This window comes from Stenotrophomonas sp. STEN009 (genome assembly GCF_056760395.1).
The window spans coordinates 56,488-112,755 of sequence record NZ_JBRRES010000007.1; the positions used below are offsets into that span (position 1 = coordinate 56,488).

Here is a 56,268-nt window from a genome sequence, read left to right on the forward strand (position 1 = left end):
AGCCGCGGCAACGTCACCCATGTCGGCATCTATGTCGGCGAGGGGCGCTTCGTGCACGCCCCCAGCACCGGCGGCACGGTGCGCCTGGACTCGCTCAGCGGGCCCTACTGGAAGGACCACTACACAGGGGCCAAACGCGTCCTTCGCTAAAATGAACAGGCGACATGTTCAAAATTGAGAATTACGTCACAGTGGAAATAACGGTTTTATAACGGAATTTTTAACTTATCAGTGCTTTTACAGGGCATGATGCCCCATCGTTTTTTTTCTGTGACCGACGCGTGACGACTGACGACCTGACGTGCAAAGGCCAGACCGCCGCTTCTCCGCGTAGTGTCCGCCCTGTTCTTCTGGGCTTGGCACTGTGCCTGACCAGCCTCCCCGCCTGGTCGCAGACCGTTCCCTCACGCGCCGACGCTGCTCCGGTCCCGGCGACCGACAATGGCGTACGTGTGACGGGCAAGACCGACGCTGCGGCCCCCCAGCGCAGCCGCACCGATGCAGCCGCCAGTGCCACGCTGGCCGCCCTGCTGCCGCACTTGGCCGCCAACGACACCATTCCGCTGATGGACCGCTCGGCCATGGTCGCCGGCGATCTGAGCCGCCTGCTCGCCAACTACGACACCAGCAACGCTGCCAATGGCAGCGTTGTCGGCAGCGCCGCCGACAATGGCAAGGTGCAGTCGCTGCTGCGGCGGGCGATGACCCTGCTCGGCACCCCCTATCGCTGGGGTGGCAGCAATCCGGACAGCGGCTTCGACTGCAGCGGCCTGGTCGGCTACGTCTTCCGTTCGGCGCTGGGCATCGAACTTCCGCGCGTCTCCCGCGAGATGGCACACGACAACAACGCCGAGCTGATCAACGACCGTGCCGCCCTGGCCGCGGGTGACCTGGTGTTCTTCGGTCGCAAGGGCCGGGTCGACCACGTCGGCATCTATGTGGGTGACGGCCGCTTCCTGCATGCCCCGAGCGCAGGCAAGGATGTCCGGGTGGACACCCTGCTCAGCGGCTACTGGGGCAACAAGTTCATGCAGGCGCGCCGCGTCGAGCTCTGACGCCGCCTTTCCAGGCACCGCCTGATAGCTGAAAGCCGCTGCCCTGCAGCGGCTTTTTCGTTGCCCGCGGAATGCCTGGGATGCGTCTTCCCTTCCCTGGCCCGGCGGGCACGCCCACAACGAAAAGGCCCGCCAGTCCGGCGGGCCTTCATCTCTCGCATGACAGGCCGCTGCGCGGCGTCTCAGCTGCGTGGCGGCGTAGGGTCCGGGTCATCCACGCCCACGTTGCTGGAGGGATTGTCGTACACCGACTGGTCGAGCAGGCCGGTCTCCTTGGCCACCAGCACCGGCACCAGCATCTGACCGGTCACGTTGGTCATGGTGCGCATCATGTCCAGGATACGGTCGATGGCATACAGGTAACCGATGGTCTCCAGCGGCAGATTGGCGGCACTGAGCACCACGGTGGCCATGATCACGGCCGTACCCGGCACACCGGCAGTACCGAAGCTGCCCAGCACCGAGGCGATCAGCACCACCACGTACTGCTCCGGTGTCAAAGGCACGCCGCTGTACTGGGCGATGAAGACCGCGCACAACGCGGGGTAGATCGCGCCGCAGCCGTCCATCTTGATGCTCGCACCCAGTGGCACCGCGAATGCACCGTAGTCCTTGTTGACGCCCAGGTTGTGGGTGATCGAACGCAGCGCCACCGGCATCGCGGCGAAGCTGGAGGAGCTGACGAAGGCGACCTGCATGCCTGGCGCCGCGCCGCGGAAGAACTTCAGCGGATTCAGCCCGTGCGCCAGCAGCAGCGCGCTGTAGACGACCACGATGTGCAACGCACAGGCCACGTACAGGGCCAGCACGAAATGCCCCAGCGGCAGCAGCTTTTCGAAACCGTAACTGCCCACCAGGCCGGCAATCAGGCCGAAGGTACCGATCGGGGTGACTTCCAGCACGAAGCGGGTCACCTGGATCATGATGTCGCTCATCTGGCCGACCAGCTTCCGCGCCTCGGTCACCTTCTCGCCCAGCTTGACGATGGCAAAGCCCACCAGGCCGGCGAAGAAGATCACCGGCAGGATCGAGCCCCTGCCAGCGGCCAGCACGGTCTCGCCGGCGGCATTGACGCGGGTGCCGATGCCGGACAGTGCATAGAAGACGTTGGCCGGCACCACATCCAGCAGCACCTGTACCACGCTGGGAACCTCGCGCGGTACATAGTTGCTGGCCATGGACAGCTGCAGGCCACCAGCACCGGGCTGCAGCACGGTGCCCACGCCCAGGCCCACGCACACCGCCAACGCCGCGGTAATCACGAACCACAGGAAGGTGCGGCCACTGAGCGCTGCAACCGACTTCTGGCCATGCAGTGACGAGATCGCGTTGATGACCGCGAAGAACACCAGCGGCACCGCGATCATCTTGATCAGGGTGACATACAGCTCACCGAGCGGACCGAACCACGTTTCCGCAGCGGGGCCGAGCGCCCAGCCGGCCAGCGCACCAAGCACGAAGCCGCCGACCACGCGCTGCCAGAATGGAATCCGCAGCCAGGCAGAGACCAGCGTCATAGGCAATCCAGAGGGGGAAGGAAGGGATGCTGGCACGATAGCCCAAGGCGGCCCGCAGAACGACCGTCCGCCCGGCAAATCAGTGTGTCATCGGCGTGCCTTGCGAGGGCGGGCATAATGAACGTCCCGTTACAGTTTGTGAGATCCCAGCGTCCATGCGCCGTTCCGTCTCCCTGTTGGCCACGTGTGCCACCACCCTGCTGCTCGGCGCCTGCGCCAGCACCACCCCCGCTTCCGCGCCGGCAGGCCTGAAGGTCGCCGTCGAGCCGGTTGCACACCCGGCCGGCGAGACGCCGCAATGGTGGTACCGCAGCGGCGCCGCCCAGGCCGCCGCCAATGGCGCGATGGCCGGCAAGGCCCGGAATGTCATCCTGTTCCTCGGCGACGGCATGAGCCTGACCACCGTGGCCGCTGCGCGCATCTACGAAGGCCAGAAGAAGGGCGGATCGGGTGAAGAGAACCTGCTGTCCTGGGAACGCTTCCCCGCCACCGCGTTCAGCAAGACCTACAACACCGACTCGCAGACCCCTGATTCGGCAGGCACCATGACCGCCATCACCACCGGCGTGAAGACCCACATGGGCGCGATCGGTGTCAGCGCAGGCGCCCGCACCGATTGTGCCGACAGCCTGTCCAAGGGCCTGCTCACCTGGCTGCAGCTGGCCGACAGCGCCGGCCTGGCGACCGGCATCGTGTCCACCGCGCGCCTGACCCACGCCACCCCGGCGGCCACCTACGCGCACTCGCCGGAGCGCAACTGGGAGAATGACACCGATCTGACCGAAGCGGCCAAGGCCGCCGGCTGCAAGGACATCGCCCAGCAGCTGCTGTCCACGTCGCGCTATGGTCGCGGCCCGCTGGTCGCGCTCGGCGGTGGTCGCGGTGAATTCACCACCGTGGAAGAGCGCGATCCGGAATACGACGACAAGGTCGGCCAGCGCCTGGATGGCCGCAGCCTGGTACAGGAATGGCAGCAGGCGCATCCGCAGGGTGCCTACGTGTGGAACAGCAGGCAGCTGGCCGCCGCCGCGAATGCGCCGGCCATCCTCGGCCTGTTCGAGCCGGACCACATGCGCTACGAATACGAGCGCCCACAGGATCCGGCCGGTGAGCCAAGCCTGGCCGAGCTGACCGCTGCTGCGATCACCAATCTGTCGCGCCATCAGGAAGGTTACGTGCTGATGATCGAAGGCGCTCGCATCGACCATGCCAACCACAGCGGCAATGCCTATCGCGCACTGACCGAAACCGTGGCGATGTCCGATGCGGTGCGGGTGGCGTCGGAAATGACGTCGGCCGACGACACGCTGATCATCGTCACCGCCGACCACTCACACACCCTGAACTTCGTCGGCTACCCCGCACGCGGCAACCCGATCCTGGGCAAGGTGAAGGACAAGGGCGGTGAGGACGGCGCCGGCAAGCTGGACTACGCGCTGGACGGCAACGGCCAGCCTTACACCACCTTGAGCTACGCCAATGGACCGGGCCACACCGGCAGCACCAACCAGCAGCCGGCGGGCAGCAAGCGCTACCCGCACAACCCGAGCAGCTTCGAGCCGGCCAAGGGGCGTCCGGACCTGCATGATGTCGACACCGAGCATCCGGACTACATGCAGGAAGCGCTGGTGCCGATGAAGTCTGAATCGCATGGTGGCGAGGACGTCGGCATCTGGGCGCGCGGTCCCGGCAGCAAGGCGATCCGCGGCACGCTGGAGCAGAACACGATCTATCACATGATCGTGCAGGCAACGCCGGCGCTGCGCGATCGCCTGTGCCAGGCGGGCACCTGCGATGACAAGGGCGTACCGGTGCAGCTGCCGGCGCCCAAGGCCTTCGAACGCAGCGTCGACGGAAAGTAACGGCACGGCGGACGCAGTGTGCAGCCGGGCCATGCCCGGCTGCATCCCGCCCGTGAGTCGAAGGCGCGGCGCGACCCCGCCGATCACCCTACACTTCACCCGTGACTGCCTTCCCCGCCCTGGTTTCCCTCGATGCACCGCTGCTGGTCGGCTACAGCGGCGGCCTGGATTCGACCGTCCTGCTGCACTGGCTACGGCGCTGCACGCAGGCGGCCGGCGTGGGACTGCGCGCTGTACACGTGCATCACGGGCTGCAGCCCGACGCCGATGCCTGGGTCCAGCATTGCCAGCAGCAGTGCGCGGCCCTGGGAATCGAACTGGTCGTACACCGCGTGCAGGTCGAGACCGGCACCGGTCTGGGCCTGGAGGGTGCAGCCCGGCAGGCGCGTCGCGCTGCTTTCGTCGCCTCTCTGCGCGACGGAGAGACGCTGGCCCTGGCCCAGCATCAGGACGATCAGGCTGAAACTTTCCTGCTGCGCGCGTTGCGCGGTTCCGGTGTTGATGGCCTGGCGGCAATGAGCAGGGACAGCATGCTCGCCGGCCACCGGCTGTGGCGGCCGCTGCTGCAGGTCCCGCGCGACGCTCTGCATGACTATGCGCGGGCCCACGATCTGCACTGGATCGAAGACCCCAGCAACGACGACGCGTACGCCGACCGCAACTTCCTGCGCCTGCAGGTGCTGCCGCTGCTGCGCCAGCGCTGGCCGCACGCCGCAGCGGCCCTGGCCGGCAGTGCCGATCATTGCGCGCGCACCCGTGGCCTTCTGCAGGAAGAGGACACCGAGCTGCTCGCGCACCTGGAAGCAGCCCCGCGCGTGCTGTCCTTGCAGCTGCTGCGGCAGGTATCGCCGGAACGCGCCGCACGCGTCCTGCGCACCTGGGTGGCCAGCCATGGCGCGGCACCGCTCCCGGGGCGGGTGCTGCAGCAGATGCTCGAGGAAATGCTGCCCTCCGCTTGCGACCGGCAGGCGCAGGTGCGCTGGCAGGATCACGTCATCCAGCAATGGCGCGAGCATGCCTATCTGCTGCCGGCCGAGCTGCCTGCCCTGCCCCTGGACTGGCAGGAGGAGTGGGACGGCCGGGTGCCTCTGGCCTTGCCAGATGGCGGCCAGCTGCGCCTGCTGGGCGCCGCGATGTTCCAGCAGCCGATGCAGGTGCGTGCACGGCGTGGCGGCGAGCGCATCGTGCTGCCGGGACGCAGCCACGCACATGCCTTGAAGGACTGCCTGCAGCGTGAACATCTGGCCCCCTGGCGGCGCGCGCAGCTGCCGCTGCTGTTTGCTGACGGCAACCTGCTGGCCGCCGCCGATGTGGTGATCGCCGCACCGCTGCAGGCCTGGCTGCACGCTCACGACGCCCAGCTGCGGTGGCAGCCGGGTGGCTGGTGAATTGACCCCTGCGCGCGTGCCGTCCACACTTGCCGCATGGCCAAGAAGTCCCCCGAAAACGCCTCCCCTGTTGCCCAGTTCGAGCAGTCGCTCGAATCGCTGGAGCAGCTGGTGGAGCAGATGGAAACCGGCGAGCTGAGCCTGGAAGCCTCGCTCAGTGCTTACGAACGTGGCGTGGGCCTGTACCGCCAGTGCCAGCAGGCGCTGGAGCAGGCCGAACTGCGCGTCCGGCTGCTCAGCGATCCGGCACAGCCCGATACGGCAGAATCCTTCGATCCGCCCAGCCATGACGGCTGAGGCGGCGTTCGCGCGCTGGCGCGACCGGATCGAAAGCCTGCTCGATGCCGCCCTGCCCTCGCCGGCCGATGCACCGCAGCGGCTGCACCAGGCCATGCGCCATTCCGTCCTCGGCGGTGGCAAGCGCATGCGTCCGCTGTTGGTCTATGCCACTGGCCAGTTGTTCGGCGCTCAACCGGAAAGGCTCGACGCGGCCGCGATGGCGGTGGAACTGATCCATGCCTATTCGCTAGTGCACGACGACCTGCCGGCAATGGACGACGATGCCCTGCGCCGTGGCAAACCCACCACCCACATCGCCTTCGACGAAGCCACCGCGATCCTGGCCGGCGACGCCCTGCAGACCCGCGCCTTCAGCCTGCTGGCCGAGGCACCACTGCCGGCAACACTGCGCGTGGACTGCCTGCAGGCGCTGGCACACGCCTCCGGTGCCGCCGGCATGTGCGGCGGCCAGGCGCTGGATATCGATGCCACCGGACAGCAGCAGTCGCTGGCCGCGCTGACCCGGATGCATGCGCTCAAGACCGGCGCGCTGATCCGTGCCGCGGTGCGGATGGGCGCATTGTGCGGCGATGCGCCGGAGCCGCAGCGGGTGCAGCTGGACGCATTCGCCGATGCACTCGGCCTGGCGTTCCAGGTCCGCGATGACATCCTCGATGTCGAAGCCAGCTCCGAGCAGCTGGGCAAGACGGCAGGCAAGGACCAGGCGCAGGACAAGAGTACCTTCCCCGCCCTGCTCGGCATGGAGGGAGCGAAGGCGCAGCTGCGCGAACTGGCGGCCCGCATGCAGGCTGCTCTGGCGGGCTACCACGAAGAGGCCGATGCGCTGCGCGCGCTGGCCAGGCTTGCAGTGGAGCGCGATCACTGACGTGGTGCGCAACGAAAACGCCCGGCAATGCCGGGCGTTTTCATGTCCGCATGCAGCCGGTCTTACTTGATCAGGCGCAATGCGAACGGGTAGCGATAGGCTTCGCCGTTGTTGGCCTTGACCGCGGCAATGATGCAGAACACCAGGCTGACCAGTCCGACGATCGGCATCAGGATCGCGCCGATGACCACGATGGTCAGGATGATGCAGACCACCATCGCGATGGCCACGGTGATCTGGAAGTTCAGCGCTTCCTTGGCCTGGTCGGTGACGAAGGACTTGCCGGCGTCGTCCTTGTTGATCAGCCAGATGATCAGCGCGCCGATGAAGCCGGTGAAGATGCCCAGCAGGTGCGCGGCCAGGGCCATGGTGCGCTGGTCTGCCGGGACATCGGCGGTGACCGGCGGCGGCGGCGGGACGTTATCGAATTCACTCACGACAAAACTCCTTTTCATTGGGTGGTCTTGACCCACCGGCATCAGGCCGGTTGCGTCAGGCGGCCATAGCTTACGCCATCGACGCCATCAATCATTACCGGCGATGGTCATCCGCCCCACCAGGATCGAACCGGTCCGGATGTGCGAGCGCGGATCGACATCGCTGCCCACCGCTTCGATCGCCATGAACATCTCGCGCAGGTTGCCGGCAATGGTGATGCCGTCCACCGGGTACTGGATCTCCCCGTTCTCGACACGGAAGCCACCGGCCCCCCGCGAGTAGTCACCGGTCACACCATTGACACCCTGCCCCATCAGCTCGGTCACCAGCAGGCCGCTGCCCATCTGCCGGGCGATGTCTTCCAGCGGCCCGGCGTTGGCCGCCAGCTGCAGGTTGTGCACGCCGCCGGCATTGGCCGTGGTCTGCAGGCCCAGCTTGCGGGCCGAGTAACTGCCCAGTACGTAGCGCTGCAGCACGCCATCGCGGACCAGTGCCGACGCGCGGGTCGCCACGCCATCGCCGTCGAAGGCGGCCGAGCGCAGGCCGCGGCGCAGGTGCGGCAGCTCGTCGATCTGCATCCAGTCCGGGAACAGTCGCTGCCCGGCGCTGTCCAGCAGGAAGCTGGCCTGGCGGTAAAGCGCGCCACCGGACACGGCCGACAGCAGATGGCCCACCAGACTGCGCGCCACTTCCGGGGCGAACAGCACCGGCATGCTGCCCGTAGCCAGCGAGCGCGGTTGCAGGCGGGCGACGGTACGCGCGGCGGCCTGGCGGCCGACCTGGGCCGGATCTTCCAGGTCCTGCCTGGCCAGCGCACTGGTGTACCAGCCGTCGCGCTGCATGCCATCGCCCTGGCCGGCAATCAGCGCACAACCGATCGAATGGTGGGTGCCGCGCTCACGGCCAATGAAACCGTGTGAATTGGCGTACACCGACAGGCTCTGCGAGGTGGACACCGCCGCGCCATCGGAGTTGCGGATCTGCGCGTCGGCCTCGCGCCCGGCGGCCTCGCAGGCCAGCGCCAGGTCCACCGCCTCGTCAGCCTGCAGGGCCCAGGGATGCCAGCCGTCCAGGTCGGGAAAGTCCTTGGCCATCAGGCCGGCATCGGCCAGTCCGGCGGCCGGATCATCCTCGGTGTGGCGGGCGATCGCGCAGGCCTGCTCCACGGTGGCCGACAGGCTGGCCTCGTTCAGGTCGCCGGTGCTGGCGCTGCCCTTGCGCTGGCCGAAGTACACGGTCACGGCAATGCCGCGGTCGCGGGTGGACTGTACGGTTTCCACTTCGCCCAGGCGCACATTGACCTCCAGGCCGCGGTCCTCGCTGCAGCTGACCTCGGCCTGGCTGGCCCCCAGCGCACGGGCACGCTCGAGCAGCTGCTGTGAAAGGTCGGCCAGCCGTTCCAGGCGGGCCGGGCTGTCGTCGCCGACAACCACTTCAGGGGCGATCACGTTCAATGCTTTATCCTGTACAGGTTGGGCCCGGCATCACGCCGGGCGACTTTTTTGAAAGCAGGTGTGGACGATGCGCGGACGCGACGAAGAAACCGGTGAATTCCTTGACAAGAGCCGCAAGCAGAAGCGCGGCGAAGCCCTGGAAGTCCTGGCCCTGGGTGAGAAGCTGGTGTCGCTGACCCCGGCCCAGCTGGCGCGCCTGCCGATTCCGGAGGATCTGCTGCCGCATATCGCCGAGTGCAAGCGCATCACGGCCCACATCGCCCACAAGCGGCAGCTGGCGTTCCTGGCCAAGCACATGCGCCGCGAGGAAGACGAAACCCTGGAGGCGATCCGCGATGCGCTGGACGCCAACAGCGAAACCTCGCGCCGCGAAGTGGCGATGATGCACCGCGTGGAAGACTGGCGCGAGCGCCTGCTGGACGACGGCGACAAGGCGCTGGCCGCGCTGCTGGACGAGTATCCGCAGGCGGATCGCCAGCAGCTGCGCACGCTGGTGCGCAACGCCCAGGCCGAGAAGGCGAAGAACAAGCCGCCGCGCGCCTACCGCGAGATCTACCAGGTGCTGCGCGGGCTGATGCTGCCGGCCGCGCTTGGCCTGAAGGTCGCCACCGACGACGACACCGGCGCCGATCTGGACGACGCGACCGACGAGGACTGAGTCCCCGCCGGCCGGGGCGCTGGCCGGGGCCGTTGCCATGTTCAGGCCTGGGTGCCGCCGACGGTCAGGCCCTCGATCAGCAGCGAGGGCTGGCCGACACCCACCGGCACGCTCTGCCCGTCCTTGCCGCAGATGCCCACGCCCTCGTCCAGGGCCAGGTCGTTGCCGACCATGCGCACCTTCTGCATGGTTTCCGGGCCGTTGCCGATCAGGGTCGCGCCCTTCACCGGCGTGGTGATGCGGCCATCCTCGATCAGATAGGCCTCGGTGGCCGAGAACACATACTTGCCACTGGTGATGTCGACCTGGCCACCGCCGAAGTTGACCGCGTACAGCCCCTTCTTCACCGAGCGGATCATCTCCTGCGGATCGTGCTGGCCGGCGCGCATGTAGGTATTGGTCATCCGCGGCATGGTCAGGTGCGCGAACGACTCGCGGCGCGCGTTGCCGGTCGGTGCCATGCCCATCAACCGTGCATTGAGGCTGTCCTGCATGTAGCCGACCAGGATGCCGTCCTCGATCAAGGTCGTGCACTGGGTCGGATGGCCTTCATCATCGACGTTCAGCGAGCCGCGACGGCCGTCCAGGGTGCCGTCATCGACGATCGTCACCCCCGAGGCCGCCACGCGCTCGCCGATGCGACCGGCGTAGACGCTGGTGCCCTTGCGGTTGAAGTCGCCCTCCAGCCCATGGCCGACCGCTTCATGCAGCAGCACGCCAGGCCAGCCCGGGCCGAGCACCACCGGCATCACACCGGCCGGCGCCGGCACCGCGTCCAGGTTCACCAGCGCCTGGCGCAGCGCCTCGCGGGCGAACGCTTCCGGCCGGCCATCGGCGAACAGTTCTTCGTAGCCATAACGGCCACCACCGCCGGCATAGCCGGACTCGCGGCGACCGTTCTGCTCGACGATCACCTGCACGTTCAAGCGCACCAGGGGGCGGACGTCGGCACCCAGAACGCCGTCGCTGCGCGCGATGAGCACGGTGTCAACGCCACCGGACAGGCTGACCATCACCTGCTTCACCCGCGGATCGGCGGCACGCAGATAGCCATCCAGGCGCTTGAGCACTTCAACCTTGGCCTCGTTGCCGAGCCCATCGATCGGATCCAGCGCCGGATACAGCGCGCGTGCATTGCCGCGCAGCAGCGAGCGGCCCGCCTGGGCACCGCCCTCGCGCGAAATCGCGCGTGCCGACTGCGCCGCCGCCAGCAGCGCATCGGCATGGATGTCATCGGAATAGGCGAAGCCGGTTTTCTCGCCGGCAATGGCACGCACGCCGACCCCCTGCTCGATGGAATGGGCACCGTCCTTGACGATGCCGTCTTCCACGCTCCAGCTCTCACGCCGGGCGTGCTGGAAATAGAGGTCGCCGAAATCGACACCGGGGCCGAGCAGCTGGCCGAAGGTGCGCTCCAGTCCAGCGGTATCCAGGCCGCCGGGGCGTAGCAGGCGGTCTTGGGCAAGGGTCAGGGCGATATCAGTCATGGGTCTCGATCTGGGGATGCAGGGGCACTCAGGCAAGCCCCGGGGAATGGGAGGCCGCGCTCAGCGCGACCGCGGCAGGTCGGTCACGGCCGGTGGAAGGGTCGGCGCAGGTGCGGGAGCCGGCGGGGTCCGTTCGCGGCTGCGTTCGATCACCTCCACCTTCGGCTCCTTCCAGGGACCGGTCACCTTGTAGGTACGGGCGCCGATCTCACCCAGCGGCTTGGACAGCACCGCATTGGTCGCCGCCCCCAGCGCAGCCCCGACCGGGCCACCGGCCACTGCGCCGACCACGGTCAGCAGATTGCCGGCACGCGGATTGACGTCGATGGTCTGGTCGAACTGCTGCTGGCGCAGGTCGGCCTGGCCGCGGATGGTGATGTTCGCCGCAGGCCCTTCGATCAGCACCTTGTCGGTGCGGGCCACGCCCTGGCCGAACTGCAGGCTGCCCTCGATCTGATTGAACGCGAAGCCCTTGGAGAAGAAATCACGGAAGTCGAACATCAGCCGCCGCGGCAGCTGGGCCACGCTGAGCAGACCCAGCACGCGACCGGCACCGGGGTCCAGTTCCAGCAGCTGACCGTTGCGCGCATGGATATCCAGCTGGCCCTGCAGATTGCCCAGCTGGAAGTCCGACGGCCCGCCATTCCACGACGCCTGCAGCTGCGCCTGGCCGGCGCCGCCACGCAGTTGGCCACCGTAGTCGAGATTCTGCATCAGCGCGCCGAGATCCTCGCTGCGCACCTGCGCGTTCAGCTCGGTGCGGGCGCCGCTGCTGCTGCCCAGCCAGCGGCCGGTGATATCGATCTCCTGGTCGGGCGCGCGGAAGCGCAGGGTCTGCACCTCCAGGCCGTTGCCCCGCGGGCGGGTGCGCAGCACGGCCTGGCCGAGCGCCACCTTGCCGAACTTCAGGTCGGCGATGTCCAGCGCGAATGGCGGCAGTCTGGCCGGATCCATGTCGTTGGCGCCGGCCTGCACCCGGGCCGGTGCCGCTGGCGCACCGGACGCGGCCGGCGGTGACTGCCAGTACACCCGGTCGAGCTGGCCGCTGATGGTGCCGCCCTCGGCATTGGGCACGCTCAGGCGGCCAGCCAGCGAAGGGCCGTCCAGGCGCACATCCAGCGCCTGCGCGCCCGGGCGCAGTTGCAGGCGGGTCTGCTCGAACACCCCTCCGATCAGCATCAAGCGGCCGACCTGCACGTCGATCGCCCGCAACGGCATCGGATCGCCGTCGCCGTCTCCGCCGCGGGCCAGGCCGATCCACTCCAACGCGTCCAGGGTCGGGCTGTGACCGTTGACCGCCAGCCCGCTGGAAGGCGGCTCGCGGTCGACCTGGCCGCTGCCGAGGGTCACCTGCACGCCGGTCTGATTGTTATGGCTGCGCGCGGCCAGGGCCAGGCGCTGGCCAAACGCCACGTCGATACGGCCATCCCCCATCGGCAGCTGCGCAGTCACGGTGGTGGCCAGTGGCTCGTCGGCGGGCTTGTCCAGCGGGGCGGGAAGATCCAGGCGCGTGCCTGCCAGATCCGAGCGCAGGCGCAGTTCGCTGGGAGGAGCGGGCGCGCCTGGCGCGACCTTCGGCAGGTTGACGGCGATGGTCCAGGGCGAGGTACCGGTGATGTAGGGCTTGAGCCAGGCCATTTCCGGCGCGCGGTCAATCAGCACGCCTGCATCAAGGCGCGCCGAAAGCTCCGACTCGAAGGCCAGCTTCGGGTCACGCACGAACCCACCCGCGCGCAGGCTCAGTTGGCCGTCCTGGCCCAGATGGCGCACCGCCAGTTGCTCGGCGGCAAAACCACCGTTGCCGTAGCGGGCCAACCCACGCATGTTGTCGAATTCCAGCGCGAAGCGCTTCTCCACCAGCTTCACGCCGGCCAGATCGACCGTGCCCTGCAGGTGCCCCCCCCCTTCGTCGGCATGCAGCGGCTTCAGCAGGTCGAAGGTCACCTGCGCCGGCCCGGTGGCGGTCAGGTTGTCCAGCGTCTCGCCGTATTCCTGGTGCAACGGGCTCTGCCGCAGCAGCGCCAGCAGCTTTCCGGCTTCGCTGCGGGTATCGGCACGCACGTACAGCGGCTGCTGGCCGAAATCCTTGATGCCGGCCTCGAAGTGCTGCACCGGCACGCCTGCCAGGTCACCGCGCCCCTGCATGTGGAAGCCAGGACCGATGAAGGCGATGTCGGCGTCAACCTGGCTCATCAGCGGCCAGTCGCGCTGGAAGCGGATGTCGCCGCGGGTGATATGGCCGGTGGCCTCGAACCGCCCGTCGTTGTTGTCGAAGGGCCAGTCGTCGAGGTCACCGGTGACCAGGCCGATACCATCACGCACCTGGCCGCCGGCCAGCGCCATGTCCAGCCAGTCGGTGGCACCCTTGCTCATCCTGGAATGGATCCAGAAGCGCTTGGCGGCCGTCATCGGTACATCGTCCAGCTTGGCCGCCAGCTGCAGCCACGGACGCGTGCCATTGCCCTGGAACCAGACACCACCGCGCAGATCGGCTGCGTAATCCGTGCCTTCCACACGCAGGGCCGCCGTGCCGATGCGCCAGCCGCCGCCTTCGTCGCGCCACCCCACCACCTGGCCTGCCAGGTGCAGGTCATGGCGCACGCCGAAGCCGGTCGGCCAATCGAACTGAAGCTCGCGCTGCGGCTGCAGCTGCAGGCGGAAGCCATCGGCGTCGCCTTCGAAATGGCCGCCCAGCCCACGCAAGCCAGGTGCGTCACCGACGCTGGCAAAACCCAGCGACTGCAGCTCGCCCTGGGCCCACAGCGGACCGTTGCGCTTGCCGGCCAGCTGCAGTTCCCGCAGATCCAGCTGCGGCTTTGACAGGAACAGCCAGCGCCGCAGGCCAGGGTCCAGGCGGTCACTCAGCGCCAGCGCACGCAGCGCGGTGCCGGCCTGCACCGCCCCGCTGCGGATGCCCAGTTGCGTGCCTACCTGCAGTTGCAGTCCATCAAGCTGCTGCGCGCCGGTGTCGTCCACCAGCCGCAGGCGCGGTACCTGCATCGCCCATCCGTCCGCCTGCCGCTGCCAGCGCAGCAGCGCCTGCATGCGCTGCAACTGCAGCCGCGGCACTGCCAGCCCCGGCATCGGTGCGCCGTCGATGCGCAGATCCCGCAGATCCGAATCGGTGGTCAGCGCCACGGGGACGAAATCGCGCAGGGTCAGCCACACATTGAGTTCGCCGCGTCCTTCACGCAGGCGCACGCCCCCGGCCGCCAGCAACGGCGACCAGGCGCGGAAATCGATGGGATCGGCGCCCAGCCATGCCTCGCCGTCGCCACGCACACGGTCCACATCCAGCACGGCGGTCAGCGGAAGTGCGTCGGTCTGGGCCCAGGCCCGCACGCCTACCCGCAGGCGGTCGCCGTTGACGCGCAGGCGCAGATCGACGCGCGGCAATACGGTGTCGATGCCGAGTGCCGGAGCCTGCACGCCCAGCCGGCCGCCGATCACCTGCAGCTCGCCCAGCCGGCGCAGCGCCTCCAGCGGGTCACCACCGCTGCTGGGCTGCGGCAGGCCACGCACCGACCAGCGACCGTCCTCGCTCTGCTGCAGATCCAGGGCCAGGCCGCGCAGACGCAGCTCGGTCAACGAACGGCCCGGCAGCAGGCCGCTGTACATCGACACCAGGATTTCAGCCTCGCCGACCGCCAGGCCCTGCCCGGCGCCGATGCGCAGGCCCTTCAGCTGCAGCAGCGGGCCACGACGGGTCCACGCCGTGTCCAGCTGGTCGAAACGGACCGGCTGGCCTGCGCGCTCGCTCAACCAGGCGGCGATCCTGTCGGGGTGTCGCTCGGCCAGCGGCAGCAGCTGGCTGAAGGTGCCCACCAGCAGCGCCAGCCCGACCAGGGCCACCGCACAGGCAGCAATGAGATGACGGCGGATCCTTCGCAGTCGCAGGCGCGGCGGCGCGCTCATCGGCCGCCGCCGACCTTCGGCCGGCGTGGATCAGAGCAGCACAACATCGAACTGCTCCTGCAGGTACTGCTCATCCGCCTGGAAGCGGATGCTCTTGCCGAGGAACTCTTCCAGCTCGGCCACCGCCGCGGATTCCTCATCGGTGATGCGCGCCACCACCTTGGTCGACGCGATCACCAGCAGGCGCGCGGCATCGAACTGGCGCACCGCGCGGGTGATCTCGCGGAAGATCTCGTAGGTGACCGTTTCGGTGGTCTTGATGGTGCCGCGACCGCTGCACTGCGGGCAGGTCTCCGACAGCTGGCGCTCCAGGCTTTCGACCGTGCGCTTGCGGGTCATCTCCACCAGGCCCAGCGGCGAGAAGTCGTAGACCGTGGTCTTGGCATGGTCCCGCGCCAGCGCCTTTTCCAGGGTTCGCAGCACCTGGCGGCGGTGCTCGGCATCGTCCATGTCGATGAAGTCGATGATGATGATGCCGCCGAGATTGCGCAGCCGCAGCTGCCTGGCCACGGCCTGCGCCGCCTCCAGGTTGGTGCGGAACACCGTCTCCTCCAGGTTGCGCTGGCCGAGGAACGACCCGGTGTTGACGTCGATGGTGGTCATCGCTTCGGTCTGGTCGATCACCAGGTAGCCACCGGACTTCAGCGGCACCTGCTTGTCCAGCGCGCGGCCGATCTCGTCCTCCACGCCGAACATGTCGAAGATCGGGCGATCGCCGGAGTACAGCTCCAGCTTCTCGGCCAGCACCGGCATGTACTTGGCCACGAAAGCCTGCAGCTGCGCGAACGTTTCCTTGGAATCGACCTTCACCTTGTCCACGTCCTTGCGGATCAGGTCGCGCACCGAACGCAGCGGCAGGCTCAGGTCTTCATAGATCACGCTGCAGGGGGTGGCGTCGCGGCCGCGGCGCTCCACCACGTTCCAGACCCGCGACAGATAGGCGATGTCCTCGGCGATGGCTTCGGCCGGCTGCCCTTCGGCGTTGGTGCGCACGATGTAGCCGTAGCCGCCGTGCTGTGCCGACAACTCGGTCACCAGCGCCTTCAGGCGCGCGCGCTCGGCCTCGTCCTCGATGCGCGCGGACACGCCCACCACTTTCGATTGCGGCAGCAGCACCATGTAGCGCGACGGGATGCTGATCTGCGTGGTCAGCCGCGCGCCCTTGGTCCCGATGGGATCCTTCACCACCTGCACCACGATGTCCTGGCCGTCGCGCAGCAGCTCGACGATCGGCACGCTGGCCGGTGGCGGCAGGGTGGTGTTCTCGGTGTCGGCACTGGCCACCGGCGCTGGCCGCACCACGTCGTTGGCATGCAGGAACGCAGCGCGCTCAAGGCCGACCTCGACGAAGGCGGCCTGCATGCCCGGCATCACCCGCTGCACCTTGCCCTTGTAGATGTTGCCGACCACACCCCGGCGCCAGCCGCGCTCGATGTGCAGTTCCTGCAGCATGCCATTCTCGATCACCGCGACCCGGGTCTCGCGTGGGGTCACATTGACCAGGATTTCCTCAGACATCTGCAGCCTCCCTGGCGGCGTTGGCAATGGGAGCCGGCACGCCGCAGCGCGCCAGCAGACGATCGGTGTGCAGCAGCGGCAGCCCCATCACACCGGAGTAGCTGCCGGACAGGTGTTCGATCCAGCGCTCGGCCCCACCCTGGATGGCGTAGGCCCCGGCCTTGTCCAGCGGCTCACCGGTGGCCACATAGGCGGCGATGTCGGCGGCGCCGATCGCAGCGAACGTGACCTCGGACACCACCAGTTCGCTGTCCAGCCCGGCCGCGCCGACCACCACCACGGCCGTCATCACCTGGTGCGTGCGTCCGGCCAGGCGCGTCAGCATTGCCCGGGCATCGGCGGCATCGACCGGCTTGCCGAACACCTCGCCATCAAGCACGACCTCGGTATCCGAGCCCAGCACCCGTGCGTCCGGGTCATCGGCCAGCACCCGGGCCAACCCGGCGCGCGCCTTGTCGGCCGCAACCCGGCAGACGTACTGTTCGGCGCTTTCACTGGGCGCGCGCTGCTCGACAACCTCCAGGTCAAGCGCCTGGAAGGGGCGTCCGAGTCGGGCCAGCAGCTGGTTGCGTCGGGGGGAGCGGGAAGCAAGATAGAGCATCGGCACAGCATAACCTGAGGCCGCCGCCTGAATCGTCGGCAACCTGCTCCCGCGTGCCTTCAACCCCGAACGGACTCACAGCGCGTTCATCGCTACGACACCACCCTCACGCCACAACAAGGAGATCCCATGCGCCTGACCGCCTCCCCGCTGCTGCTTGCCCTGTCCCTCGCCCTTGGAGCCTCGATGTCCGCCCATGCCGCCCCGCCGCCGCCGATCGCCGCCCCGGCCGAGGGCACCCTGCTGAACATTTCGGCCAACGCCGAAGCGACCCGTGTGCCGGATGTGGCCACCCTGTCGGCCGGCGTGGTCACCCAGGCCGCCGACGGCAACAGCGCCATGCGCCAGAATGCGCAGCAGATGGACAAGGTGCTGGCCGCGATCAAGGCGGCCGGCATCGCCGAGCGCGATGTGCAGACCAGCGGCGTCAGCCTCAACCCGCAGTACCGCTATGCCGACAACGAAGCACCGAAGATCACCGGCTACCAGGCCAGCAACACCGTCAGCCTGAAGGTCCGCGACATCGCCAAGCTGGGCCGGGTGCTCGATGCGCTGGCCGCCCAGGGCGCCAACCAGATCAACGGCCCCAGCTTCGAGATCGACCAGCCGGAGCCGGTCTATGACGAAGCCCGCTTGGCCGCGCTGAAGAAGGCACAGGCGCGCGCCCAGACCTATGCCAAGTCGCTGGGCCTGCAGGTGCGCCGCATCGTCAGCATCTCTGAAAACAGCAACGGCGGCTTCCGCCCGGTGCCGATGATGCGGGCACAGATGGCCTCGGCCGCCATGGACAAGGCCACGCCGGTCGCGCCGGGCGAATCCACCGTTTCGGTCAACCTGGACGTGGTGTTCGAGCTGGGTCGCTGCCGACCCGGCACGGCGGGGGCACTGTCCGCCGGACAGCGCCCTGCCCTGATCTGCTGCCCACGGGGCCGGATGCCTTTCCAGCGGAAAGGTCTCCGGCCCCGTTGCGTAGATGAAGGCCAGTTCAACATCGCCTGACATGCCTCTAGGCAGTGGCGGCCACGACGCGCTAATGCTTGGCTGCCAGCCGCGTGCGGCAAACCCCGATGGCGGCCCTGGTGCGTTGACGTCTTTCGACACTGGCACGGAGGTGGACCATGGTTCGTACGTATCCCGTTGCATCCGCGCACTTCGACCCCGCCCGCATCGCCGCCTGGAGCGCGGCCATCGCACTGCATCTGCTGGCGTTGCTGCTGCTGCTCATCCCCGCCACCTACCAGGCGGTACAGGCCCCGCGTGACACGACCACGGTCCGCTGGATCGAAAAGGTCGAGACACCGGAACCTCCGCCGATCCTGCCCACCGAACCCGAACAGGTGAAGGTCGCCCCCCGCTCCCAGGCGGTGCCGACCGCACCGGTACTGCCAGCTCCCACCGCAACGGTCGAAGACGCGCCGGGCATCGTCCTGCCGGCCGCCGAACCGACCGCCGTGATGGCGCCGCCGACGCTGGCGGCAGCTACGCCGCTGGCGGGAGCCCAGCTGCAGTACCGCAGTGCGCCGCCCCCGGCCTATCCCATCCCCGCGCTGCGCAACCGCGAACAGGGCACGGTCCTGCTGCGCGTGGAAGTGGACAGCAACGGCCAGCCTGTTGCGGTCAGCATCGAACGCAGCAGCGGTTCGCGCAGCCTGGACCAGGCCGCACGCCAGCAGGTGCTGCGCCACTGGCGGTTTGAGCCCGCCCAGCATGACGGCGTGGCGGTGCCTGCGATCGGCATGGTGCCGGTGCAGTTCACGCTGCCCGACTGACCGTCGCACCGGCCCGGCCTCACGCCGGGCCGGAATCCGCGACCGGGTTTGCGAATCCGCACACCGCCCGTCCGCGCGCTGCCGATTAAGCAAAATTTCACGACTCCGTCACCTGCCGGAAACCTAGATTGGCCCGTCCCGGACCTGATCCGGCGACAGCCCTCAACGCAAGGTTTTCCAGTTAGGAGAGAAGCTGTGAAACACCCGATCCATCGGCCCGCCAGCCGCCGTGACACCCTGGCATCGTCCATCACTCACATCCTTACCGGCAGCGCCCTGCTGCTGGCCGGCGCCGTGGTTTCCTCCTCCGCCTTCGCCCAGGAGCAGGCCACCAATCTCGACCGCATCACGGTCACCGGCTCGAACATCCCGCGCACCAATACCGAGACACCGTCCCCGGTGCAGGTGGTGACCCGCCAGGAGATCGACCGCACCGGCAAGACCACGGTCGCCGAATACCTGCAGACCCTGACCGCCGACGGTTCCGGCTCGATTCCCAAGACCTTCGGCAACGGCTTTGCCGGCGGCGGCGCCGGCATCTCCCTGCGTGGCCTCGGCGCCGGCTCGACGCTGGTGCTGTTGAATGGCCGCCGCATGGCCACCTACGGCCTGGCTGACGATGGCCAGAAGGTCTTCACCGATCTGAGCACCATTCCGCTGGATGCGGTGGAGCGCGTGGAAGTTCTGAAGGACGGCGCATCGGCGATCTATGGCTCCGACGCCATCGCCGGCGTGGTCAACATCATCCTGCGCAGCGATTTCCAGGGCGCGATCCTGCGCGGTTCCTACGGCGTCTCCGGCGACGGCGACGGCGATGCCAAGAAGGCGACGCTGACCGCAGGCACCGGCGACCTGGCCACCGATGGCTGGAACGCATTCTTCAGCCTGGACGTCGGCAAGACCGACGCGATCAAGATCGGCGATCGCAAGAACCGCAAGTGGATCGGCACCGGTGACATCCGTCGCTGGGGCTATTCCGCCGCCGACGCGCAGTTCCTGGGCGGTGCCTACCTGTCCGGTGGTACTGCCGGTGGCGTGGGCCCGAACGGCTCGGTGTTCGACGACCGCAATGTCGACGACGACAATCCCGCGTTCCTGGTGGCGCTGCCGGGCTGTGCCAATCTGACCAGCATTCCCGGCCAGACCGATGCGACCGCACAGCAGCAGGGCTGCCTGTGGGATCCGGCGCAGAAGTTCCGTGACCTGAGCCCGGAAGAGAAGTACATCAACGTGTTCGGACGTGCCAGCTTCGCCTTCGGCGAAGGCGGCGAGATCTACACCGAGATCGGCTACTCGAAGAAGGAAACCACCTTCAGCAACACGCCCTCGGGCGTGTCCGGCGGCTGGGGCTACCCGGAAGGACCGGTCAACGCCAACAGCGGTTCCGGTGCCACCGTGCTCGGCCCGGATCATCCGGACAACCCGATTCCCGGCCAGGCCTCGCGCCTGCGCTATTCGGCCTGGGACGTTGGTCCGCGCGTGACCAACAACACCAACGAGTTCAACCGCTTCCTGGTGGGCGTCAAGGGCAACTGGGGCGACTGGAACTATGACACCGCCTACCTGCACTCCGGCACCGACCTGATCAACCGTCGTACCGGCTTCCTGCACTACGACAACGTCCGCTGTGCACTGGCCAACCCGAACTGTGCCGGTGGCGTATGGCGGATCGGCGACAACGCCAACCTCAACTCGCAGGCGCTGTACGATTTCATCTCGCCGGAGATCAGTGCACGCGCCAAGTCCAGCCTGGACATGTTCGACTTCACCGTGTCGCGCAGCCTGATGGACCTCAAGGGTGGCCCGCTCGGCCTGGCGATGGGCACCGAGTGGCGCAAGACCAGCAACAGCCTGACCCCGCAGACGTTCACCGACACCGGCGACATCATCGGCCTGGGCTACTCGGCCTATGACGGTACCCAGAACGTGTACGCCGGATACGTCGAACTGTCCGCGCCGGTGCTGGAACAGCTGGAGCTGTCCGGTGCACTGCGCTACGACAAGTACGAGAGCGGTGAAGGCAAGGCGACGCCGAAGCTGGGCGTGAAGTGGACCCCGGCCGACTGGATCGCGCTGCGCGCCAGCTACGCCGAAGGTTTCCGTGCGCCGAACCCGGCCGAGAACGGCGACGGTGGCCTGGCCGCCTTCTCCAACGCCCGCGACCCGGTGCGCTGCGCCATCAGTGAAGCCGAATGCACCGCACGCTCGGTGGCGATCATCACCCGCCCCAACAGCGACCTGAAGCCGGAGGAATCCAAGAGCTATTCGGTGGGTATCGTGCTGCAGCCGACCTCCTCCACCTCGATGACGGTGGATGCGTGGCAGATCAAGCGCACCAACGAAATCGCCCAGGGCAGCACCGCCGACGCCATTGCCGCCGGCAACGTCCTGCGCGACACCAACCTGCTCAACGGCATTGCCGGCACCGGCAGCATCCTGGCGGTCAACACGCAGTACATCAACGCCGCTTCCACCCGCGTGCGCGGTATCGACACCGATATCCGCCAGACCTTCGATATCGGTCCGGGCCAGCTGGAAATGGATCTGCAGTGGAGCCATGTGCTGAAGTTCGAGCGCACCGATGCCGATGTGACGGTCGACTACGCCGGCACCCACGGCAACTGCGACGTCACCAACTGCATCGGCACGCCGAAGGACCGCATCAACTTCGGCACCACCTGGAGGCAGGGCCCGTGGAGTGTCAGCGGCGTCGCCAACTACATCAGCAAGCTGGAGAACAAGGACCGCCGTGGCGGCGACTACCTGGCGTTCTACGAGGATGGCTCGCCGGTCGAGAAGATCTCCTCGTTCACCACCTTCGACCTGTCCGGTCGTTGGAACATCACCGAAGCCTTTGAACTGAACGCATCGGTGCAGAACGTGTTTGATCGCATCGCACCGCTCGATCCGACCACCTATGGCGGCGTGAACTACAACCCGCTGCACTTCAGCGGAGCCATCGGCCGCTACTTCACGGTCGGTGCCAAGTACACCTTCAACTGATCGTCGCTGCAGCATCACCTTCGGAGGCCCGGGCACATGCCCGGGCCTCCGTCGTTGCAGATGTTGCATGCGGCTTCACGGCACTGCCGCTACTGTGCCCCTGCGGCCGCGCTGCCGCAGGGGAGATTCATGGCTGCGACCTCACAACGGCTGGGCCTGGCTGCACTGACCGCTCTGGTGGTCGGCTCGATGGTCGGCGCCGGCATCTTTTCCCTGCCACAGAACGTGGCGCGCAGCGCCGGTCCGGCCGCCGCGATCATCGGCTGGGCGGTGAGTGGCGCCGGCATGCTGATGCTCGCCTTCGTGTTCCAGGCCCTGGCCAACCGCCGGCCGGACCTCGATACCGGCATCTACGCGTATGCGCGGGAAGGCTTCGGCAACTACATCGGCTTCTCCGCGGCATGGGGCTACTGGGTTGCCTCGGTACTCGGCAACGCCAGCTTCTTCGTGCTGATCTTCAGTGGCCTCGGCCACTTCATGCCGGTGTTCGGTGAAGGCAATACGCCGGCAGCGGTGGCCGCCTCGTCGCTGTTGCTATGGACCGTGCACCTGCTGGTGCTGCGCGGCCTGCGCACTGCCGCCATCGTCAACGGCCTGGTCACGGTGGCCAAGCTGCTGCCCATTGCGTTGTTCCTCATCCTGGCCGCCGGCGCGTTCCGCATGGACGTGTTCGGCGCCGATTTCCTGGGTACCCCCGCACTTGGCGATCTCGGCCAGCAGCTGCGCGGCATGATGCTGGTGACCGTATGGGTGTTCATCGGCATCGAAGGCGCCAGCATCTATTCCCGGCGCGCTGCGCGTCGTGCCGATGTAGGGCGCGCGACCGTGATCGGCTTTCTCGGCGTATGGCTGCTGCTGGTCCTGGTGAGCCTGTTGTCGATGGGCGTGCTGTCGCAGGCCGAGCTGGCTGCCCTGCCCAATCCATCGATGGCCTACGTGCTGCGCGCCATCGTCGGCGAATGGGGCGCGACCGTGATCATCATCGGTTCGATCATCTCGGTGCTTGGCGCCCTGCTGGCCTGGGTACTGCTGTGCGCCGAGGTGCTGTATGCGGCTGCCGGCGACGGCACCATGCCCGCGTTCCTTGGCCGCGAGAATGCGCGCGGCGTGCCGGCCAATGCGCTCTGGCTGAGCAACGGCCTGATCCAGTTGTTCCTGCTGCTGGTGCTGGTGAATTCCGGCAGCTATACCGGCCTGGTACTGCTGGCTGCATCGATGAGCCTGGTGCCCTATTTCCTGTCCACGGCATTCGGCGTGCAGCTGGCCTGGCGTGGTCAGGCCTATGCGGGCGGCGAAGCAGGAATCCGCTGGCGCGACTTCAGCGTCGCGCTGCTGGCGAGCGCATACGCGCTGTGGCTTGTTTATGCCGGTGGCCTGCACAACCTGCTGCTGTCGGTGCTGTTGTATGTACCGGGCGTAGCGCTGTTCGCGCTGACCCGTCGCCAGCGTGGCGAACAGGTGTTCACGCCTTGGGAGTGGGTGCTGTTCGGCGCCATCCTGGCCGTTGCGATCGCCACACTGATGGCGTTCTGGCGAGGAGCGCTGACTCTGTAGAGCAAAAAAAAAACCTGCATCTCGCGATGCAGGTTTCTGAAAGTGGCGCCCGAAGTTGGACTCGAACCAACGACCCCCTGATTAACAGTCAAGTGCTCTAACCGGCTGAGCTATTCGGGCAGACGAACAGTATAACGGCTCTTCACGCGCGATGGTAGGGGTGATTTGCAATCATTGCGGCGGCCCGGTACAGCTGTTCCGCCACGACCAACCGCACCAGCATGTGCGGCAGCGTGAGCGGACCAATCGACCACTTCTCGTCGGCCAATGCCGAAACTTCGGGCGAATGCCCCTCGGGACCGCCGATCAGGAACGCCAGGTCCCTGCCCTGTCCCCGCCAATGCTCCAGGCGCTGCGCCAGCTGTTCGGAACTGAGCTGGCGGCCGGGCACATCCAGCGCCACGACGTAGGCATTCTTCGGCAGCGCGGCGATCACCCGCCGGCCCTCGTCCTCGGTGGCACGGCGTGGATCGCGGCCTTTGCCGCGCAGGCCGGGCTCGATCTCGACCAGCTCGAACGGCAGCCAGTGCGAGAGCCGCTTCTGGTACTCGGCGAACCCCTGCGCGACCCAACTGGGTGCGCGTTCACCGGTGGCGATCAGGCGGGCTTTCATCAGCGCTCCTCGAAAACGTCGACGGCGCCATCGGCGGCGTCGAAGGGATGCATCAACGTGCGGCTCAGGCCACTTCGTCGTCGCTGGACGGCGGCTGGTCACCGACCGTCCACAGGCGCTCGAGGGCGTAGAACTCACGCACGCGCGGCAGCATCACGTGGACGATCACGTCGCCCAGATCGACCAGTACCCACTCGGCTTCGCGCTCGCCCTCAACCCCGAGCGGCATCACGTCGATCTTCTTGGCGAAGCGCACGACCTCGTCGGCGATCGACTTGACGTGGCGGGTCGAAGTACCCGAGACGATCACCAGGTAATCGGCAACGCTGGACCGGCCGCGCACGTCGATCTCGACCAGGTCCTTGGCCTTCAGGTCTTCGGTGGCTTGACGGACACTGGCCAGCAGTTCCGGCACGGACGGCGGCGGGCTGGGCAGATCGACCTTGATGGTCTGGGGCTGGGTCTGGTTGCTCAAAGTGGATCGACTCGATAAACGTGGGGGCGATTATACGGGGATGGCGCGGTCGCGGCATTCACGGTGTTGCCGGATGGTACAGCCGCTGCGCGGCCACGTAGTCGGCCACCGCCGGCGGCAGCAGGGCACGCCAGGGCCCTGCCGCGGCGATCTGCGCGCGCACGGCGCTGGCCGATTCCCCGCGCAACGGATGGTGCAGGCGCAGGATGCGGCCGGCCGGACTGGCAAACAGGTCCTGTTCGCTGTCGGCCCACCGCCCTTCCAGGACACGGCCGAGCTCGCCGTCGACCGAGGCCTGCAGTGGACTGCCCGGCCGCTCCGCCACCACGAAGTGGGCCAGGCCGAACAGCGCCTCCCACTCATGCCAGCCGGGCAGGCCCAGCAGGCTGTCGGCGCCGACCAGCCAGGCCAGGGGCCGGCTGGGACCGAGCTCGCCGCGCAGTTCGCGCAGGGTATCGACGGTGTAGGACGGGCGACCGGGAAAGCGCGCGGCCCGATCCAGTTCGTGCCGGTCCAGCAGCAGCCCCGGCTCGTCGCCGATGGCCAGCGACAGCATCGTGCAGCGCTGTTCGGCGGTCGCGCCGGGAACCGGGCGGTGCGGTGGATCGGCCGCCGGCAGCATCCGCACCGCGACCTGCAGCTCATCGCGCGCGGCGCGCGCGATCGCCAGGTGCCCCAGGTGCACCGGATCGAAGGTGCCCCCGTAATAGACCCGCAGGCTCATCGATCAGGCCCGGGCCAGCAGCCGCACGGCGCGCGGCTCGGCCACGGCCACCAGCAGGCGCTCCAGCGCCAGCCAGGCGTCGCCGTCGGCGCGCCCCTTGGCGATGCGGTCGACCAGCCCGGCCTCGGCCACGAAACGTTCCCAGCGCTTGCCTTCCGGATGCCGCTGCAGCGCACGCTTGTACGGTGCCTGCCGCGACTCCCAGATGCCGCGCGATTTCATCTCGGCGGCAAGGTTGCCACCGCGCGCCTGCACCCGCGCCAGCCCGGCACCTGCCAGCAGTTCCCGGATCACGATCGGCATCAGCGCGGCCACCGCCTCGCCTTCGCCGCGCAGGCCGGCAAGCATGCGCAGCACCGCCGCCGGTTGCCCGGAGAACGTGGCTTCCACCAGCCGGAATACGTCATAGCGGGCGGCATCGGCCACCAGCGATTCCATGCGCTCCACGTCCAGCGCGTGCCCATCGGCCAGCAGCGCCAGCTTGTCGATCTCCTGCGCCGCGGCAAGCAGATTGCCTTCCACGCGCTCGGCCAGGCGCTGCACTGCGGCCGGATCCGCGCGCAGGCCTTTGCTGCGCAGGCGACGCTCGATCCAGTCGGGCAGTTCATGCGGCTTGATCGCCCAGGCCACCGACAGCACGCCGACCCGGCCCACCGCTTCAGCCCATTTGCCCTGGTGCGCCTTGCTCCATTCGTTGGCGGTGATCATCAGCACGACGTCCGGTGCCGGATCGGCGCAGAACCGGCTGATCACCTCGGCGCCGTCCTTGCCCGGCTTGCCACTGGGCAACCGCACTTCCACCAGGCGACGGGCACTGAACAGGCTCGGCGCGTTGAAGCTGGCGTCGAGCTGGCCCCAGTCGAAGTCGCGACCATCGGCGTCGAACACCTCGCGCTCACCGATGCCGGCGGCGCGCGCCCGCGCACGGACCGCGTCGGCGGCTTCCAGCACGCGCAGCGTCTCAGGACCGGCGATCAGGTACACCGGCGACAGCGGGGTATCAGCGCCCTGGCTGGCCAGCTGCTCCGGACGCAGTTCCATGCCGGTCCCTGTCAGGGCTTGATGGCCGGTGCCGGTGTCGGCTCGGCCGGAACCGCAGGATCGACCGGCTTCGGCGCGGACAGGCTGCCCCCCTTCGCGACTTCGGCACGGACCACGCTGTCGATGCGGCGGATGATCGAGGCCGACATTTCCCGGCGCAGTTCATCGGCCAGGATCTCGCGCTCGGTGGTGGTACCGGTCGCGTCGGTGGGCGGCGACACGTAGTCGCGCGACAGTTCGATCACCTGCTGCGGCACCAGTTCGCTGCCATCCTCGCGACGGAAGATGAAGATCACCGCGTAGCGCAGGCTGTATTCCTGCGCACGACCCTGCGAGTCGATCGCGATCGGCAGGTCGCCCCAGCGTTCGGACAACACCTGCAGCTGGGTGCTGGGTTCGTTGCCATCCTCGCTTGCCAGCTTGGCGCCGGACGCCTGCAGACTGCGGTTGAGCAGCTTGACCAGTTCACTGTACGGGGCCGTGGAGACCACCTTCACCGGCGCGGTGTCGGTCGGCAACATCAGCTTGTTGCGCAGATGGAAGCCACAGCCGGCAAGGCCGAGGACAAGAACGAGGGCAAGCAGGAGTCGGGTCATGGAGAACAGTCTGGCGGAGCCGGGCGATCACGGCAACAGACAGCGTGCCCGAGACCGCGTGAACGCAGGGCCATCAACCGCATGCCCCCCGCGTTGCTGGAACACCGGCCGCCGGGAGGGCGGCCGGGGCGGGGTACATCAGGCGGCGACGATGTTCACGATCTTGCCCGGGACGATGATGATCTTGCGCACCGTCAGGCCTTCCATGAACTTCGCTGCATTCGGCTCGGCCAGGGCCAGCGCCTCGACCTGCTCGCGAGCGGCATCGGCGGCCACTTCGATGGTGCCGCGCAGCTTGCCGTTGACCTGCACGGCCAGGGTCAGTGCGTCGCGCACCAGCGCGCTGGCGTCGGCCTGCGGGAACGGCTGGTCCTCCAGCAGCGTCTCGCCATGGCCAAGCACCTGCCACAGGGCGTGGCTGGCATGCGGGGTGATCGGATTCAGCAGAAGCACGATGGCCTGCAGTGCTTCCTGACGCACCGCGCGGCCCTGTTCGCTGCCGTCCTCGAACTTGGCCAGCGCGTTCATCAGTTCCATCACCGCAGCGATCGCGGTGTTGAAGCTGTGGCGGCGGCCATAGTCGTCGCCGACCTTGCCGATGGTCTCGTGGGTCTTGCGGCGCAGCGCCTTCTGGCCACCGTCCAGCGCGGCCACGTCCAGCGCGGGGGCGGCACCCTCGGCGGCATGCTTCTGCACCTGGGCCCACAGGCGGCGCAGGAAGCGGGCCATGCCGTCCACGCCGGCCTCGTTCCACTCCAGCGACTGTTCCGGCGGTGCGGCGAACATCGAGAACAGCCGCACGGTGTCGGCGCCATACTTGCCGACCATCGCCTGCGGGTCCACGCCGTTGTTCTTCGACTTGGACATCTTCTCGGTGCCACCGACCACCACCGGCTGACCGTCGGCGATCAGGGTCGCGCCGGTGATGCGGCCGCGCTCGTCACGCTGCACTTCCACGTCGGCGGGATTGATCCAGTCCTTGGAACCGTCCGGGTTCGGACGGTAATAGGTCTCGGCGATCACCATGCCCTGGCACAGCAGATTGCGGGCCGGTTCGTTGCTGTCCACCATCCGCGCGTCACGCAGCAGCTTGTGGTAGAAGCGGAAGTACATCAGATGCAGGATCGCGTGCTCGATGCCACCGATGTACTGGTCCACCGGCAGCCAGTAGTTGCCGCGCTTGTCCACGGCATCACGCGCGCCCGGCGAGGTGTAGCGCGCGTAGTACCAGCTCGACTCCATGAAGGTGTCGAAGGTATCGGTCTCGCGCTCGGCTGCACCGCCGCACTCCGGGCAGGTGGTCTTGCGCCACTCCGGGTCGGTCTTGATCGGCGAACCGGTGCCGGAGAACGCGACGTCCTCCGGCAGCACCACCGGCAGTTGCTCTTCCGGCACCGGTACCGCGCCGCACTTGGCGCAGTAGATCACCGGAATCGGGCAGCCCCAGTAGCGCTGGCGGCTCACGCCCCAGTCGCGCAGGCGGTAGTTGACGCGGCGCTGCCCCTGCGCCTTGCGCTCGAAACGCTCGGCCAGGGCTTCAAAGGCGCCCTGGAAATCCAGCCCGTCGAACTCGGCCGAATTGATCAGTTCGAAGGCACGGTTCTTGTCGCTGTACCAGTCCTGCCAGCGCGCGCCATCCCAATTGCGCTCGTCGTCATTGCGCGGATCCTTCAGCGCGATGACCTGCACGATCGGCAGGCCGTACTTGTTGGCCACTTCGTTGTCGCGCTGGTCATGGCCGGGCACGGCCATCACCGCACCGGTGCCATAGCCCATCAGCACGAAGTTGGCGACCCACACCGGCACCTTCTCGCCGGTGACCGGATGGATGGCGCGCAGGCCGGTATCCATGCCGCGCTTTTCCTGGGTTTCCAGCTCGGCCTCGGACACGCCGCCCTGCTTCATTTCCGACAGCAGCGCGGCCAGTTCCGGATTGTTCTTCGCTGCGTGCAGCGCCAGCGGGTGCTCGGCGGCGATCGAGACGAAGGTCACGCCCATCACGGTGTCCGGGCGGGTGGTGAACACCCGCAGCGGATCCAGCGCGCTGCCATCGACGTCGCGCACGTCGAACTGGATCTCCAGGCCCTCGGAACGACCGATCCAGTTGCGCTGCATGGTCTTGACCGATTCCGGCCAGCCGTCCAGCTCGTCCAGGCCGTCCAGCAGCTCCTGGGCGTAATCGGTGATGCGCAGGAACCACTGCGGAATCTCACGCTTCTCGACCAGCGCACCGGAACGCCAGCCACGGCCGTCGATGACCTGCTCGTTGGCCAGCACGGTCTGGTCGACCGGGTCCCAGTTCACCACCGCGTTGCGACGGTAGGCCAGGCCCTTGCGCATCAGACGGGTGAACATGCGCTGCTCGTGGACGTAATAGTCCGGGCGGCAGGTGGCGAACTCGCGCGACCAGTCGATGGCATAGCCCAGCGACTTCAGCTGGCTGCGCATGTGGTCGATGTTCTTGTAGGTCCACGCCGCCGGCGCGGTCTTGTTCTTGATCGCCGCGTTTTCCGCCGGCAGGCCGAACGCGTCCCAGCCCATCGGCTGCAGCACGTTGTGGCCGGTCATGCGCTTGTAGCGGCTGATCACGTCACCGATCGTGTAATTGCGCACGTGCCCCATGTGCAGCGCACCGGACGGGTACGGAAGCATCGACAGGCAGTAGTACTTCGGCTTGTCGGAAGTCTCGTCGACCTCGAACGCGCGGGTGGCGTCCCAGTACTGCTGGGCGGCGGATTCAACCTGCTGCGGGTCGTAGGCGTTGGGTTCAGCGCTGGTCATGGAACACGCGGATGCGGCGGCAAAGCGGTACAGCGTACCGCAGTGCGGCAAACGTCTCCAATCCTGTCCGACGGCTGTGGGCCCGGTGGCGGCCCCGCGACCGTCTCAACGGGCCCGCGACAGCGGCAGCGCCAACGCCAGCCAGACCGCCCAGCAGGCGAAGGCCAGCCGCTGCGACAGAGGCGCCGGCAGCACGCCCTGCAGGGCGAAGGCTGCCAACGCGGCAACCACACCACAGGCCAGCGCCACCCCGCCCAATGCCCGGCCCTGTGTGTCGCGCAGGCGCGCCGTGCCCAGCAGCAGGGCGCCGGCAACGAAGCCCAGCACCCATACCATCCAGGCGCTGGCATGCAGCTGGCTGGCCAGCCCGTGCAGGTCATCCACATCCAGCGGCAGCACGCCCATGGCGGCGAACGCCAGGCCGGCCAGCAGCAGCATCTGGCTGCCCACACGCGGGGCCCAGCCCGCGGTGGCCGGCAGCTGCCGGCGCAGGCATTCGGCCACCACCACCGCCAGCAGGCCCGGCAGCATGAAGCCCAGCAGATTGAAGCCCAGGGCATGCGGCATCCCCTGCGCGCCCAGCAACGCCACCGGATGGCGGGCCTGCGCATAGCCGTCGAGGCCGGCACCGAAGCCGATGACCGCAGCCACGAAGACGAGTGCGGCGATCACGCCCGACAGGCGCAGCAAGGGGGACGGCGACGACATGCAGGCTCCACGACAGCGGCAACAGGAAGGCCGCATTGTCGGCCATTTGCAGCGGCCCGGGTTGAGACGGACAGGTTCCGCCACCATAGAGTCCCTCTCCAGATGCCAAGCGATACCTCCTCCATGACCGAGACGACCTACGTATTCGACGCCACCACTGCGACCTTCGAGGCCGAAGTCCTGCAGAAGTCGCTGCAGACGCCGGTGCTGGTCGATTTCTGGGCCACCTGGTGCGGTCCGTGCAAGACCCTGGGACCGATGCTGGAAAAGCTGGCCGGCGAGTACAACGGCGCCTTTGAGCTGGCCAAGGTCGATGTCGACAAGGAACAGCAGATCGCTGCCGCCTTCCAGATCCGCTCGGTGCCGACCGTGTTCCTGGTCAAGGACGGGCAGCTGGTGGACGGCTTCCCCGGCGCCATCCCGGAGGGCCAGCTGCGCGAGTTCCTGGCCCAGCACGGCATCGTCCCCGCTGATGTCGGCGATACGGTCAGCGAGGAGGAAGCACCGCTGGACCCACAGGCACAGGTGGACGTGCTGCGCGCGCAGATCGCCGCCGAACCGGACAAGGACGAGCTGAAGCTCGACCTCGCCCTGGCCCTGCTGCAGATCGGCGGCGTGGATGAAGCCGGTACGCTGATCGACCGCCTGCCGGCCAACCTGGCCACCGACGACCGCGCCGTGCGCGCCCGTGCACGCCTGGCCTTCGCGTCCGCACTCAAGGACGCCCCGGCCGCCGAGGTGCTCGAATCACGCATCGCCGCCGATGGCAGCGACCTCAAGGCGCGCCATCTGCGGGGCGTGCAGCTGCTGCTGGAGGGCCAGGACGAGGCGGCCCTGGCCCAGTTCCTGGAAATGCTGCGGATCGACCGCGGTTTCGAGGACGGATTGCCGCGCAGGACCCTGATCGACGCCTTCAATGTGATCTCCGACGAGGACCTGGTCGGGCAGTACCGCAGGAAGATGGCCTCGCTGCTGTTCTGAACGGAAGCCTGTCCCGTTCAGAATCCCTGCACTGAACGCGGGCGATAATGTGATCGATGGCGGCCGTTCGGCCGCCGCGATCCATTCGGGGGGATGAGGGTCGGGGCCATTGGGTCTTGCTGCTGCGCCTCCGCATTGCCGGGACTGCAAACTGTGACCTTCGTCCGCACTTCGCCTTTCATTACGCGCCTCCAACGTGTCCTGCTGTGCGCCCTCCTGCTGCTGCCGGCCATCGCCGCCGCACAGGACTGGAACTACCGGGTCCGTCCCGGTGACACCCTCTGGGACCTGGGTGGCCTGTACCTGAAGCCTTCCGTGCCCTGGCAACAGCTGCAGCAGCACAACCGCATCGCCAATCCCTACCAGCTGCCGCCGGGCCAGCTGCTGCGCTTCCCGATCAGCTGGCTGCGCACCGAGCCTGCGCCGGCACGGGTCCTGTCCGTGCGCGGGAAGGTCGGGCTGGTGGGCGGCGATGGCAGCGCCACCCGCGCGGTGCGGGCCGGAGAGCGGCTGCGCATCGGCGACACCGTGGAAACCGAAGGCGACTCCAGCATCACCCTCGAATTCGCCGATGCCTCGCGGTTGCAGCTGCGCGAGTATTCGCGCCTGCGCCTGGACCAGCTCAGCCGCTACGGCCGCACCGGCATGGTCGATACCCGCCTGCGCCTGCAGCAGGGCCGCGCCAGCAACCGGGTCACCCCGGCACGTGGCCCGGCATCGCGCTACATCATCGATGCACCGACGGCGACCAGCAGCGTGCGCGGCACGGTCTTCCGCGTCAGCGCCGGCGATGGCGAGGCCGGCCGGATCGGTGCCACCGAAGTGCTGGAAGGACGGGTGCAGGTCGCCAACACCCACGGCCAGCGCCTTGTCCGTCCGGGTCAGGCCAGCCGCAACGCCAGCGCCGACAAGGCGCCAGCCGCCGTGGCCGCGCTGCTGCCGGCGCCGACGCTGCGTCAGGATGAGCTGAAACTGGCACCGCTGCCGAGCCTGCTGGCCTGGGACCCGGTCGCCGGAGCCGACCACTACCGGGTGGAGGTGGTGCAGGCGGCCACCCCGGAAATCCTGCTGTTCGCCGCCACCACCGCCGACACGCGACTGGCGATCGGCGATCTGCCGCCCGGCGAGCTGCGTGTGCTGCTGCGTGCGGTCGACGCACAGGGCGTGGAGGGCCTGGACGCCAGTGCCGACTTCGAACTCAGCGACCAACCGCCGCCGCCGTTGACCGTCTCTCCGCTGCACGGCCAGACCGTCAACAGCGATCGCCCCCGGTTCCGCTGGACCCAGGCCCCGGGCGCGAGCAGCAGCGTGCTGCAGGTCGCTGCAGAACCGACGTTCACGCAGCCGCTGCAGGAGCAGGCCAGCACCGGTACCGACCTGCGCCTGGCGCAGCCCCTGCCGCCGGGCCAGTACTACTGGCGCGTTGCCTCGCGCGATGACAACGGCCACCAGGGGCGCTATGGACAAGCGCTGCCACTGCAGCTGACCAACGAACCGGTGGACCCTGCCCTGCAGCCGCCCGAGGCGGCGCATGGCCAACTGACCCTGCGCTGGCAGGCCGGCAGCGAAGGCCAGCGCTACCGCGTGCAGGTGGATCGTCGTGGCGACTTCGCCAGCCCGATGCTCGATGAAACCGTCGAGCAGCCCCAGGTCAGCTTCAAGCGGCCATGGAGCGGCACCCTGCACGTGCGCGTGCAGTACATCGACGACGACGGGCACGCAGGCGATTTCTCGCCCGCGCAGCAGGTCAAGCTGCCCTGCCGCCTGTGCTACGGCGCCGGCGGCGGCGGTGCGCTGCTGCTCTGGCTGTTGTTATGAGGCGTTCGCCGCTTCCATGGTCCCGACGGATCGCACTGGCCGTGCTGGCCGGTGTGCTGACCGCCGTGGCCAGCCATGGCCAGTGGCTGTGGCGCCAGGATGAAGCGGCCTACGACGCGATGGTCGGCGGCTGGGACTATCGACCCGACCCCAGCGTGCTGATCATCGCCATCGACGAAGGCAGCCTGCAGCGCATCGGCCAATGGCCATGGCCGCGCTCGGTACATGCGCGCCTGCTTGATCGCCTTACCGACGCCGGCGCCGAACGCATCGCACTGGACCTGATGCTGTCAGAACCCGACCGCCGCGACAGCCGCCAGGACGAAATCCTGGCCGCCGCGATCCGGCGCAATGGCCACGTCGTACTGCCCGTGCTGGCGGCGCCGGCAGCCGGCGACCGCATGGCCGAGGAACTGCTGCCCATTCCACTGATCGCGGCCAGCGCTGCGGCGATCGGCCACAGCGATGTCGAAGTGGATGGCGATGGCGTCGCCCGTGGGGTGTACCTGCGCGCCGGCATCGGCCAGCCGCATTGGCCTGCGCTGGGCCTGGCCCTGGCCGGACTGCCCGCCAGCGCGATCGACGGCCTGCCGGATCCCGAGCCGGAGGTCGATTCCCCCTATCAGTGGCGCCGCGACGATTACGTGCGGGTGCGCTACGCGGGCCCGCCGGAACGATTGCCGCAGGTGTCCTATGCCGACGTGCTCGAGGGCCACGTGGACATGGCGATGCTGCATGGGCGACGCATCGTGGTCGGAATGACCGCCAGCGGCATCGCCCCGCGCCTGCTCACGCCGACTACGCGCGAGTACTGGATGAGCGGCAGCGAGTACCAGGCCAACATCGCCTCGATGCTGCTGCAGGGCAGGCAGATCCACGTCCTGCCACGGCTCTGCCAGGACGCCATCGGTGGCCTGCTGGTGGCGCTGTGCGTGATCCTCCTCGGCCTGCGCCTGCCCTGGCTGACGGCGCTCTGTTCGCTGCCGCTGGCCCCGCTGCTGAGCTGGGCGCTGCTGCGCGCCGGCAACCTGTGGTGGGCACCGGCCAGCGCGATGCTGGGCATCGTGCTGGTGCTGCTGGCCTGGGCGATATGGCGGATCGCGGCCTGGCACCGGCTGGCCAACCGTGACGCGCTGACCGGCCTGGGCAACCGGCTGCGTTTCGAACAGTCGCTGCAGCAGGAATGCGATGCCGCACGGCGCAGCGGCAAGCCGCTCACGCTCGCGCTGATCGACGTCGATCACTTCAAGCACCACAACGACCGTCACGGTCACCAGGTCGGCGATCGCGTACTGCGCGAAGTGGCGCAGCAGATCGCCGCCCACGCGCGTCGCCCGCGCGACAAGGCGGCACGCTACGGCGGCGATGAGTTCGCGCTGGTGCTGCCGGATACGCCGGCCGAGGGCGCGCGGCAGGTGATCGAAGACCTCATCCAGAGCATCCGCGCCCTGCCCGCACCGGGCGAAGGCCATGGCGGCGGCATCACCCTGACCATCGGCGTCTATACCCGCATCCCCAACGGCGAGCTGCAACCCCACCATTTCGTGGAAGGTGCCGACGCGGCGCTGTACCAGGCCAAGGCCAATGGTCGCGACGGCTACGTGATCGACGCCGCAGGGTGACACGCGCCGCGCCGCGCCGCGCACAGCTACAACATACGCATGCGAATGGTTAGACTTGGGGCCCGTCCTCCGCCCTCGCGATGCACATGAACGCCCGCCTGTTCCGTTTCGGCATCAACCTGTGGCCGCCCTTCCTGTTCACCGGCATCCACGTCACCCGGGTCAGCCCGGACTACCGGCAGATCGACGTCGAGCTGCGCCAGCGCCCCTGGAACCGCAACTACGTGGGCACCCACTTCGGTGGCAGCCTGTTTGCGATGACCGACCCGTTCTGGATGCTGGGCCTGCTGCATATTCTCGGCCGCGACTACTACGTGTGGGACCGCGCCGGCGCGATCGACTTCCTCAAGCCGGGGCGCGGTACCGTGCGCACGTCGTTCCGCATCGACGATGCGCTGCTGGACGAACTGCGCGCCGACGCTGCCGGCGGCGGCAAAGTGCTGCGCTGGTTCAGCAACGATGTGGTCGACGAAAGCGGCGAGGTGGTCGCCCAGGTGCGCAAGCAGGTCTACCTGCGGCTGAAGCCGCACGCTCGCTGATCCCGGCGGCATTCCCCCGCATCATCGGCAAGCGCTGGCCGCTACAATGCGCCCATGTCGCTCGAAGCCCCCTCCCTGGTCCCCCGCCCCTCCCTGCAGCGCCTGTTCCTGACCGGCCTGCTGACCCTGCTGCCGATCTGGCTCACCTGGGTCGTGGTCAAATTCGTGTTCGTGCTGCTGTCGGGCATCTCCAGCCCGCTGGTGGTGCCCCTGTCGGAGCAGATCGCGACCAGCTTCCCGCATTACCTGGGCTGGGTGCGCGCGGAGTGGATCCAGAACACCATCGCGCTGCTGGCGACGCTGCTGGTGATCCTGGCCGTGGGCGTGGCCAGCCGCCGCGTGCTCGGCCAGCGCCTGCTGCGCTGGATCGGCGCGGTGATCAAGCGGATCCCGCTGGCCAGCATCATCTACGACAGCGCCAAGAAGCTGCTGGACATGCTGCAGACCGAACCCGGCAGCACGCAGCGCGTCGTGCTGATCGACTTCCCGCACCGCGACATGAAGTCGGTCGGCCTGGTCACGCGGGTGATCAAGGAACACGGTACCGACCGCGAACTGGCAGCGGTGTACGTGCCGACCACGCCGAACCCGACCTCCGGCTATCTTGAAATCGTGCCGGTGGAACTGCTCACACCCACCGACTGGACCGTGGACCAGGCGATGAGCTTCATCATTTCCGGTGGTGCTGTGGCGCCAGCCAGCGTGCCGTTCACCCGCGCGGGCGAACGCACCGAATGAGCACGACGCCGGTCGAGCGCCCGCTGCAGGACCGCGCGGTCCTGCTGTTCATCGTGCTGGCCGCGTTCTTCTGCGGCAATGCCGTGCTGGCCGAGCTGATCGGAGTGAAGATCTTCGCGCTGGAAGACACGCTCGGCATCGACCCGCTGAACTGGAACCTGTTCGGCCAGACCGGGTCGTTGAGCTTCACCGCCGGCACACTGCTGTGGCCGGTGGTGTTCATCATGACCGACACCATCAACGAGTTCTTCGGCAAGCGCGGGGTGCGTTTCATCTCGTGGTTGGCGGTGGTGCTGATCGCCTACGGCTTCCTGTTCGCTTTCGCGGCGATCTCGCTGGCGCCGGCCAGCTGGTGGGTCACCTCGATGAACGCCCATGGCGTGCCCGACTACCAGGCCGCGTTCGCCGCGGTGTTCGGCCAGGGCATGTGGACCATTGCTGGTTCGCTGGTGGCCTTCCTGCTCGGCCAGCTGATCGACGTGGCCGTGTTCCACAGGATCCGGCAGGCCACCGGCGAGCGCCACGTCTGGTTGCGCGCTACCGGTTCCACCGCGGTCTCGCAGCTGGTGGACAGCTTCGTGGTGATCTGGATCGCTTTCGTGCTCGGCCCGCAGCAGTGGCCGACATCGCTGTTCCTGGCGGTGAGCAGCGTCAACTACGTCTACAAGATGGGCTTTGCGATCGCCCTGATTCCCCTGCTGTACCTGATGCGCCGTGCGATCACCCGATACCTGGGTGTCGAGCGCGCGGCCGCGCTGCGGGCTGCGGCCGCGGCTGACTGAAGACCCAGCGGGCGCCAGCTGACTGCGCCCCCGCGCTGGCCGTACGCGGCCGGATCGTGCAAGCTCCACGGTCTGTGTTCCACGGAAGCTCCTGATGCCGTATTCCACCCGCGCCCTGGCCGCCGCCATTGCCGCGTTGTTCCTGTTCAGCGCCGTTCCGTCGGCCGAAGCTGCGAAGAAGAAGGCCAGCCGGCCCGCTGCGACGCAGAGCCGTCCGGCGGCCAAGCCCAAGGCGCGGCCCAGCACGCGCGCCACCGTACCGGCACGCAGCGCCACCCGCTCCCCCGCGCGCCCGGTCGCCGCCGCCCGCACTGTGCCCAAAACGGTCCAGCTGGAGCGCCTCTATGACGAATACTGGGATGCGTCGATGCGGTTGAACCCGCTGCAGGCGACCTTCCAGGGCGAAACCCGCTACAACGACCAGCTGCCGAACATCCTGTCCGCGGCGTGGCGCCAGCAGTCGCATGACTTCACCGTAGAGTGGCTGGGCAAGGTCGAGAAGATCGGCAGCGACGGACTGCAGGGCCAGGACCTGCTGAGCTACGAGATCTTCGTGCGCGACGCGCGCGCGACCTTGGCCGCCGAGCCGTATCCCAGCTGGATGATGCCGATCAGCCAGTACTACAACGTCGGCAGCATCATGGCCATTCTCGGTGCCGGCGCGGGTGCGCAGCCGTTCAATACCGTGCAGGACTACGACACCTGGTCGCGCCGCTCGCTGGGCATTCCGGCGCTGTTCGACCAGGCCATCGACAACATGCGCCAGGGCATGAAGGCCGGTGTGGTGCAGCCGCGCGACCTGATGGAAAAAGTGCTGCCGCAGCTGGATGCGGTGATCAAGCCGACCGCCGAGGAAAGCATCTTCTGGTCGCCGATCCGGACCATGCCGGAGTCGATTTCCGCCGAGGACAAGGCGCGCATCAGTGCCGAGTACAAGCGCATGATCGAACTGCGCATCATGCCGTCCTACCGCGCCCTGCGCGGCTTCATCGCCACCGAGTACCTGCCGGCCACGCGGACCAGCAGCGGTCTGGGCGCCCTGCCCAATGGCCAGGCGTGGTACGCCAACCTGATCGTGCAGACCACGGCCAGCGAACAGACACCCGCGCAATGGCATGCGCTCGGCGAACAGCGCGTGCAGGAGCTGCAGGCGCAGATCGCCGCAGTGATGAAGGATGCGAAGCTGCGCGGCACGCCGACCAAGCTTCTGCGCAGCATGCGCAGTGATCGCCAGTTCCAGTATGGCGACGCCAACGCGCTGCTCGGCCGCTACCGCCAGGTGCAGCAGCAGGTCGCCACGCGCCTGCCGCAGGTGCTCGACACGCTGCCGAAGGCTGCCCTGGACATCCGTGCAGTGGAGCCCGAGCGTGCGCTCACCGCGGCCGCGGCCTCCTACCAGCCGACACAGCCCGGCGAGGCCGGGGTGCTGTATGTGAACACCCGCGACCTGCCCAGCCGCAAGCGCTGGAACGTGCCGGTGCAGTACCTGCATGAAGGCATTCCCGGCCACCACGTGCAGCTGGGTCTGCAGCAGGAGCTGGCCAAGCAGCCGCGCTTCCGGCGTGCCGGCGGCGACCTGGCCTTCATCGAAGGCTGGGGCCTGTACTCGGAAACGCTGGGGGAAACGCTGGGCGTCTACACCGATCCCTACGACCGCATCGGCTATCTCTCCTCGCGCCTGCTGCGCGCAGCGCGCGTGGTCGCCGACACCGGCGTGCATGCCCAGGGCTGGAGCAAGCAGCAGGCCGTCGCCTACCTGCAGAAGACCGTGGACATGAGCAGCGATGATGCCAATGCCGAAGTGGAGCGGATCATGGCCCAGCCTGCGCAGGCGCTGTCCAATGTGGCCGGCCTGACGACCCTGCTGGCACTGCGCGACAAGGCCAAGGCACGCCAGGGTGCGGCATTCGACCTGCGCCGTTTCCATGCCGAACTGCTGAAGGACGGCTCGATGCCGCTGGACGTGCTGGAGCGGAAGATGGAACGATGGCTGTCACAACCGCCGGGGGCCGCGCCGGCCCCCTGATCGCCACGGAGCCCTCATGCGTCCCGCCACCGTCGTGTTCGCTGCCGTACTGGCCCTGCTGCGGCAGGCCGCGCCTGCCGCACCGGCGGTGATGCCACCGGATGCGGGCATCGATGGCCTGATGCAGGCCTACGATGGCCAGGTGCCGGGAGCAGCGGTACTGGTGCTGCACGACGGGCAGGCGGTGTTCCGCCGCGGGTACGGCCTGGCGGTGGTCGAAGATGGCACCGCGGTGACCGCGGCCAGCAATTTCCGGCTGGCCTCGGTGAGCAAGCAGTTCACCGCCGCCGCCGTGCTGCTGCTGGTGGAAGAGGGCCGCCTGGGCCTGGACCAGCCAGTGCGACGCTGGCTGCCGGAACTTCCCACTGCGGCGTCCTCCGTCACCCTCCGTCACCTGCTGTCGCATACCAGCGGTCTGCCCGACTATGAGGGCCTGATGGACCCCGCCGACAGCCGCCAGGTGCACGATGCGGACGTGCTGGCGCTGCTCGCACGCGAGGACCGGCTGGATTTCACACCGGGCACTGCGTACCGCTACAGCAACAGCGGATATGCGCTGCTGGCGCTGATCGTCGGGCGCGCGTCGGGCCAGGATTTCGCCACCTTCCTGCAGCAGCGGATCTTCGGCCCGCTGTACATGACCCACACCGTCGCCCACCAGGACGGCGTCGATACGGTCACTGCGCGGGCCTACGGCTACAGCTGGCTCGACGGTCGCTGGCAGCGCACCGACCAGAGCACCACCAGTGCCGTGCTGGGTGATGGTGGCATCTATTCCTCGCTGGACGACCTCGCCCGCTGGGATGCCGCACTGTACGACGACCGCCTGCTGTCAGCCGCATCGCGGCGGGCCATGTTCAGCCCGGCCACCGCAACCACCGAACCGGACGTACCGCATTACGGCTTCGGCTGGCGCCTCAACGGCCGCATGCAGTGGCACAGCGGCGAAAGCATCGGCTTCCGCAACGTCATCCTGCGCTATCCGGACCGGCATCTGACAGTGATCGTGCTGAGCAACCGCAACGACCCCGAACCCTATCCGCTGGCGCTGAAGATCGCCCAGCGCTGGCTGGACATCCTGCAATGACCGACGATCCGACCGCCCTGCTGGGCATCCATCATGCCGCGCTGATCTGCAGCGACTATGCGCGCTCGAAGGATTTCTACGTGCGCATCCTCGGCCTGCGCGTACTGGCCGAGAACCACCGTGCCGCGCGCGATTCGTGGAAGCTGGACCTGGCACTGCCCGATGGCGGCCAGCTGGAACTGTTCTCGTTCCCGTCACCACCGCCCCGGCCCAGCCGCCCGGAGGCACAGGGCCTGCGTCACCTGGCCTTCCGCGTGGCCGCGCTGGAGCCATTCATCCAGCGCCTGGCCAGCTGCGGCGTGGACTGCGAACCGGTCCGCGTGGACGAGTACACCGGCCGCCGCTTCACCTTCTTCGCCGACCCGGACGGCCTGCCGCTGGAACTCTACGAAGTCGGCTGATGGCTCGGGGTCAGATCCCTTTTCCATCGGGAAAGGATCTGGCCCCACTCACCTGCTCGACCCGGCACCCCCTTCCCCATACCCCGCCGAATGGGTATACAGTCGGCGTGTACCGGCACCGTGCCGGAATGAACCCTGGGAGGGGACCATGCGCAAGACCTTCAAGACCCTGCTGCTGGCGCTGCCGCTGTGCCTGGCGGCGCTCTCGGCGCAGGCCGCCGATGGCGCGGCCGGCCGCTGGAAGACCATCGACGACAAGACCGGCCAGGTGAAGTCCATCGTCGAGATCAGCCAGGCCGCCAACGGCACGCTGTCCGGCAAGGTGGTGGACATCCTGCACTCGGACAAGGGTCCGAACCCGGTCTGCGATGGCTGTGAGGGTGCCAACAGGAACAAACCGGTGAAGGGCATGACCATCCTCTGGAACCTGAAGGCCGACGGCGCCAGCAAGTGGTCCGGCGGCACCATCCTCGACCCCGCCAACGGCAAGACCTACAAGTCGAAGATGGAACTGCAGCCGGGTGGCAACAAGCTGGACGTCTCCGGCTGCATCGCCTTCATCTGCCGGGCGCAGACCTGGGTACGCGAGTAAGCCACCGGCCCGTCCGTGCATTCCCGTGACCCGGCCCCGGCCGGGTCACCTCGTTGCGGGCATGCGATAATCTGCGGTTCCCCTCGGCTTCACCCCGCGACCATGACCCGTACCGCGCTTGTCACCACCGCCCTGCCCTACGCCAACGGCCCGCTGCATCTGGGCCATCTGGTCGGCTACATCCAGGCCGACATCTGGGTGCGTGCACGGCGAATGAGCGGCGGCAGGACCTGGTTCGTCTGCGCCGATGACACCCATGGCACGCCGATCATGCTCGCAGCCGAGAAGGCCGGGGTAACCCCGGAGGCCTTCATCGCCAGCATCCAGGCCAGCCATGAACGTGATTTCGCCGAATTCGGCGTGGCCTTCGATCACTACGATTCGACCAATTCGGCAGCCAACCAGGCGCTGACCGAGGCGTTCTACCTGAAGCTGGAAGCGGCCGGCCACATCAGCCGCCGTTCGGTGGCCCAGTTCTACGACCCGGCCAAGGGCATGTTCCTGCCGGACCGCTACATCAAGGGCATCTGCCCGAACTGCGGCAGCGCCGACCAGTACGGCGACAACTGCGAAGTCTGTGGCGCGACCTACAGCCCCACCGATCTGAAGGAGCCGAAATCGGTGATCTCCGGCGCTACGCCCGAGATCCGGGATTCGGAGCACTTCTTCTTCGAGGTCGGCCGCTTCGAGGGCTTCCTGCGCGAATGGCTGGCCGGCGACGTCGCGCTGCCCGGGGTGAAAGCCAAGCTGATGGAGTGGCTGGACGCGGAGGGCGGCCTGCGCGCGTGGGACATCTCGCGTGACGCGCCGTACTTCGGCTTCCAGATCCCCGGCCATCCGGGCAAGTACTTCTACGTCTGGCTGGACGCGCCGATCGGCTACCTGTCCAGCTTCCAGACCCTGTGCGGCACGCTCGGCGAGGATTTCCAAGCCCACCTGCGCGCCGGCACCGCCACCGAGCTGCACCACTTCATCGGCAAGGACATCGTCAATTTCCATGGCCTGTTCTGGCCGGCGGTGCTGCACGGCACCGGCCACCGCGCGCCGACCCGCCTGCACGTCAACGGCTATCTGACCGTTGACGGCGCCAAGATGAGCAAGTCGCGCGGCACCTTCGTGATGGCGCGCACCTTCCTCGATGCAGGACTGGAACCGGAAGCACTGCGCTACTACTACGCGGCCAAGTCCGGCGGTGGCGTCGACGACCTCGACCTGAACCTGGGTGACTTCGTCGCCCGCGTCAACGCTGATCTGGTCGGCAAGTTCGTCAACCTGGCCAGCCGCTGCGCCGGCTTCATCAGCAAGCGTTTCGATGGCCTGCTCGCCGCGCAGCTGCCCGATGCCGCCCAGTACCAGCGCTTCATCGACAGCCTGGCGCCTATCCGCGAAGCCTACGAGCGCAACGATCCGGCGGCGGCGATCCGCCTGACCATGACCCTGGCCGACGAAGCCAACCGCTACATCGACGACGTCAAGCCGTGGGTGATCGCCAAGCAGGAAGGAGCCGACGCGCAGCTGCAGGCCGTGTGCAGCCAGGGCCTGAACCTGTTCCGTGTACTGGTCACCGCACTGAAGCCGGTACTGCCTTCCACCGCCGCCCAGGCCGAGGCGTTCCTGGCCGCGCCAGTGGCCGACTGGACCGACCTGGCGCAGCCGCTGCTGGCCCATCGAATCGCTGACTACACCCCACTGTTCACCCGTATCGACCCGAAGAAGATTGACGCCATGATCGACGCCTCCAAGGACACCCTGCAGCCGACCGCCGCTGCCCCCGCCGCCAAGGCCGACGCTGCCAAGTCGGCGGCTGCCGTGCCGGCCAGTGCCGCAACGGCCAGCGCCGAGGCACCGGCCTACATCGGCATCGACGACTTCGCCAAGCTCGACCTGCGCATCGGCAAGGTGCTGGTGTGCGAGTTCGTGGAGGGTTCGGACAAGCTGCTGCGCTTCGAGCTGGATGCCGGCGAACTGGGCAAACGGCAGATCTTCTCCGGCATCCGTGCCAGCTACGGCGAGCCGGAAGCGCTGGTCGGCCGCAGCGTCGTGTTCATCGCCAACCTGGCCCCGCGCAAGATGCGCTTCGGCCTGAGTGAAGGCATGATCCTGTCGGCAGGTTTCGATGGTGGCGCGCTGGCGCTGCTGGACGCCGACAGCGGCGCGCAGCCGGGCATGCCGGTCCGCTGATGCACTGCGCGGGTGCGGCCACGGCCGCTCCCGCCGGTCACGGCAACGACGGGACGCACCACGGGAGGCATCGGAATGGAACTGGCGCTGTTCGACTTCGACCATACCGTCACCACCTGCGATACCTATGGCCGCTTCCTGCGCCGCGTGGCCACCGCCGAGCAGCTTGCGCAGGCGTGGTGGAAGGTGGGTCCGTGGCTGGCGGCGTACCGGCTGAAACTGATCTCGGCCGAACGCATCCGCGCCCGCGTCACCCGCCTCACCTTCAGCGAGCGCCACGCCGACGACATCGCAGCGCTGGCCACCGGCTTCTCGCGCGAGTTCCTGCCCGAGGTGGTGCGCCCGGAAATGCTGGAACAGATCCGCTGGCACAAGGAACAGCAGCACACCGTGGTGGTCGTGTCCGGTTCGCTGGATCTGTACCTGCGTCCCTGGTGCGAAACGCTGGGTCTTGAACTGATCTGCAACCGCCTTGAAAGCCGGGACGGACGCCTGACCGGCCGGTACCACGGCGGCGATTGCGGTCCTCGCAAGGTCGAGCAGATCCGTCGCCGTTTCGATCTGTCGCGTTACACGCGCATCCACGCTTATGGCGACAGCGCAGAGGACCGGCCGATGCTGGCCCTCGCCCACGAACGTTGGTTCCGTGGCAAACCCCTGAAATGATCCCTACGCGCAGCCTTCGCCACGCATGAGCCTGATTCCGCCGCTGACCGAACGCCTGGACCGACTGTTGCCGCAGACGCAATGCGGACAATGCGGCTATGACGGTTGCCGCCCCTATGCGCAGGCGATGGCGCGCGGCGAGGCGGGCGTGGACCGCTGCCCGCCGGGCGGCGATGCGGGCGCGCGTGCACTGGCCCAGGTACTGGGTGTGCCGGCACTGCCGTTTGATCGTACGCGCGGCGAACACAAGGCGCCGCAGGTTGCGGTGATCGTCGAGGCCGACTGCATCGGCTGCACCAAGTGCATCCAGGCCTGCCCGGTGGACGCGATTGTCGGCGGCGCGAAGTACATGCATACCGTGATCGCCGACCTGTGCACGGGCTGCGAGTTGTGCATTCCACCGTGTCCGGTGGACTGCATCGTGCTGCGGGAACGGTAGCGGTGCCAGCTCCCTTCCGGCAGGAAAGGGAGCTGACACCCGCCCGCCGTTACGGCACGGCCGCCGTCACCACGATCTCGACCTTCCACTCGGCGTGTGCCAGCTTGGCTTCGACCGTGGCGCGGGCCGGGGTCGCACCCTCGACCACCCATTCGTCCCACGCCTTGTTCATGCCGTCGAAGTCGGCCATGTCGGCCAGGAACACCTCCGCGCGCAGCACATGCTGGCGATCACTGGCCACCAGTGCCAGCAGCTTGTCGATCTCGGCCAGCACCTGCCGGGTCTGTCCGGTGATGTCCTGGCTGGTGTCCTCCGGAATCTGGCCGGAGAGGTAGGCAACCTTGTTGTACACGGTCATTTCGGACATGCGCGGTCCGACGTCGTAACGCTCCATCATGGGCGTGGCTCCTGCGGGTGATCAGGCCTGCATTGTCCTCCAAACCGGCGGCGGGTGGGTGTCCTGCACCACCGCTGTTCAAATGCCTTCGAGAGGCGCACGATGCGCCACGCCCGCGTTGACACCGCCCTCGCCCTCCCTGCCGCACCCTTGCGCCGATGACCGTCCCTTCCGATCCCGCAACCGCTCCGTCCATCCCGGTCTGGAAGCGGCTGCTTACCATCTTCGTTCCCCTGCTGATCCTGGCCCTGGCCCTGCATGGCCTGGCCGGCGAGTTCGACGAACATGGCTATCGCGCCATCCGCCAGGCGTTCCATGCACTCAGCGCAACGCAGATCGCACTGACCGTGACGCTGGGCCTGGCCAGTTATGCCTGCCTGATCGGCTTCGATGCCATCGGCCTGCGACGCAGCGGCATCCGCGTGCATCCCGCGCGCATCGGCATCACCGCGTTTCTCGCCCACACCCTGGGCCAGACCGTCGGCTTTGCGGCCTTGACCGGCGGCGCGGTGCGCCTGCGGGGCTATCGCGGTGCCGGGCTGGATCTGGCCCAGATCGGCCAGGTCGTGCTGATGAGCACGCTCGGTTTCATGTTCGGTGCATGGCTGTTGATCGGCCTGGCGTTATGCCTGGAACCCTCAGCGGCGGCGCTGGCGCTGCCGTTGGATTCCGGCGCCGTGCGCGCGGTCGGCATTGCCGCCCTGCTCGCCTATCTGGCCACGGTGCTGCTGGTCGGCCGCAGCGGACGCCAGTTCCGTGTGTTCGGCCACGCCCTGTGGCTGCCCGACCGGCTGACCATGCTCGGCGTCACCGCGCTCAGCGTGATCGAACTGGTGCTGGCCAGTGCAGCGTTCTACGTGCTGCTTCCGGACTCCACGCCCACCGGGCTTCCCGGCTTCGTCGGCCTGTACCTGGTGGCGGTGCTGGCAGGCCTGGTCTCGACCGTCCCGGCCGGCCTGGGCGTGTTCGAGTGGAGCCTGCTCAAGCTGCTGCCGCAGGTGGCACCGGCGGCGGTGCTGGCGGCCGCGCTGATCTACCGCGTCACCTACTACGTCCTGCCGCTGCTGCTGGCCACCGTGCTCGCGCTTGCGCCTGCACTGCGGCGACCGCTGCGGGCCAGCGCCGGCGCCACCCGCGCCGGCTGGAACGCGCTGCGCCCCTGGCTGCCGCAGATCATCGCGTTGGCGGCTTTCAGCATCGGCGCCGCCCTGGTCATCGATGGCACCTTGCCGACCCCGCGTCGCCATCTGCTCAATGCATCGCTGCCGATCCTGGAAACATCGCACCTGATCGGCAGTCTTGGCGGTGTCGCCCTGCTGCTGATCGGCCAGGGCCTGGCCCGGCGCAGCCACGCCGCTTGGATGCTGGCGATGGCGGTCTGCGTGATCACGCCGCTGCCGCTGTGGCTGCGCGGCGGTCAACCGTTGATCGCGGTATCGGCCGTACTGGTCGCGATGGCACTGTGGGCCGCACGCCGTGAGTTCTACCGCCAGGGTGCGCTGCTGGATGAGGCGTGGTCGTGGCCATGGTTGCGCAACCTGGGGCTGGTCCTGGTCGCGGTCACCTGGCTGCTGTTCTTCACGTACAGCCATGTCGAGTACCAGAACGAACTCTGGTGGCAGTTCGCACTGTCCGGCAACGCACCGCGTGCGCTGCGTGCGCTGCTGGTGGTAGCCATTGCCCTGGTGATGTTCGGCCTCGCCCGCCTGCTGCACAGCACGCGCAGCCCGCTGCCGGCCGCTGACGAGGCCACGCTGCAGGCGTTGGCACCGGTGCTGGCCAGCGCCACCGACACCCAGGCCTGCCTGGTGCTGACCGCCGACAAGGCAGTGCTGCGCGACGATGCCCGGCAGGGCTTCGTGATGATGCAGCGCTACGGCGGCTCGTTAATCGCGATGGGTGATCCGGTCGGCCCGCCGGAGGTCGCACGTGCGTTGATCTGGCGTTTCCGTGAGGAAGCCGACCGCCTCGGCCTGCGCCCGGTGTTCTACCAGGTGGGCGAAGCCTACTGGCAGACCTATCTGGATCTCGGCCTGGGCCTGGTCAAGCTGGGCGAGGAGGCGATCGTGCCGCTGCACGACTTCGGTCTGGAAGGCCGCGAACGCGCCGACCTGCGCCAGGCATGGAACCGCGGCAAGCGCAGTGGCCTGTCGTTCCGGGTGGCGCCGGTGGAAGAGGTCCCCAGCCTGCTGCCGCGCCTGCATGCGATCTCCAATGCCTGGCTGGAAGACAAGTCCGGTGACGAGAAAGGATTCTCGCTGGGCAGCTTCGATCCCGATTACCTGGTGCGTTTCCCGGTCGCGCTGGTCGAGGCCGAAGGTCGGATCGTCGCCTTCGCCAACCTGTGGCAGGCGCCAGCCGGTGCCGAGCTGTCGGTGGACCTGATGCGGCACGTCAGCGACGCGCCGAAAGGCACGATGGATTTCCTGTTCATCGAACTGTTCCTGTGGGGCCGGGCCCAGGGCCATGCGCGTTTCTCGCTGGGCATGGCGCCCCTGTCCGGGCTGGCCCAGCATCGCCTGGCGGGCCGCTGGAATCGTCTTGCCGGCCTGCTGGCACGGCATGGTGAGCGCTTCTATGGCTTCAGTGGCCTGCGCCGCTTCAAGTCGAAGTTCGATCCGCAGTGGCGCCCGCGCTACCTGGCGGCGCCCGGTGGCATGCACCTGCCGGCAGCCCTGCTGGACGCCACCCGCCTGATTTCGCTGGATCCACGCCGCGGCTGAGCCACCCGACCGCCGGGCATGGCCCGGCGCTGCTCCTGCAGGCGTGTGCTGATTACGCGCCGCCCTTGAGGATGACCTCGGCCAGACGATCGTAGTCGCCACCGAAATGGTGGTCGCCAGGCAACCGGATCCTGCGCACGCCCTCGTTCGCAGGCAGGTCCGGACACAGCGCGTCCTCATCCTTGTCGCCATAGACGCACAGGGTCTTGGCCGCCGGCAACCTGGCCACTTCCGGCGCGATCGGCAGGCCATCGCCGCCACCGCCCAGCCAGTTGCTGACATGGAACTCGAAATCGGCCTTCCGCCCCACGGAGAGCAGCACGATGCGCTCGAGTGCTTCGCGGCTGCCGGCATCGAGCCGGTTGATGGTGGCCGGCAGCACGTCGGCGCCCTGCGAGAAGCCGATCAGCATCACCTTGTCGCGCTGCCATTGCTGGCGGTAGTGGTCGATGATCTTCTGCAGGTCAGCGGCAAACCCCTCCGGCGTGCGTTCGCTCCAGAAATAACGCAGCGAATCGATGCCCACCACGGCCACGCCGTGTTCGGCCAGCGACGAGGCCACGTCCTTGTCCAGTCCCGCCCAGCCGCCATCACCGGAAACGAAGATCGCCAGCGTATCGCCGTCACCGCGCGCGGGGACTTCCACCACGGGCAGGCCCTTCAACGCCGCCGGCGGCGGTGCCAGGCTGATGCCGGCCTGCGCACCGATCACCCGCGCGGCAGCCACCAGTCCCGGCGTGGCATCGCCGCGGGCGCTGCGCTTGAATCCGCGCGCCATCGCGACCTGCTGCACGAACGGACCCGCTCCCTGACCCCTGCAGCCCATATCGCCGATGGCATTCAACCAGGGAAAGTTCAGTTCGGCCGGTTGCAGCCGCCCCTCCTTGACGCCGTCTCCGCAGACCATGCGTTCGTGGGCATGGTCGGGACAGAAACCGGAGGTCAGCAGGCCGGCGAACACCTGGGTGTCGGCCTGTGCGGCCAGGCTGTAGGCCAGCTCGGCACCCTCACCATCGCCGCCGACCAGCGGCAGGTGATATCCCGGCAGGTGCAGGAACGCCTGCACCCAGCGCGAGAAATTCTCGACGTCGCCAGCACCGAACGAACAGGTGCTGTCGCCTTCGCGTTCAAGAACACCCCGCAGGTGCGCCACATCCACCGCCGCCACCAGCGCACCGTCGGCACGCAGTGCTTCGATCGGCGCCAGGCTGGCAGCGCCATAGGGACCTTCGTGGAACCAGATCACCACCCGCTGCGGCACTCCCGCCGGCAGATGCACCGGCACCTGCTCGAATCGGCCATGGCTGACCTGCTGCACGGATGCCGCGGCCACCGCCGGCAACGCCGCCAGCGCCATCACCAGTCCCATCGCCCTGCCCAACCCTGCACGCGTCATGTCGCAACCCCAGTGGAATGCGCACACGATACGCCGCCACCGCGTGCACGACACGTACCGGTCACGGCCGTTCGCCGGGCCCGCGGCCAGGGTTCAGGCGCGTGTGCGCGCCAGACCGCGCCGGTACAGGGTGACGGCCAGCCAGAGCAGCCAGCCGACGATCACGGCGATCACCAGCTTCTGCCCCAGCCCGCGCGGCGGCCCGTCACGCCAAAGCACATGCAGCCACAGCAACGCGAAGGCCAGCCAAGCCCAGCCCCACAGCAGGGCAGCACTGCGTTGCCAGCCCGGCTCGCGACGCAGGTACCACGCCTGCAGCAGCATGCCGACGCTGGCACACAGGAAGGCCGTGTTGGCAGCCACGCCATGCACCAGCGGCGCCAGCAGCGGCGTCGCCTGCGGCAGCCAGCTGTCGCCGATGGCGACCGTCGCCAGGCCCAGGGCGGACACGGTGAACAGCAGCGGCGCGGCCGCGCTGCGGCGGGGCCCCACGCTGTGACGATAGAGCGCGATGCCGAGCGCGGCGATCGCCACCGCCAGCAGGCAGTAGGCGGCGCGCAGCGCCAGACCCCAGGGACCGTGCAGGTACAGGCTCAGGGTCGCGCGCATCCAATCCAGATCAGCGCGCGCGAACTGCGTCCACAGGGCCGTCGCCACGAACAACAGGAGCGCCACCAGGGCCAGCAGCGCAGCCGGACGCGCTCCGGTCATGGCGTGGCCTCCGGGTGCCGCGCCTTCCATTCGGCCAACGCCTTGCGGTAACGCTGCAGCTCTTCGGCATACAGATCGAGTACGCACAGCGGGCAGCCGCTGCCGCAGCACTCGTTGGGACCAGGTTCTTCCGGTGCGGTTGGCCGGGGATCAGGATCGGGAACGGACACGGTGGGCGGCGCTACCTTGCAGATGCAGGCCGCCAGTGTAACTGCCCCGCTCAGGTGTCCAGCCGGCGGCGCAGGTTCGCGCGTGCCGCGGCATCCAGGCGCTGGTGGAAGAAGTCGCTGAGGAAGATCCGCGGTGCGCGCAGCAGCCCCTGCAGGAAGCGGCGGCGGCCGGCGCGGTACAGGAAACCCGGGACCACCCCCTGGTACTCCTCGGCCACACCACGATCGTAGGCATCGAACACCGGTGCAGGCGCGCCCAGGATCGCCATGTCGCAATCCAGGAACAGCGCCGCTTCGGCGTCGACATCCGCAGGACCGAGTTCGCCATGACGGGCAGTCAGCAGGATCAGCTGCTCGACGCGGGCGGCGTCGATGCCCGCCAGCGCAGGCTCCTGCGCGATGGCCTGCACGGCCAGTGCCGCCGAGCGTGCCTCGTTGTCCTTGCGTCCCGCCTCGTAGACCGCATCGTGGTAAAGCGCGGCCAGAAAGACCTCGGCGGGCTGCCGCCAACCCGGTCCATCGGCGACGTCCTGGCAGTGCTGCAGCACCGCGCGCACGTGGCCAAAGTGATGGTACGCGCGTGGCGGCGTGGCATATCGGTCCTGCAACGCCTGCCACTGCGCCGGATCGAGCGGGATCGGGGCGAAGTCCATGCCGGCATGATCCTGCCAGACGCCCCGGCCAGCAAGCTGGACAATAATTCACCACGCACTCACAGCCGCCGTCCGGCAAGGGCGGAGCACAGTTGTCCACAGCTTTGCCGAGCGCTGGTCCACATCGCCTGTGGATGACCGCGCCGCCGACCGACGGTCGATGCACGGGCGCACGGGCAGGACTACACTCGGCGGCAGGCGGATGCGCCCGCCGCTGCCGGGAATTGCCATGCAACGTCCTGCCACCCGATTCCTGCTGCTCGCCCTGCTCGCGCTGGCAGCGCCGGCCGCCGTCGCCCTGGACGGTCCTGCCGCCGCACCGGCCGTTCAGTACCGCCCCGCCCCAGCGAGCGTGCCGACCGCAGACGAAGTGCTGGCGATTCCGCCGGCGCTGCGCGCGATGCTGACCCGACAGGTGATCGCGCGCAGCCACTCGCGCGACCAGCGCCTGCAGGCCCTGGTGGAGATGATCTTCGATCGGCAGGGACTGGATCTGCAGTACGACGCCGACGCGACCTATACCGTCGGCGAAGTCTGGCAGTACCGCCGCGCCAACTGCCTGGCATTCACGCTGCTGTTCGTGTCGCTGGCACGCGAGGCCGGCATCCAGGCCCGGGTGCAGGAAGTCGGCAGCGTGGTGTCCTGGTATCAGGAGCAGGACCAGGGCGTGGTCTACAGCGTCGGCCACGTCAATGCCGGGGTCGACGTCGGCGGCCGCTTCGGCACGGTCGATCTGGACCGCAACGTGCTGTACGACCGCCACGGCCCGCAGCCGATCGACCGTGCCCGTGCGTTGGCGCACTTCTACAACAATCGTGGCGCCGAACGCATGGCCAGCGACGATCTGGATGGTGCCCGGGTGTTCTTCGATGCAGCGGTGGCGCAGGACGCGCGATTCGCACCGGCCTGGAACAACCTGGGCGTGCTGGACAACCGGAAGGGAGACACCGCCGGCGCACGTCGTGCGCTGGAAATGGCACTGCGCCTGGACGGCCGTCAGGATGCGGCACTGAACAACGCCAGTGCGCTCTACCGGCGGTTGGGCCTGGTGGCAGCAGCGCAGCAGCTGGAGCGCCGCCTGCGCGCCGTACAGCGCGAGGATCCGTTTGCCCAGTACATGCTCGGGGCCCGCGCCGAACGCGCAGGCGACCTGGCGGAGGCCATCCGCTGCTACCGCCGGGCGGTGCGCCTGTACGATGCCGCACACCAGTTCCATTTCGGCCTGGCGAGGGTGTACTTCCTCGCCGGCCAGCTGGCCCGCGCCGACAAGGAACTGACACGGGCCCAGGAACTCGGCGGGGCGCCGCAGCAGGCCCGCTACCAGGCCAAGCTGGACAGCCTGGCCCGCTGGCGGGCGCAGCAGCAGGCCAGGCGCTGAGGGCCCGTCAGGCCTTCTTGAGGAAGCAGGTTTTCAGCACCAGCCCCTTGATCTTGTCCGAGTTGCCTTCGATGTGCTCCGCATCGTCCTCGACCAGCCGGATGTTGCGGATCACCGTGCCCTGCTTGAGCGGAATCGAGGAGCCCTTGACCTTCAGGTCCTTGATCACGGTAACGGTGTCGCCGGCCTGCAGGGTGTTGCCGTTGCTGTCACGCACGACCAGCGCCTGCCCCGCGCTCTCCTCGGCGGTCCATTCGAAGCCGCAATCGGCGCAGATCCACAGCGCGCCATCGGCATAGGTGTTTTCCAGGGTGCACTGCGGACAGGCGGGAACGGACGACATTGCAAGTACCTCAAAATGAATCAACGGCCGCCATTGTAACCGCCCGCTCTTTTCACCCGTTCTCCCGCGGCCGCTCCCCCTGCCCGCCCGAGATGGCCGGCAGGCGCTTGCAGCGGACCGCAAACTGCAGCAGAGTGCGCGGCCCTTGTCCGTCCCTGGAATTCCGCATGCGCCTCGGCATCGACTTCGGTACCAGCAATTCTGCCGCCGCCATCGTGCACGAGGGCCGCCTGTTGCCGATCCGCTTCGGCGATGCCGAACAGTTCCGCACCAGCGTCTACTTCCCGGGCGTGGTACCCGATCCGGACGACTTCCAGCCCGATGCCAGCCAACAGCATGCGCTGGAGCAGATGATCGACAGCGCGGCACGTGCCGCCCGCGCTGCCGGCCAGGAGCGCCCGCCGCAGGCACTGCGCCGCGAAGCACTGCGCGCACTGCGCCGCGAATGGATGGAAGCCCGTGCCCGCGAAGCGCGCAGCGCCAGCGACCTGCTGCAGAACGCGATCTACGGCGATGACGCGCTGGAAGCCTATTTCGAGGAGCATGAAGGCAACCTCGTGCAGAGCCCCAAGTCGATGCTCGGCTACAACCTGCACCCGCGCGCGAAGCAGACCATCACCGGCATTGCCGCGCATATCCTTGAGCACATCCGCCTGACCGCCAGCGCGCAGCTCGGCCAGCCGCTGCGCACCGCCCTGCTCGGCCGCCCCGTGCAGTTCCGCAGCTCGATCGGCGAGGCCGGCAACGCGCAGGCGCTGGACATCCTGCGCGAGGCGGCGGCGCAGGCCGGCTTCGACCACATCGATTTCCTGGAAGAACCTGCCGCAGCGGCGATGCACTATCACGCCGGAAGCGCGACACGGCACCGGGCCGTGATCGTCGACATCGGCGGTGGCACGACCGACATCGCCCATGCCGAAGTGGGGGGACCGGTGCCCCCGCATATCCACCGTGCCTGGGGCATTGCCCGTGGCGGCACCGACATCGACCTGGCCCTGAGCCTGTCCAGCTACATGCCGCTGTTCGGTCGTGGCATCACCCGCGTGCCCGCCCACCACTACGTGGAAGCCGCCACCGTGCAGGACATGACCCGCCAGCGCGACTTCCGCCAGCACAACTACGATGCGGTCGACGCACCCTGGGGCCCGCGCCTGCAGGCACTGCAGGACACCGGCAACACCGCGCGCCTGTACCGTGATGTCGAGCGCGCCAAGATCGCCCTGAGCAGTTCTGCCACGCACCGCAGCACGCTGGACTACATCGGCCGCGACCTGCACGCCGACAGCAGTGCCGAGGGCCTGGCCAGTGCGGCCCATGGCTACCTGGAACAGATCCGCACGCTGCTCGCCCAGGTGCGCAGCGACATCGGCGGCGACCCGGACGCGGTGTTCCTGACCGGTGGCATGTCCCGTGCGGGCTACCTGCGCCAGGCCGTGGCGGAGGCGTTTCCGGGTGCCCGGATGGTCCACGGGGAGCCTTCACTCGGGGTGGTACAAGGCCTGGCGCTGGCCGCAGCCAGCCGGGATTAACAAAACGTTACGCAGGGTTTGCTACCCTCGGTAGGCTTGATCCACAGCTGTACCTTCCATCGGCCCTGCCGATGTGTGTTCCGGGTGCAGCGCGGCCCGCCACGCGGGTCTTGCGGCCGTGCCTTCCTGGCTCGTTCATGGCCGCGCATCACCCGAGCCGCCATCGAGACCCGCTTTGGGCACCCGCCAGGCCCCTGTGGCCTTACAACCTGACGCCGCACCTGCACCCATCGACTGCCGCCGTTGTGACGCGGTCTGTTGCCGGCTGCCGGTACTGCTGCAGCCCGGCGACCACGTGCCCGGCCAGTTCCTCGCGCGCGACGCCCACGGCCGGGCCGTGATGGCGCGCAACGAGGAAGGCTGGTGCGCGGCGATCGATCCCTATCACCTGCGCTGCACGATCTATTCGCAGCGCCCGGCGATCTGCCGCCAGTTTTCGATGGGCGGCGATGACTGCCGCCGCGAGCGGCAGGATTACCTGCGCCAGGCCGATGCCTGTGCGCTTTCCTCCCCTTCCACCTGACAGGAGCAACCATGCCCCGCAAGGCAAAGACCCCCGCGAAGGCTAACAACAGCATCCGTAGCGAACGCAAGGGTGCAGCCGCCAGTACTGTGGTCAGCAGCGACTCGATCGCGTCTGACCTGGCCGCGTTCCGCAAGGCCGGTGGCAAGATCGAAGTGCTGGGTACGACCTGGGCGCTGAAGAAAGCCAGCTGACCCTCCCTGACCGCGGCGGCGCTGCCGCCGCGGCCTGCCGGTCGATGCTCAGCGGTCCAGTCGGACCCGCACGCTGCCCGAATGCGACTGGATGCGGATATCGCCGTCACCGCCCCCCAGCCGCGTGTCGAGATTGCTGCCCGGCCCATAACGCGGCCGCTCCACCGTGCCGGCATCACTGTTGATCGAGCCGCTGAAGCTGTTCACCGACAGCTGCGCCGATACGGTCCGCGGCAACCGCAGATTGACCGATGCGCTCACCGATTCGACGTTGATGCGCCCCCCCGGCGCCAGACCGGCAGCGGCCAGTTCGATGCTGCCTGACACCGTCTCCACCGCCAGGCGCTGGATGCGCCCCGCATCGACATCCACGCGTCCGGACACGGTCTGCGCACCGATGTCGCCGGACACGCCTCCCCCCGCGTCAATGCGGCCGCTGACGGTGTTCACGTCCAGCCGCGGCGTCTGCAGGCGGGCAGTGACGCTGCCGCTGACCGTGTTGAGCTTGGTGTCGCCGCTGCGGCCTGCCGCGGACAGGCTGCCGCTGACCGTATCGGCCTGCAGCCGACGCACATCGATGCCACTGATGTCCTGGCTCGCACTGACGGTGCTGAGCAGCAGTTCCGCCGAGCGCGGCACGTTCAACACCAGGGTGGCCCCGCCATTGTTGCTGCGGCGTGGATATTCCACCTCCCACCGCACGCGGTTGGCACTCTTCTCCTGACGCAGCTGCAGGCCGTCGCTGAGGCTGCCGGTGAGCTGGACCTCGTTGCGCTCCCAGCCGCGCACGGTGACCTTGCCGGCCACGTTGCTCAGTTCAATCCGGCCACCGGTGGCGAGTGCATGGCGTTCGTCGACGCGCGTGTCGGCCAGTGCCACAGCCGGTACCAGCAGCAGCGCGGCGCAGCAGAAAAGAAGGGGTCGCATCATGGGTCTCCTCAGGTTGTCAGTCCGGCGGCGGCCTGCGCCGCCTGCCGGGTCAGTTCCAGCCGCAGCGCATAGGTGCGCTTGAGCTGTCCAAGCAGGTGCGGCGCACGTGGATCCTGCGCCATCGCCGCGCGGATCTGCTCCGCGCTGCGGTCGAGTTCGTGCAGGGCCGGTTGCCACTCCGCTGCCCCGCCCTGCGGCAGGGAGGCCACCGCCTGCTGGTACTGCTCGGTCATCGCTGCGGCCTGCAGCTGCAGCCCGGAAGGCGCCGGCGTGGCCTGCGGCGGCTGCCACCACGGTGCCACCGCGTAGACCGCCAGGCTGGCGGCCAGCGCCGCGCCCACCGGCAGCCACCAGCGCCGTCGCGGACGCGGCGTCATCGCCACCACCGTGCCTGCTGCCGGGAGCGGTCCGGGGGCAGACCCGCGCAGTGGCAGGCTGGCCGACAGCCGCGCCCAGCCGTCCTCCGGAACGCTGCGCTCGCGGGGCAAGGCGCGCAGGCGCGCGAGCAGGTCGTGGTCGTGGTCGTAGTCGGGGTCGTTCATCGTCATGTCATGTCTCCCAGCCGTGCACGCAGCAAGCCACGCGCACGATGCAACTGTGCCTTGGAACTGCCGACAGCCATCTGCAGCTGCTCGGCGATTTCCTGGTGTTTCCAGCCTTCGATGTCATGCAGCACCAGCACCGCCCGCGCCCGCGGGGGCAGCGTCGCCAGCGCACGTTCCAGGTCGCGCTCCGTGCCGGCGCAGCGGTCATGCACGGCCAGCTCCGGTACACCACCGTCCACGTCATCCAGGCTGTCGTGATCGTGTCCTCCCGCCCGGCCGCGCAGTTCCATCAGCGCGGCATTGACCCCGAGACGATGCAGCCAGGTCGACAGGCTGCTTTCGAAACGGAACCCGGGCAGTGCCTTCCACGCCTGCAGGAACGCTTCCTGCAGCGCATCCTCCGCACGTGCCTGCTGGCCGCCACACAGCCTCCACAGCACGGCGAACACCCGTGGCGCATGGCGTCGATACAGCAGTTCGTAGGCCGCTGTATCGCCACCGGCTGCCGCCCGTACCAGGGCGGGTTCGTCGACGGCGTCGGAGGCAGCAGGCGGTGCGGGCATGGTGGTGTCGAGCATAGTC

Annotated in this window: 51 protein-coding genes, 1 tRNA gene and 1 pseudogene (1 of these 53 only partly in view); 29 read left to right on the forward strand and 24 right to left on the reverse strand. The window is 68.2% G+C overall.

The annotated features are described in order from the left end of the window. Nucleotides 1–150, forward strand: the final stretch of a protein-coding gene (locus ACVOMM_RS05035) for a C40 family peptidase (protein ID WP_053516860.1). 390 nt of this gene lie to the left of the window's left edge; only the last 150 of its 540 coding nucleotides appear in the window; its start codon lies off the left edge, out of view; it ends in the stop codon at nt 148–150. A gap of 131 nt (nt 151–281) precedes the next feature. Beyond that, complete coding sequence (locus ACVOMM_RS05040) at nt 282–1,055, forward strand: C40 family peptidase (RefSeq protein ID WP_065181835.1); 774 nt, start codon at nt 282–284, stop codon at nt 1,053–1,055. Between the two features lie 182 nt (nt 1,056–1,237). Here the strand turns inward: ACVOMM_RS05040 and ACVOMM_RS05045 are convergent, their stop codons facing one another. Further along, complete coding sequence (locus ACVOMM_RS05045; RefSeq protein ID WP_065181834.1) at nt 1,238–2,572, reverse strand: dicarboxylate/amino acid:cation symporter; 1,335 nt, start codon at nt 2,570–2,572, stop codon at nt 1,238–1,240. A gap of 155 nt (nt 2,573–2,727) precedes the next feature. On the opposite strand from ACVOMM_RS05045, the gene ACVOMM_RS05050 reads away from it, so the two are divergent. The 4 genes from ACVOMM_RS05050 to ACVOMM_RS05065 all read left to right on the forward strand — a co-directional run bounded on the left by ACVOMM_RS05050 (nt 2,728) and on the right by ACVOMM_RS05065 (nt 6,987). Then, entirely contained in the window at nt 2,728–4,434 is a 1,707-nt protein-coding gene (locus ACVOMM_RS05050) for an alkaline phosphatase (RefSeq protein WP_053516800.1), read from the forward strand. A 101-nt stretch (nt 4,435–4,535) separates the two neighbouring features. Beyond that, nucleotides 4,536–5,822 carry a tRNA lysidine(34) synthetase TilS gene (gene tilS / locus ACVOMM_RS05055; protein ID WP_197572518.1) on the forward strand — a complete coding sequence of 429 codons (1,287 nt, stop codon included), beginning with the start codon at nt 4,536–4,538 and terminating at the stop codon, nt 5,820–5,822. Between the two features lie 36 nt (nt 5,823–5,858). Then, nucleotides 5,859–6,119 carry an exodeoxyribonuclease VII small subunit gene (locus ACVOMM_RS05060; RefSeq protein WP_481525948.1) on the forward strand — a complete coding sequence of 87 codons (261 nt, stop codon included), beginning with the start codon at nt 5,859–5,861 and terminating at the stop codon, nt 6,117–6,119. After that, nucleotides 6,109–6,987, forward strand: a complete 879-nt coding sequence (locus ACVOMM_RS05065) for a polyprenyl synthetase family protein (protein ID WP_053516794.1) — start codon at nt 6,109–6,111, stop codon at nt 6,985–6,987. The genes ACVOMM_RS05060 and ACVOMM_RS05065 overlap by 11 nt, the downstream gene beginning before the upstream one ends. A 62-nt stretch (nt 6,988–7,049) precedes the next feature. Here ACVOMM_RS05065 and ACVOMM_RS05070 read toward each other — a convergent pair whose 3' ends face one another. After that, on the reverse strand, nt 7,050–7,424 hold the full coding sequence (locus ACVOMM_RS05070; RefSeq protein WP_053516791.1) for a DUF4870 domain-containing protein: 375 nt from the start codon (nt 7,422–7,424) through the stop codon (nt 7,050–7,052). Between the two features lie 87 nt (nt 7,425–7,511). Further along, complete coding sequence (gene pmbA / locus ACVOMM_RS05075; RefSeq protein ID WP_065174875.1) at nt 7,512–8,879, reverse strand: metalloprotease PmbA; 1,368 nt, start codon at nt 8,877–8,879, stop codon at nt 7,512–7,514. A 67-nt stretch (nt 8,880–8,946) separates the two neighbouring features. Here pmbA and yjgA point away from each other — a divergent pair, with 67 nt between their 5' ends. Then, nucleotides 8,947–9,537, forward strand: a complete 591-nt coding sequence (yjgA, locus tag ACVOMM_RS05080; protein ID WP_065181832.1) for a ribosome biogenesis factor YjgA — start codon at nt 8,947–8,949, stop codon at nt 9,535–9,537. A gap of 41 nt (nt 9,538–9,578) precedes the next feature. On the opposite strand, the gene tldD is transcribed toward yjgA, so the two are convergent. Genes tldD through ACVOMM_RS05100 form a run of 4 tightly spaced genes read right to left on the reverse strand, consistent with a single transcriptional unit; the run spans nt 9,579 to nt 17,058 of the window. Next, nucleotides 9,579–11,024, reverse strand: a complete 1,446-nt coding sequence (tldD, locus tag ACVOMM_RS05085; protein WP_481525949.1) for a metalloprotease TldD — start codon at nt 11,022–11,024, stop codon at nt 9,579–9,581. Nucleotides 11,025–11,084: 60 nt separating this feature from the next. Further along, nucleotides 11,085–14,939: a YhdP family protein gene (locus tag ACVOMM_RS05090; protein WP_180876092.1), complete on the reverse strand. Its 3,855-nt coding sequence runs from the start codon at nt 14,937–14,939 to the stop codon at nt 11,085–11,087. 30 nt (nt 14,940–14,969) lie between these two features. Beyond that, entirely contained in the window at nt 14,970–16,457 is a 1,488-nt protein-coding gene (gene rng / locus ACVOMM_RS05095; RefSeq protein ID WP_053516779.1) for a ribonuclease G, read from the reverse strand. Next, nucleotides 16,450–17,058 (reverse strand): Maf family nucleotide pyrophosphatase, encoded by a 609-nt coding sequence (locus tag ACVOMM_RS05100; protein WP_065174871.1) that lies wholly within the window; start codon nt 17,056–17,058, stop codon nt 16,450–16,452. Before ACVOMM_RS05100 ends, rng begins: the two co-directional genes overlap by 8 nt. Before the next feature lie 129 nt (nt 17,059–17,187). Here ACVOMM_RS05100 and ACVOMM_RS05105 point away from each other — a divergent pair. From ACVOMM_RS05105 to ACVOMM_RS05120, 4 genes and pseudogenes are all read left to right on the forward strand, one after another. After that, nucleotides 17,188–17,919, forward strand: a pseudogene (locus ACVOMM_RS05105) (SIMPL domain-containing protein); the annotation flags it as partial. Between the two features lie 257 nt (nt 17,920–18,176). After that, nucleotides 18,177–18,827: an energy transducer TonB gene (locus ACVOMM_RS05110; RefSeq protein WP_481525950.1), complete on the forward strand. Its 651-nt coding sequence runs from the start codon at nt 18,177–18,179 to the stop codon at nt 18,825–18,827. A 195-nt stretch (nt 18,828–19,022) separates the two neighbouring features. Next, on the forward strand, nt 19,023–21,830 hold the full coding sequence (locus ACVOMM_RS05115) for a TonB-dependent receptor (RefSeq protein WP_065181829.1): 2,808 nt from the start codon (nt 19,023–19,025) through the stop codon (nt 21,828–21,830). A 129-nt stretch (nt 21,831–21,959) separates the two neighbouring features. After that, nucleotides 21,960–23,384, forward strand: a complete 1,425-nt coding sequence (locus ACVOMM_RS05120) for a basic amino acid/polyamine antiporter (protein ID WP_128988847.1) — start codon at nt 21,960–21,962, stop codon at nt 23,382–23,384. A gap of 43 nt (nt 23,385–23,427) precedes the next feature. On the opposite strand, the gene ACVOMM_RS05125 is transcribed toward ACVOMM_RS05120, so the two are convergent. The 8 genes from ACVOMM_RS05125 to ACVOMM_RS05160 all read right to left on the reverse strand — a co-directional run bounded on the left by ACVOMM_RS05125 (nt 23,428) and on the right by ACVOMM_RS05160 (nt 30,322). Next, nucleotides 23,428–23,504 (reverse strand) — tRNA-Asn (locus tag ACVOMM_RS05125). A gap of 22 nt (nt 23,505–23,526) precedes the next feature. After that, entirely contained in the window at nt 23,527–23,997 is a 471-nt protein-coding gene (gene rlmH, locus ACVOMM_RS05130; RefSeq protein WP_019662111.1) for a 23S rRNA (pseudouridine(1915)-N(3))-methyltransferase RlmH, read from the reverse strand. 64 nt (nt 23,998–24,061) lie between these two features. Then, complete coding sequence (gene rsfS, locus ACVOMM_RS05135) at nt 24,062–24,472, reverse strand: ribosome silencing factor (protein WP_053520119.1); 411 nt, start codon at nt 24,470–24,472, stop codon at nt 24,062–24,064. Nucleotides 24,473–24,530: 58 nt separating this feature from the next. Continuing rightward, entirely contained in the window at nt 24,531–25,196 is a 666-nt protein-coding gene (gene nadD, locus ACVOMM_RS05140) for a nicotinate-nucleotide adenylyltransferase (protein ID WP_053520120.1), read from the reverse strand. Nucleotides 25,197–25,199: 3 nt separating this feature from the next. Further along, nucleotides 25,200–26,237 (reverse strand): DNA polymerase III subunit delta, encoded by a 1,038-nt coding sequence (gene holA, locus ACVOMM_RS05145; RefSeq protein ID WP_053520121.1) that lies wholly within the window; start codon nt 26,235–26,237, stop codon nt 25,200–25,202. A gap of 11 nt (nt 26,238–26,248) precedes the next feature. Further along, nucleotides 26,249–26,833 (reverse strand): LPS-assembly lipoprotein LptE, encoded by a 585-nt coding sequence (locus ACVOMM_RS05150; RefSeq protein WP_053520122.1) that lies wholly within the window; start codon nt 26,831–26,833, stop codon nt 26,249–26,251. A gap of 138 nt (nt 26,834–26,971) precedes the next feature. Next, a complete protein-coding gene (gene leuS / locus ACVOMM_RS05155) occupies nt 26,972–29,614 on the reverse strand; it encodes a leucine--tRNA ligase (protein WP_065181980.1) in 2,643 nt (880 codons plus the stop codon). A 105-nt stretch (nt 29,615–29,719) separates the two neighbouring features. After that, on the reverse strand, nt 29,720–30,322 hold the full coding sequence (locus tag ACVOMM_RS05160; protein WP_065181828.1) for a DUF998 domain-containing protein: 603 nt from the start codon (nt 30,320–30,322) through the stop codon (nt 29,720–29,722). A 123-nt stretch (nt 30,323–30,445) separates the two neighbouring features. Here ACVOMM_RS05160 and trxA point away from each other — a divergent pair, with 123 nt between their 5' ends. From trxA to rnfB, 13 genes are all read left to right on the forward strand, one after another. Next, entirely contained in the window at nt 30,446–31,303 is an 858-nt protein-coding gene (trxA, locus tag ACVOMM_RS05165) for a thioredoxin (protein ID WP_053520124.1), read from the forward strand. Between the two features lie 153 nt (nt 31,304–31,456). Beyond that, the gene (locus tag ACVOMM_RS05170; protein ID WP_430544337.1) at nt 31,457–33,121 is read left to right on the forward strand and encodes a FecR family protein; all 1,665 of its coding nucleotides are present in this window, start codon (nt 31,457–31,459) and stop codon (nt 33,119–33,121) included. Further along, nucleotides 33,118–34,743, forward strand: coding sequence for a CHASE2 domain-containing protein (locus ACVOMM_RS05175; protein ID WP_262100418.1), 1,626 nt, complete (start codon nt 33,118–33,120; stop codon nt 34,741–34,743). The genes ACVOMM_RS05170 and ACVOMM_RS05175 overlap by 4 nt, the downstream gene beginning before the upstream one ends. Before the next feature lie 86 nt (nt 34,744–34,829). Then, on the forward strand, nt 34,830–35,282 hold the full coding sequence (locus ACVOMM_RS05180) for a DUF4442 domain-containing protein (RefSeq protein WP_065174907.1): 453 nt from the start codon (nt 34,830–34,832) through the stop codon (nt 35,280–35,282). A 54-nt stretch (nt 35,283–35,336) separates the two neighbouring features. After that, nucleotides 35,337–36,020 (forward strand): DUF502 domain-containing protein, encoded by a 684-nt coding sequence (locus ACVOMM_RS05185; protein ID WP_053520126.1) that lies wholly within the window; start codon nt 35,337–35,339, stop codon nt 36,018–36,020. After that, the gene (locus ACVOMM_RS05190) at nt 36,017–36,802 is read left to right on the forward strand and encodes a queuosine precursor transporter (RefSeq protein ID WP_053520127.1); all 786 of its coding nucleotides are present in this window, start codon (nt 36,017–36,019) and stop codon (nt 36,800–36,802) included. Before ACVOMM_RS05185 ends, ACVOMM_RS05190 begins: the two co-directional genes overlap by 4 nt. A gap of 94 nt (nt 36,803–36,896) precedes the next feature. Next, entirely contained in the window at nt 36,897–38,828 is a 1,932-nt protein-coding gene (locus ACVOMM_RS05195) for a DUF885 domain-containing protein (RefSeq protein WP_481525951.1), read from the forward strand. Nucleotides 38,829–38,844: 16 nt separating this feature from the next. After that, nucleotides 38,845–39,915: a serine hydrolase domain-containing protein gene (locus ACVOMM_RS05200; RefSeq protein WP_481525952.1), complete on the forward strand. Its 1,071-nt coding sequence runs from the start codon at nt 38,845–38,847 to the stop codon at nt 39,913–39,915. Beyond that, entirely contained in the window at nt 39,912–40,316 is a 405-nt protein-coding gene (gene gloA2 / locus ACVOMM_RS05205; protein ID WP_053519946.1) for an SMU1112c/YaeR family gloxylase I-like metalloprotein, read from the forward strand. Before ACVOMM_RS05200 ends, gloA2 begins: the two co-directional genes overlap by 4 nt. Nucleotides 40,317–40,464: 148 nt before the next feature. Next, a complete protein-coding gene (locus ACVOMM_RS05210) occupies nt 40,465–40,908 on the forward strand; it encodes a DUF2147 domain-containing protein (RefSeq protein WP_053519945.1) in 444 nt (147 codons plus the stop codon). 102 nt (nt 40,909–41,010) lie between these two features. After that, nucleotides 41,011–43,089, forward strand: a complete 2,079-nt coding sequence (gene metG, locus ACVOMM_RS05215) for a methionine--tRNA ligase (protein WP_180876108.1) — start codon at nt 41,011–41,013, stop codon at nt 43,087–43,089. A 75-nt stretch (nt 43,090–43,164) separates the two neighbouring features. Then, nucleotides 43,165–43,755 carry an HAD family hydrolase gene (locus tag ACVOMM_RS05220; protein ID WP_065174860.1) on the forward strand — a complete coding sequence of 197 codons (591 nt, stop codon included), beginning with the start codon at nt 43,165–43,167 and terminating at the stop codon, nt 43,753–43,755. Nucleotides 43,756–43,780: 25 nt separating this feature from the next. Beyond that, a complete protein-coding gene (gene rnfB, locus ACVOMM_RS05225) occupies nt 43,781–44,194 on the forward strand; it encodes an Rnf electron transport complex subunit RnfB (protein ID WP_080375344.1) in 414 nt (137 codons plus the stop codon). Between the two features lie 49 nt (nt 44,195–44,243). Here the strand turns inward: rnfB and ACVOMM_RS05230 are convergent, their stop codons facing one another. After that, complete coding sequence (locus tag ACVOMM_RS05230) at nt 44,244–44,591, reverse strand: RidA family protein (protein WP_049426796.1); 348 nt, start codon at nt 44,589–44,591, stop codon at nt 44,244–44,246. A gap of 158 nt (nt 44,592–44,749) precedes the next feature. On the opposite strand from ACVOMM_RS05230, the gene mprF reads away from it, so the two are divergent. Further along, entirely contained in the window at nt 44,750–47,314 is a 2,565-nt protein-coding gene (mprF, locus tag ACVOMM_RS05235) for a bifunctional lysylphosphatidylglycerol flippase/synthetase MprF (protein WP_065174859.1), read from the forward strand. 52 nt (nt 47,315–47,366) lie between these two features. On the opposite strand, the gene ACVOMM_RS05240 is transcribed toward mprF, so the two are convergent. The 4 genes from ACVOMM_RS05240 to ACVOMM_RS05255 all read right to left on the reverse strand — a co-directional run bounded on the left by ACVOMM_RS05240 (nt 47,367) and on the right by ACVOMM_RS05255 (nt 50,244). Further along, nucleotides 47,367–48,710, reverse strand: coding sequence for a virulence factor family protein (locus ACVOMM_RS05240; RefSeq protein ID WP_481525953.1), 1,344 nt, complete (start codon nt 48,708–48,710; stop codon nt 47,367–47,369). 93 nt (nt 48,711–48,803) lie between these two features. Further along, a complete protein-coding gene (locus ACVOMM_RS05245) occupies nt 48,804–49,421 on the reverse strand; it encodes a DUF998 domain-containing protein (protein ID WP_053519940.1) in 618 nt (205 codons plus the stop codon). Further along, on the reverse strand, nt 49,418–49,591 hold the full coding sequence (locus tag ACVOMM_RS05250; protein ID WP_065174857.1) for an oxidoreductase-like domain-containing protein: 174 nt from the start codon (nt 49,589–49,591) through the stop codon (nt 49,418–49,420). The genes ACVOMM_RS05245 and ACVOMM_RS05250 overlap by 4 nt, the downstream gene beginning before the upstream one ends. A gap of 50 nt (nt 49,592–49,641) precedes the next feature. Continuing rightward, entirely contained in the window at nt 49,642–50,244 is a 603-nt protein-coding gene (locus ACVOMM_RS05255) for an HD domain-containing protein (protein WP_053519939.1), read from the reverse strand. A 229-nt stretch (nt 50,245–50,473) separates the two neighbouring features. On the opposite strand from ACVOMM_RS05255, the gene ACVOMM_RS05260 reads away from it, so the two are divergent. After that, nucleotides 50,474–51,622, forward strand: a complete 1,149-nt coding sequence (locus ACVOMM_RS05260) for a tetratricopeptide repeat protein (protein WP_262218620.1) — start codon at nt 50,474–50,476, stop codon at nt 51,620–51,622. A 7-nt stretch (nt 51,623–51,629) separates the two neighbouring features. On the opposite strand, the gene ACVOMM_RS05265 is transcribed toward ACVOMM_RS05260, so the two are convergent. Further along, entirely contained in the window at nt 51,630–51,965 is a 336-nt protein-coding gene (locus ACVOMM_RS05265) for a zinc ribbon domain-containing protein YjdM (protein ID WP_065181821.1), read from the reverse strand. A gap of 167 nt (nt 51,966–52,132) precedes the next feature. Between ACVOMM_RS05265 and ACVOMM_RS05270 the strand changes: the two genes are divergently transcribed. The 3 genes from ACVOMM_RS05270 to ACVOMM_RS05280 all read left to right on the forward strand — a co-directional run bounded on the left by ACVOMM_RS05270 (nt 52,133) and on the right by ACVOMM_RS05280 (nt 54,211). After that, a complete protein-coding gene (locus tag ACVOMM_RS05270; protein ID WP_065174856.1) occupies nt 52,133–53,494 on the forward strand; it encodes an Hsp70 family protein in 1,362 nt (453 codons plus the stop codon). Nucleotides 53,495–53,723: 229 nt separating this feature from the next. Next, complete coding sequence (locus tag ACVOMM_RS05275) at nt 53,724–54,017, forward strand: YkgJ family cysteine cluster protein (protein WP_080375345.1); 294 nt, start codon at nt 53,724–53,726, stop codon at nt 54,015–54,017. An 11-nt stretch (nt 54,018–54,028) separates the two neighbouring features. Then, nucleotides 54,029–54,211 carry a hypothetical protein gene (locus ACVOMM_RS05280; RefSeq protein WP_053519936.1) on the forward strand — a complete coding sequence of 61 codons (183 nt, stop codon included), beginning with the start codon at nt 54,029–54,031 and terminating at the stop codon, nt 54,209–54,211. A gap of 48 nt (nt 54,212–54,259) precedes the next feature. Here ACVOMM_RS05280 and ACVOMM_RS05285 read toward each other — a convergent pair whose 3' ends face one another. Genes ACVOMM_RS05285 through ACVOMM_RS05295 form a run of 3 tightly spaced genes read right to left on the reverse strand, consistent with a single transcriptional unit; the run spans nt 54,260 to nt 56,264 of the window. Then, nucleotides 54,260–55,141, reverse strand: a complete 882-nt coding sequence (locus ACVOMM_RS05285; protein ID WP_481525954.1) for a DUF4097 family beta strand repeat-containing protein — start codon at nt 55,139–55,141, stop codon at nt 54,260–54,262. Between the two features lie 8 nt (nt 55,142–55,149). After that, nucleotides 55,150–55,683 (reverse strand): hypothetical protein, encoded by a 534-nt coding sequence (locus tag ACVOMM_RS05290; protein WP_481525959.1) that lies wholly within the window; start codon nt 55,681–55,683, stop codon nt 55,150–55,152. A gap of 2 nt (nt 55,684–55,685) precedes the next feature. Then, nucleotides 55,686–56,264: an RNA polymerase sigma factor gene (locus tag ACVOMM_RS05295; protein WP_065174854.1), complete on the reverse strand. Its 579-nt coding sequence runs from the start codon at nt 56,262–56,264 to the stop codon at nt 55,686–55,688. Between the last annotated feature and the right edge of the window lie 4 nt (nt 56,265–56,268).

Bases quoted from the DNA above. Each gene is read 5' to 3' on its own strand.
- ACVOMM_RS05045 (WP_065181834.1), bottom strand. From the start codon at position 2,572: ATGACGCTGGTCTCTGCCTGGCTGCGGATTCCATTCTGGCAGCGCGTG.
- ACVOMM_RS05050 (WP_053516800.1), top strand. From the start codon at position 2,728: ATGCGCCGTTCCGTCTCCCTGTTGGCCACGTGTGCCACCACCCTGCTG.
- ACVOMM_RS05060 (WP_481525948.1), top strand. From the start codon at position 5,859: ATGGCCAAGAAGTCCCCCGAAAACGCCTCCCCTGTTGCCCAGTTCGAG.
- ACVOMM_RS05065 (WP_053516794.1), top strand. From the start codon at position 6,109: ATGACGGCTGAGGCGGCGTTCGCGCGCTGGCGCGACCGGATCGAAAGC.
- yjgA (WP_065181832.1), top strand. From the start codon at position 8,947: ATGCGCGGACGCGACGAAGAAACCGGTGAATTCCTTGACAAGAGCCGC.
- tldD (WP_481525949.1), bottom strand. From the start codon at position 11,024: ATGACTGATATCGCCCTGACCCTTGCCCAAGACCGCCTGCTACGCCCC.
- ACVOMM_RS05090 (WP_180876092.1), bottom strand. From the start codon at position 14,939: ATGAGCGCGCCGCCGCGCCTGCGACTGCGAAGGATCCGCCGTCATCTC.
- rng (WP_053516779.1), bottom strand. From the start codon at position 16,457: ATGTCTGAGGAAATCCTGGTCAATGTGACCCCACGCGAGACCCGGGTC.
- ACVOMM_RS05100 (WP_065174871.1), bottom strand. From the start codon at position 17,058: ATGCTCTATCTTGCTTCCCGCTCCCCCCGACGCAACCAGCTGCTGGCC.
- ACVOMM_RS05110 (WP_481525950.1), top strand. From the start codon at position 18,177: ATGGTTCGTACGTATCCCGTTGCATCCGCGCACTTCGACCCCGCCCGC.
- ACVOMM_RS05120 (WP_128988847.1), top strand. From the start codon at position 21,960: ATGGCTGCGACCTCACAACGGCTGGGCCTGGCTGCACTGACCGCTCTG.
- rlmH (WP_019662111.1), bottom strand. From the start codon at position 23,997: ATGAAAGCCCGCCTGATCGCCACCGGTGAACGCGCACCCAGTTGGGTC.
- nadD (WP_053520120.1), bottom strand. From the start codon at position 25,196: ATGAGCCTGCGGGTCTATTACGGGGGCACCTTCGATCCGGTGCACCTG.
- holA (WP_053520121.1), bottom strand. From the start codon at position 26,237: ATGGAACTGCGTCCGGAGCAGCTGGCCAGCCAGGGCGCTGATACCCCG.
- ACVOMM_RS05150 (WP_053520122.1), bottom strand. From the start codon at position 26,833: ATGACCCGACTCCTGCTTGCCCTCGTTCTTGTCCTCGGCCTTGCCGGC.
- leuS (WP_065181980.1), bottom strand. From the start codon at position 29,614: ATGACCAGCGCTGAACCCAACGCCTACGACCCGCAGCAGGTTGAATCC.
- ACVOMM_RS05160 (WP_065181828.1), bottom strand. From the start codon at position 30,322: ATGTCGTCGCCGTCCCCCTTGCTGCGCCTGTCGGGCGTGATCGCCGCA.
- trxA (WP_053520124.1), top strand. From the start codon at position 30,446: ATGACCGAGACGACCTACGTATTCGACGCCACCACTGCGACCTTCGAG.
- ACVOMM_RS05175 (WP_262100418.1), top strand. From the start codon at position 33,118: ATGAGGCGTTCGCCGCTTCCATGGTCCCGACGGATCGCACTGGCCGTG.
- ACVOMM_RS05180 (WP_065174907.1), top strand. From the start codon at position 34,830: ATGAACGCCCGCCTGTTCCGTTTCGGCATCAACCTGTGGCCGCCCTTC.
- ACVOMM_RS05185 (WP_053520126.1), top strand. From the start codon at position 35,337: ATGTCGCTCGAAGCCCCCTCCCTGGTCCCCCGCCCCTCCCTGCAGCGC.
- ACVOMM_RS05190 (WP_053520127.1), top strand. From the start codon at position 36,017: ATGAGCACGACGCCGGTCGAGCGCCCGCTGCAGGACCGCGCGGTCCTG.
- ACVOMM_RS05195 (WP_481525951.1), top strand. From the start codon at position 36,897: ATGCCGTATTCCACCCGCGCCCTGGCCGCCGCCATTGCCGCGTTGTTC.
- ACVOMM_RS05200 (WP_481525952.1), top strand. From the start codon at position 38,845: ATGCGTCCCGCCACCGTCGTGTTCGCTGCCGTACTGGCCCTGCTGCGG.
- gloA2 (WP_053519946.1), top strand. From the start codon at position 39,912: ATGACCGACGATCCGACCGCCCTGCTGGGCATCCATCATGCCGCGCTG.
- ACVOMM_RS05210 (WP_053519945.1), top strand. From the start codon at position 40,465: ATGCGCAAGACCTTCAAGACCCTGCTGCTGGCGCTGCCGCTGTGCCTG.
- metG (WP_180876108.1), top strand. From the start codon at position 41,011: ATGACCCGTACCGCGCTTGTCACCACCGCCCTGCCCTACGCCAACGGC.
- ACVOMM_RS05220 (WP_065174860.1), top strand. From the start codon at position 43,165: ATGGAACTGGCGCTGTTCGACTTCGACCATACCGTCACCACCTGCGAT.
- rnfB (WP_080375344.1), top strand. From the start codon at position 43,781: ATGAGCCTGATTCCGCCGCTGACCGAACGCCTGGACCGACTGTTGCCG.
- ACVOMM_RS05230 (WP_049426796.1), bottom strand. From the start codon at position 44,591: ATGATGGAGCGTTACGACGTCGGACCGCGCATGTCCGAAATGACCGTG.
- mprF (WP_065174859.1), top strand. From the start codon at position 44,750: ATGACCGTCCCTTCCGATCCCGCAACCGCTCCGTCCATCCCGGTCTGG.
- ACVOMM_RS05240 (WP_481525953.1), bottom strand. From the start codon at position 48,710: ATGACGCGTGCAGGGTTGGGCAGGGCGATGGGACTGGTGATGGCGCTG.
- ACVOMM_RS05245 (WP_053519940.1), bottom strand. From the start codon at position 49,421: ATGACCGGAGCGCGTCCGGCTGCGCTGCTGGCCCTGGTGGCGCTCCTG.
- ACVOMM_RS05255 (WP_053519939.1), bottom strand. From the start codon at position 50,244: ATGGACTTCGCCCCGATCCCGCTCGATCCGGCGCAGTGGCAGGCGTTG.
- ACVOMM_RS05260 (WP_262218620.1), top strand. From the start codon at position 50,474: ATGCAACGTCCTGCCACCCGATTCCTGCTGCTCGCCCTGCTCGCGCTG.
- ACVOMM_RS05265 (WP_065181821.1), bottom strand. From the start codon at position 51,965: ATGTCGTCCGTTCCCGCCTGTCCGCAGTGCACCCTGGAAAACACCTAT.
- ACVOMM_RS05270 (WP_065174856.1), top strand. From the start codon at position 52,133: ATGCGCCTCGGCATCGACTTCGGTACCAGCAATTCTGCCGCCGCCATC.
- ACVOMM_RS05280 (WP_053519936.1), top strand. From the start codon at position 54,029: ATGCCCCGCAAGGCAAAGACCCCCGCGAAGGCTAACAACAGCATCCGT.
- ACVOMM_RS05285 (WP_481525954.1), bottom strand. From the start codon at position 55,141: ATGATGCGACCCCTTCTTTTCTGCTGCGCCGCGCTGCTGCTGGTACCG.
- ACVOMM_RS05290 (WP_481525959.1), bottom strand. From the start codon at position 55,683: ATGAACGACCCCGACTACGACCACGACCACGACCTGCTCGCGCGCCTG.
- ACVOMM_RS05295 (WP_065174854.1), bottom strand. From the start codon at position 56,264: ATGCTCGACACCACCATGCCCGCACCGCCTGCTGCCTCCGACGCCGTC.